This is a genomic window from Sphingomonas zeae, from assembly GCF_014197135.1.
Classification (GTDB): Bacteria; Pseudomonadota; Alphaproteobacteria; order Sphingomonadales; family Sphingomonadaceae; genus Sphingomonas; species Sphingomonas zeae.
Genome location: NZ_JACIFA010000006.1, coordinates 73,706 through 129,957 on the forward strand (window position 1 = coordinate 73,706; position 56,252 = coordinate 129,957).

Annotated in this window: 55 protein-coding genes and 1 tRNA gene (1 of these 56 cut by a window edge); 24 read left to right on the top strand and 32 right to left on the bottom strand. The window is 66.9% G+C overall.

Translation table 11 applies throughout. The annotated features are described in order from the left end of the window. The 5 genes from GGR45_RS10320 to GGR45_RS10340 all read left to right on the top strand — a co-directional run. The coding region (locus GGR45_RS10320) for a BapA/Bap/LapF family large adhesin (RefSeq protein ID WP_246358157.1) at positions 1-7,772 on the top strand (7,772 nt) is incomplete at its 5' end. Between the two features lie 197 nt (positions 7,773-7,969). Further along, the gene (locus GGR45_RS10325; RefSeq protein ID WP_246358158.1) at positions 7,970-9,223 is read left to right on the top strand and encodes a TolC family protein; all 1,254 of its coding nucleotides are present in this window, start codon (positions 7,970-7,972) and stop codon (positions 9,221-9,223) included. Further along, the gene (locus GGR45_RS10330) at positions 9,220-11,355 is read left to right on the top strand and encodes a type I secretion system permease/ATPase (RefSeq protein WP_285138890.1); all 2,136 of its coding nucleotides are present in this window, start codon (positions 9,220-9,222) and stop codon (positions 11,353-11,355) included. Before GGR45_RS10325 ends, GGR45_RS10330 begins: the two co-directional genes overlap by 4 nt. Continuing rightward, entirely contained in the window at positions 11,352-12,539 is a 1,188-nt protein-coding gene (locus tag GGR45_RS10335; RefSeq protein ID WP_285138889.1) for a beta-barrel domain-containing protein, read from the top strand. Before GGR45_RS10330 ends, GGR45_RS10335 begins: the two co-directional genes overlap by 4 nt. Positions 12,540-12,617: 78 nt before the next feature. Continuing rightward, positions 12,618-13,070, top strand: a complete 453-nt coding sequence (locus GGR45_RS10340) for a helix-turn-helix domain-containing protein (protein ID WP_175312596.1) — start codon at positions 12,618-12,620, stop codon at positions 13,068-13,070. A 7-nt stretch (positions 13,071-13,077) separates the two neighbouring features. On the opposite strand, the gene GGR45_RS10345 is transcribed toward GGR45_RS10340, so the two are convergent. Together GGR45_RS10345 and GGR45_RS10350 are read right to left on the bottom strand one after the other, a co-directional pair. Beyond that, positions 13,078-13,917: an IclR family transcriptional regulator gene (locus tag GGR45_RS10345; protein ID WP_175312595.1), complete on the bottom strand. Its 840-nt coding sequence runs from the start codon at positions 13,915-13,917 to the stop codon at positions 13,078-13,080. 79 nt (positions 13,918-13,996) lie between these two features. Beyond that, positions 13,997-15,013: a zinc-binding alcohol dehydrogenase family protein gene (locus GGR45_RS10350; RefSeq protein ID WP_175312594.1), complete on the bottom strand. Its 1,017-nt coding sequence runs from the start codon at positions 15,011-15,013 to the stop codon at positions 13,997-13,999. 136 nt (positions 15,014-15,149) lie between these two features. Here GGR45_RS10350 and GGR45_RS10355 point away from each other — a divergent pair, with 136 nt between their 5' ends. Together GGR45_RS10355 and GGR45_RS10360 are read left to right on the top strand one after the other, a co-directional pair. After that, positions 15,150-15,488: an L-rhamnose mutarotase gene (locus GGR45_RS10355; RefSeq protein ID WP_246358159.1), complete on the top strand. Its 339-nt coding sequence runs from the start codon at positions 15,150-15,152 to the stop codon at positions 15,486-15,488. Beyond that, the gene (locus tag GGR45_RS10360; RefSeq protein WP_175312592.1) at positions 15,485-16,603 is read left to right on the top strand and encodes a mannitol dehydrogenase family protein; all 1,119 of its coding nucleotides are present in this window, start codon (positions 15,485-15,487) and stop codon (positions 16,601-16,603) included. The genes GGR45_RS10355 and GGR45_RS10360 overlap by 4 nt, the downstream gene beginning before the upstream one ends. Positions 16,604-16,761: 158 nt before the next feature. Here the strand turns inward: GGR45_RS10360 and GGR45_RS10365 are convergent, their stop codons facing one another. From GGR45_RS10365 to epsC, 8 genes are all read right to left on the bottom strand, one after another. Next, positions 16,762-17,985 (bottom strand): UxaA family hydrolase, encoded by a 1,224-nt coding sequence (locus tag GGR45_RS10365; RefSeq protein ID WP_175312591.1) that lies wholly within the window; start codon positions 17,983-17,985, stop codon positions 16,762-16,764. Continuing rightward, positions 17,982-18,281 (bottom strand): UxaA family hydrolase, encoded by a 300-nt coding sequence (locus GGR45_RS10370; RefSeq protein ID WP_175312590.1) that lies wholly within the window; start codon positions 18,279-18,281, stop codon positions 17,982-17,984. The genes GGR45_RS10365 and GGR45_RS10370 overlap by 4 nt, the downstream gene beginning before the upstream one ends. Continuing rightward, the gene (locus tag GGR45_RS10375) at positions 18,278-19,306 is read right to left on the bottom strand and encodes an aldo/keto reductase (protein WP_285138887.1); all 1,029 of its coding nucleotides are present in this window, start codon (positions 19,304-19,306) and stop codon (positions 18,278-18,280) included. Before GGR45_RS10375 ends, GGR45_RS10370 begins: the two co-directional genes overlap by 4 nt. Then, positions 19,303-20,190, bottom strand: coding sequence for an amidohydrolase family protein (locus GGR45_RS10380; RefSeq protein WP_285161315.1), 888 nt, complete (start codon positions 20,188-20,190; stop codon positions 19,303-19,305). Before GGR45_RS10380 ends, GGR45_RS10375 begins: the two co-directional genes overlap by 4 nt. After that, a complete protein-coding gene (locus GGR45_RS10385) occupies positions 20,187-20,918 on the bottom strand; it encodes an SDR family oxidoreductase (RefSeq protein WP_175312588.1) in 732 nt (243 codons plus the stop codon). The genes GGR45_RS10380 and GGR45_RS10385 overlap by 4 nt, the downstream gene beginning before the upstream one ends. Continuing rightward, positions 20,915-22,237, bottom strand: coding sequence for an L-fucose:H+ symporter permease (gene fucP, locus GGR45_RS10390; RefSeq protein WP_175312587.1), 1,323 nt, complete (start codon positions 22,235-22,237; stop codon positions 20,915-20,917). Before fucP ends, GGR45_RS10385 begins: the two co-directional genes overlap by 4 nt. A gap of 187 nt (positions 22,238-22,424) precedes the next feature. Beyond that, entirely contained in the window at positions 22,425-23,165 is a 741-nt protein-coding gene (locus GGR45_RS10395; protein WP_175312586.1) for a gamma-glutamyl-gamma-aminobutyrate hydrolase family protein, read from the bottom strand. After that, entirely contained in the window at positions 23,162-24,118 is a 957-nt protein-coding gene (gene epsC / locus GGR45_RS10400; protein WP_175312619.1) for a serine O-acetyltransferase EpsC, read from the bottom strand. The genes GGR45_RS10395 and epsC overlap by 4 nt, the downstream gene beginning before the upstream one ends. A gap of 227 nt (positions 24,119-24,345) precedes the next feature. Between epsC and GGR45_RS10405 the strand changes: the two genes are divergently transcribed. Further along, the gene (locus GGR45_RS10405) at positions 24,346-25,365 is read left to right on the top strand and encodes a class 1 fructose-bisphosphatase (protein WP_175312585.1); all 1,020 of its coding nucleotides are present in this window, start codon (positions 24,346-24,348) and stop codon (positions 25,363-25,365) included. A 272-nt stretch (positions 25,366-25,637) separates the two neighbouring features. On the opposite strand, the gene GGR45_RS10410 is transcribed toward GGR45_RS10405, so the two are convergent. From GGR45_RS10410 to GGR45_RS10450, 9 genes are all read right to left on the bottom strand, one after another. Beyond that, positions 25,638-26,684 carry a LacI family DNA-binding transcriptional regulator gene (locus tag GGR45_RS10410; protein WP_217498058.1) on the bottom strand — a complete coding sequence of 349 codons (1,047 nt, stop codon included), beginning with the start codon at positions 26,682-26,684 and terminating at the stop codon, positions 25,638-25,640. Between the two features lie 139 nt (positions 26,685-26,823). Further along, complete coding sequence (locus GGR45_RS10415; protein WP_175312584.1) at positions 26,824-28,506, bottom strand: GMC family oxidoreductase; 1,683 nt, start codon at positions 28,504-28,506, stop codon at positions 26,824-26,826. 28 nt (positions 28,507-28,534) lie between these two features. Continuing rightward, the gene (locus GGR45_RS10420) at positions 28,535-29,368 is read right to left on the bottom strand and encodes a sugar phosphate isomerase/epimerase family protein (RefSeq protein ID WP_175312583.1); all 834 of its coding nucleotides are present in this window, start codon (positions 29,366-29,368) and stop codon (positions 28,535-28,537) included. Next, complete coding sequence (locus GGR45_RS10425; protein WP_175312582.1) at positions 29,365-29,949, bottom strand: gluconate 2-dehydrogenase subunit 3 family protein; 585 nt, start codon at positions 29,947-29,949, stop codon at positions 29,365-29,367. Before GGR45_RS10425 ends, GGR45_RS10420 begins: the two co-directional genes overlap by 4 nt. Further along, the gene (locus GGR45_RS10430; RefSeq protein ID WP_175312617.1) at positions 29,946-30,755 is read right to left on the bottom strand and encodes a 3-keto-alpha-glucoside-1,2-lyase-like domain-containing protein; all 810 of its coding nucleotides are present in this window, start codon (positions 30,753-30,755) and stop codon (positions 29,946-29,948) included. Before GGR45_RS10430 ends, GGR45_RS10425 begins: the two co-directional genes overlap by 4 nt. Positions 30,756-30,772: 17 nt before the next feature. Continuing rightward, the gene (locus GGR45_RS10435) at positions 30,773-31,693 is read right to left on the bottom strand and encodes a hydroxypyruvate isomerase family protein (RefSeq protein ID WP_175312581.1); all 921 of its coding nucleotides are present in this window, start codon (positions 31,691-31,693) and stop codon (positions 30,773-30,775) included. Then, complete coding sequence (locus GGR45_RS10440) at positions 31,690-32,994, bottom strand: MFS transporter (protein WP_175312580.1); 1,305 nt, start codon at positions 32,992-32,994, stop codon at positions 31,690-31,692. The genes GGR45_RS10435 and GGR45_RS10440 overlap by 4 nt, the downstream gene beginning before the upstream one ends. Before the next feature lie 69 nt (positions 32,995-33,063). Further along, positions 33,064-34,104 (bottom strand): sugar phosphate isomerase/epimerase family protein, encoded by a 1,041-nt coding sequence (locus tag GGR45_RS10445; RefSeq protein WP_175312579.1) that lies wholly within the window; start codon positions 34,102-34,104, stop codon positions 33,064-33,066. A 2-nt stretch (positions 34,105-34,106) separates the two neighbouring features. Further along, positions 34,107-34,499, bottom strand: a complete 393-nt coding sequence (locus GGR45_RS10450; protein WP_246358161.1) for a c-type cytochrome — start codon at positions 34,497-34,499, stop codon at positions 34,107-34,109. Positions 34,500-34,623: 124 nt separating this feature from the next. Between GGR45_RS10450 and GGR45_RS10455 the strand changes: the two genes are divergently transcribed. Continuing rightward, positions 34,624-35,802, top strand: coding sequence for a Gfo/Idh/MocA family protein (locus GGR45_RS10455; protein ID WP_175312578.1), 1,179 nt, complete (start codon positions 34,624-34,626; stop codon positions 35,800-35,802). 79 nt (positions 35,803-35,881) lie between these two features. Continuing rightward, positions 35,882-36,538: a hypothetical protein gene (locus GGR45_RS10460; protein ID WP_175312577.1), complete on the top strand. Its 657-nt coding sequence runs from the start codon at positions 35,882-35,884 to the stop codon at positions 36,536-36,538. 29 nt (positions 36,539-36,567) lie between these two features. On the opposite strand, the gene GGR45_RS10465 is transcribed toward GGR45_RS10460, so the two are convergent. Next, positions 36,568-37,020: a DUF4126 family protein gene (locus tag GGR45_RS10465; RefSeq protein WP_175312576.1), complete on the bottom strand. Its 453-nt coding sequence runs from the start codon at positions 37,018-37,020 to the stop codon at positions 36,568-36,570. 102 nt (positions 37,021-37,122) lie between these two features. On the opposite strand from GGR45_RS10465, the gene GGR45_RS10470 reads away from it, so the two are divergent. The 3 genes from GGR45_RS10470 (at position 37,123) to GGR45_RS10480 (ending at position 38,706) form a co-directional block, all read left to right on the top strand. After that, on the top strand, positions 37,123-37,320 hold the full coding sequence (locus tag GGR45_RS10470; RefSeq protein ID WP_175312575.1) for a hypothetical protein: 198 nt from the start codon (positions 37,123-37,125) through the stop codon (positions 37,318-37,320). Positions 37,321-37,326: 6 nt separating this feature from the next. Then, positions 37,327-38,283: an aldo/keto reductase gene (locus GGR45_RS10475; RefSeq protein ID WP_175312574.1), complete on the top strand. Its 957-nt coding sequence runs from the start codon at positions 37,327-37,329 to the stop codon at positions 38,281-38,283. A 63-nt stretch (positions 38,284-38,346) separates the two neighbouring features. Beyond that, positions 38,347-38,706, top strand: a complete 360-nt coding sequence (locus tag GGR45_RS10480) for a response regulator (protein WP_175312615.1) — start codon at positions 38,347-38,349, stop codon at positions 38,704-38,706. Between the two features lie 99 nt (positions 38,707-38,805). Here GGR45_RS10480 and GGR45_RS10485 read toward each other — a convergent pair whose 3' ends face one another. Further along, positions 38,806-40,203 carry a helix-turn-helix domain-containing protein gene (locus GGR45_RS10485; RefSeq protein ID WP_175312573.1) on the bottom strand — a complete coding sequence of 466 codons (1,398 nt, stop codon included), beginning with the start codon at positions 40,201-40,203 and terminating at the stop codon, positions 38,806-38,808. A gap of 185 nt (positions 40,204-40,388) precedes the next feature. Here GGR45_RS10485 and aceA point away from each other — a divergent pair, with 185 nt between their 5' ends. The 4 genes from aceA to GGR45_RS10505 all read left to right on the top strand — a co-directional run bounded on the left by aceA (position 40,389) and on the right by GGR45_RS10505 (position 43,679). Further along, on the top strand, positions 40,389-41,666 hold the full coding sequence (gene aceA / locus GGR45_RS10490; RefSeq protein WP_175312572.1) for an isocitrate lyase: 1,278 nt from the start codon (positions 40,389-40,391) through the stop codon (positions 41,664-41,666). Positions 41,667-41,693: 27 nt separating this feature from the next. Beyond that, positions 41,694-41,852, top strand: a complete 159-nt coding sequence (locus tag GGR45_RS10495) for a hypothetical protein (RefSeq protein WP_175312571.1) — start codon at positions 41,694-41,696, stop codon at positions 41,850-41,852. A gap of 190 nt (positions 41,853-42,042) precedes the next feature. Beyond that, positions 42,043-43,014, top strand: coding sequence for a cation diffusion facilitator family transporter (locus GGR45_RS10500; RefSeq protein WP_175312570.1), 972 nt, complete (start codon positions 42,043-42,045; stop codon positions 43,012-43,014). Continuing rightward, on the top strand, positions 43,011-43,679 hold the full coding sequence (locus GGR45_RS10505) for a hypothetical protein (RefSeq protein ID WP_175312569.1): 669 nt from the start codon (positions 43,011-43,013) through the stop codon (positions 43,677-43,679). Before GGR45_RS10500 ends, GGR45_RS10505 begins: the two co-directional genes overlap by 4 nt. Here the strand turns inward: GGR45_RS10505 and GGR45_RS10510 are convergent. Together GGR45_RS10510 and GGR45_RS10515 are read right to left on the bottom strand one after the other, a co-directional pair. Continuing rightward, positions 43,631-44,233 (bottom strand): DUF4893 domain-containing protein, encoded by a 603-nt coding sequence (locus tag GGR45_RS10510; RefSeq protein WP_217498056.1) that lies wholly within the window; start codon positions 44,231-44,233, stop codon positions 43,631-43,633. The genes GGR45_RS10505 and GGR45_RS10510 overlap by 49 nt on opposite strands. An 8-nt stretch (positions 44,234-44,241) precedes the next feature. Continuing rightward, a complete protein-coding gene (locus GGR45_RS10515; RefSeq protein ID WP_175312567.1) occupies positions 44,242-45,027 on the bottom strand; it encodes a 3-hydroxybutyrate dehydrogenase in 786 nt (261 codons plus the stop codon). 133 nt (positions 45,028-45,160) lie between these two features. On the opposite strand from GGR45_RS10515, the gene ypfJ reads away from it, so the two are divergent. After that, the gene (gene ypfJ, locus GGR45_RS10520; protein ID WP_175312566.1) at positions 45,161-46,060 is read left to right on the top strand and encodes a KPN_02809 family neutral zinc metallopeptidase; all 900 of its coding nucleotides are present in this window, start codon (positions 45,161-45,163) and stop codon (positions 46,058-46,060) included. 57 nt (positions 46,061-46,117) lie between these two features. Here the strand turns inward: ypfJ and GGR45_RS10525 are convergent, their stop codons facing one another. After that, entirely contained in the window at positions 46,118-47,107 is a 990-nt protein-coding gene (locus tag GGR45_RS10525; protein ID WP_175312565.1) for an NADP-dependent oxidoreductase, read from the bottom strand. Between the two features lie 95 nt (positions 47,108-47,202). Then, positions 47,203-48,444 (bottom strand): DUF2171 domain-containing protein, encoded by a 1,242-nt coding sequence (locus GGR45_RS10530; protein WP_175312564.1) that lies wholly within the window; start codon positions 48,442-48,444, stop codon positions 47,203-47,205. Between the two features lie 248 nt (positions 48,445-48,692). Between GGR45_RS10530 and GGR45_RS10535 the strand changes: the two genes are divergently transcribed. From GGR45_RS10535 to GGR45_RS10545, 3 genes are all read left to right on the top strand, one after another. Beyond that, a tRNA-Ala gene (locus GGR45_RS10535) sits at positions 48,693-48,768 on the top strand. Positions 48,769-48,823: 55 nt separating this feature from the next. After that, complete coding sequence (locus GGR45_RS10540) at positions 48,824-49,585, top strand: NUDIX hydrolase (RefSeq protein WP_336621464.1); 762 nt, start codon at positions 48,824-48,826, stop codon at positions 49,583-49,585. Continuing rightward, complete coding sequence (locus tag GGR45_RS10545; protein WP_175312613.1) at positions 49,585-50,316, top strand: extensin-like domain-containing protein; 732 nt, start codon at positions 49,585-49,587, stop codon at positions 50,314-50,316. The genes GGR45_RS10540 and GGR45_RS10545 overlap by 1 nt, the downstream gene beginning before the upstream one ends. Positions 50,317-50,388: 72 nt before the next feature. Here the strand turns inward: GGR45_RS10545 and GGR45_RS10550 are convergent, their stop codons facing one another. The 4 genes from GGR45_RS10550 to GGR45_RS10565 all read right to left on the bottom strand — a co-directional run bounded on the left by GGR45_RS10550 (position 50,389) and on the right by GGR45_RS10565 (position 53,162). Continuing rightward, positions 50,389-50,946 (bottom strand): hypothetical protein, encoded by a 558-nt coding sequence (locus tag GGR45_RS10550; RefSeq protein WP_175312563.1) that lies wholly within the window; start codon positions 50,944-50,946, stop codon positions 50,389-50,391. Between the two features lie 274 nt (positions 50,947-51,220). Further along, on the bottom strand, positions 51,221-51,496 hold the full coding sequence (locus GGR45_RS10555) for a hypothetical protein (protein ID WP_175312562.1): 276 nt from the start codon (positions 51,494-51,496) through the stop codon (positions 51,221-51,223). Positions 51,497-51,559: 63 nt separating this feature from the next. Beyond that, positions 51,560-52,339: a transglutaminase-like domain-containing protein gene (locus GGR45_RS10560; RefSeq protein ID WP_175312561.1), complete on the bottom strand. Its 780-nt coding sequence runs from the start codon at positions 52,337-52,339 to the stop codon at positions 51,560-51,562. 76 nt (positions 52,340-52,415) lie between these two features. Then, on the bottom strand, positions 52,416-53,162 hold the full coding sequence (locus tag GGR45_RS10565) for a Bax inhibitor-1/YccA family protein (protein WP_175312560.1): 747 nt from the start codon (positions 53,160-53,162) through the stop codon (positions 52,416-52,418). 123 nt (positions 53,163-53,285) lie between these two features. Between GGR45_RS10565 and thpR the strand changes: the two genes are divergently transcribed. From thpR to GGR45_RS10580, 3 genes are read left to right on the top strand one after another with little or no spacing between them, the layout of a single operon-like run. Further along, the gene (thpR, locus tag GGR45_RS10570; protein ID WP_175312559.1) at positions 53,286-53,837 is read left to right on the top strand and encodes an RNA 2',3'-cyclic phosphodiesterase; all 552 of its coding nucleotides are present in this window, start codon (positions 53,286-53,288) and stop codon (positions 53,835-53,837) included. A gap of 39 nt (positions 53,838-53,876) precedes the next feature. Beyond that, on the top strand, positions 53,877-54,413 hold the full coding sequence (locus tag GGR45_RS10575) for a superoxide dismutase family protein (protein ID WP_175312558.1): 537 nt from the start codon (positions 53,877-53,879) through the stop codon (positions 54,411-54,413). 19 nt (positions 54,414-54,432) lie between these two features. Further along, on the top strand, positions 54,433-55,092 hold the full coding sequence (locus tag GGR45_RS10580) for an HAD-IA family hydrolase (protein WP_175312557.1): 660 nt from the start codon (positions 54,433-54,435) through the stop codon (positions 55,090-55,092). A 122-nt stretch (positions 55,093-55,214) separates the two neighbouring features. Here GGR45_RS10580 and GGR45_RS10585 read toward each other — a convergent pair whose 3' ends face one another. The 3 genes in view from GGR45_RS10585 to GGR45_RS10595 are tightly spaced (at most 2 nt apart) and all read right to left on the bottom strand, a layout consistent with a single transcriptional unit that may run on beyond the window. Then, a complete protein-coding gene (locus GGR45_RS10585; RefSeq protein ID WP_175312556.1) occupies positions 55,215-55,568 on the bottom strand; it encodes a HesB/IscA family protein in 354 nt (117 codons plus the stop codon). Between the two features lie 2 nt (positions 55,569-55,570). Then, entirely contained in the window at positions 55,571-56,029 is a 459-nt protein-coding gene (locus tag GGR45_RS10590) for an SUF system Fe-S cluster assembly protein (RefSeq protein ID WP_175312555.1), read from the bottom strand. Further along, a protein-coding gene (locus GGR45_RS10595; protein WP_175312554.1) for an aminotransferase class V-fold PLP-dependent enzyme crosses the window boundary here: on the bottom strand, positions 56,026-56,252 show its end. Its footprint extends 979 nt past the window's final position; the window shows 227 of its 1,206 coding nt (coding positions 980-1,206); its start codon lies beyond the right edge, outside the window — the gene reads right to left on this strand; it ends in the stop codon at positions 56,026-56,028. The genes GGR45_RS10590 and GGR45_RS10595 overlap by 4 nt, the downstream gene beginning before the upstream one ends.

A 56,252-nucleotide genomic window follows, 5' to 3' on the forward strand; every position in this document is an offset into this window, starting at 1 on the left:
CCGCCGGCAATATCTCGCCCGCCACGACGATCAGCGCGCCCGACACCAGCGCGCCCACCGCTCCTACGGCCATCATCGCCGCCGACGGCGCCAGCATCAGCGGCACCGGCGAGCCCGGCGCGACCGTCACCGTCCGCGACGCCGCCGGTCAACCGCTTGGCACCGCCACCGTCGATCCGCAGGGCAACTACACCCTGCCGCTCGCGACCCCGCAGGCCAATGGCGAAACCCTGACCGTCACGCAGAGCGATCCGGCCGGCAACATTTCGCCCGCCACGACGATCAGCGCGCCCGACACCACCCCGCCCACCGCGCCCATTGTCGCTATCAGCGCGGATGGCTCGATGCTGAGCGGTACGGGCGAGCCGGGCGCGGCGGTGCAGGTCGTCGATGCAGGCGGCCAGCCGGTCGGCACCGCGACGGTCGGCGGCGATGGCCGCTTCAGCGTCGCCCTGCCCACCGGAACCACCAATGGACAGACCCTGTCGGTGGTTCAGACCGATGCGGCAGGCAATGCCTCGCCCGCCAGCACCGTTGTCACGCCCGACCTCATCGCCCCCGCAGCGCCCGCCGCCACGGTCAGCCCCGATGGGACCAGCATCAGCGGTACGGGCGAAGCAGGAGCAACGCTGGTCGTGCGCGCGCCCGATGGCAGCGTCCTGGCCAACGTCGTTATCGCCGCTGATGGCAGCTTCAACACGACGCTGATCACGCCGCAAGCCAATGGCGAAGCGCTGATCGTGACCCAGACCGATGCGCAGGGCAATGTCTCGCCCGGCACCACGATCATTGCCCCCGACATCACTCCGCCCGCACCGCCCGTCGCCACGCTCTCGGCCGATGGCGCGGCGGTCTATGGCAATGGCGAGCCGGGCGCGATCGTGCGGATCGTCGACGGCAACGGCACCCTTCTGGGCAGTGCGGTCGTCGCGTCGGACAGCAGCTTTACCCTGGACCTGACCCCGCCGCAGACCGGCGGCCAGACGCTGTCGGCGGTGCAGACAGATCCGGCGGGCAACCCGTCGCAACCCGCCACCGTCGCCGCGCCCGATCTGACCGCGCCCGCCGCCCCGATCGCGACGATCGCCGCGGACGGCACCAGCGTGACCGGCACCGGCGAGCCCTTCGCCACCGTCAGGGTGCGGAGCGCCGACGGCACGGAAATCGCAACCGCCATCGTCGGCGCGGACGGCGGGTTCTCGGCTCCCCTATCGCCACCCCAGGCCAATGGCGAGGCGTTGTCGCTCGACCAGACCGATCGCGGTGGCAACCTTTCGCCCGCCACGTCGCTCACCGCGCCCGACATCACGGCCCCGACCGGGCTGATCGCCGCGATCAGCGGCGATGGCGCGATCGTCTCCGGATCGGGCGAAGCGGGCGCGACGGTGACGATCCGCGACGCGAACGGCGCCGTGATCGGCACCGCCACAGTTGCCGCGAATGGCAGCTATAGCGCGACGCTGACCACCCCACAGACCAATGGCGAAATCCTGCAGGCGATACAGGCCGATGCGGCAGGCAACGTCTCCGACCCCGCCAGCGTGATCGCGCCGGATACGACGCCGCCGCTCGCGCCGACCGGATCGGTCATCGACGCTGGCGCGACCCTGTCGGGCACCGGTGAAGTGGGCGCGATCGTCACCATCCGCGCGACCGACGGCACGCTGCTGGGCAGCGGCCAAGTGGGGGCGGACGGCAGCTTTGCCGTCACCCTGACCCCGGTTCAGGCCAATGGCCAGAATCTGCAACTGGTCCAGACGGACGCGGCGGGTAACGACTCGCCCATCATTGGCGTGACAGCACCCGACATCACCGCACCGACCGGACTGACCGCCACGATCAGCGGCGACGGCGCGATCATCACCGGCGTGGGCGAAGTCGGCGCGACCGTCACGGTCCGCGATCCCGCAGGCGCGATCATCGGCACCGCCGTCGTCGGCGCGAACGGCAGCTATGCCGCCCCGCTGACCCCAGCGCAGATCAACGGCGAGACGCTTCAGGTCACGCAGGCGGATGTGGCGGGCAATGTCTCCCTGCCCCTCGCCCCGGTCGCACCGGACCTGACCGCGCCGCTGGCGCCGCTCGGCACGGTCTCGGCGGACGGGACCTTGGTGAACGGCAGCGGCGAGCCGGGCGCGACCGTCACCGTGCGCGATGCGGCCGGACAGATACTCGGCACCGGCCAGGCCGCGGCCGACGGCAGCTTCGCGGTCCAGCTGTCGAGCGCGCAGCGCGACGGCCAGACGCTGTCGGTGGTCCAGACCGACGCGGCGGGCAATGTCTCGCCGCCGCTGGCGCTGACGGCGCTCGACACCACCGCGCCGACCGGGCTGACCGCAAGCGTCGACGGCACCGGCACCATCGTCAGCGGCCAGGCGGAGGCGGGTGCAAGCATCACCGTGCGCGATCCCGATGGCGCGATCATCGGCACCGGCACGGCGAGCGTGACCGGTGCCTATGCGCTGACCCTCACCCCTGCACAGCTTAACGGCCAGTTGCTTCAGGTGACGCAGACCGATGTCGCCGGGAACACCTCGCCGCCCAGCCCCGCCGCCGCGCCCGACCTCACCGCCCCCGATGCGCCCTTCTTCACGCTCGATGGCACCGGTGCGAATGCGACCGGCAGCGGCGAGGTGGGAGCGACCGTCACCCTGCGCGATGCCGACGGCACGGTGATCGGCAACGGCCAGGTCGGCGCGGACGGCAGCTTCACCGTGGCCCTGACCCCTGCCCAGGCCAATGGCGGCACGGTCAGCGCGACGCTGACCGACGCGGCGGGCAATGTCTCGGCGCCGACCAATGTCACCGCCCCCGACATCACTCCACCCGCAGCGCCTGTCGCGGCGCTGGACGCGACGGGAACGATCGTCACCGGCGAGGGGGAAGTCGGCGCGGCCGTCACGGTGCGTGACGTGGGCGGCGGCGTGCTGGGCAGTGCGATCGTCGGACCGCAGGGCGCCTATATGGTCGTCCTGTCGGCACCGCAGCTCGACAGTCAGGTGCTGAGCGTCACCCAGGCGGATGCCGCCGGGAACGGGTCGCCCGAAACCATCGTGACCGCGCTCGACGGCACGCCACCGGCCCCGCCGGTCGCGACCGTCTCGGCCGACGGGACGATCGTCAGCGGGACCGGCGAAATCGGTGCGACCGTGACGATCACCGATCCTGTCGGGCTGGTGCTGGCCACCGTTCCGGTGGGTGCGGATGGCAGCTTCAGCGTGACGTTGAGCACCGCGCTGACCAACGGCCAGGTGCTGACCCTGACGCAAGCTGATGCGGCAGGCAATGTCTCTCCACCCAGCAACGCGGTGTCACCCGACCTGATCCCCAACGACACGCCGGACACGCCCACCGCAACCGTGGCCGCTGACGGCGCGAGCGTGACCGGCATTGGTCAGGCGGGTGCGGCCATCATCGTGCGCGATGCGAACGGCGCGGTGATCGGCAATACGCAGGTCGGCGGGGACGGCAGCTATACCGCCACGCTGACCCCGCCGCAGCGCGATGGCGAGACGGTGCGCGTGACCCAGACGGACGCCGATGGCGATGTCTCGCCCCCGGCCGCCGCCATCGCGCCCGACCTGACGCCGCCCGCCGCCCCCGTCGCGGCGATCGATCCGACAGGAATGCTGGTCAGCGGAACCGGCGAGGTCGGCGCGACGGTGCGGGTGCTGGATGCCAGCGGAACGCCGCTCGGCACTGCGACAGTGGGTGCGAACGGGGCCTATGCCGTCCTGCTCGCCACGCCGCAGGTCGATGGCCAGCCGCTGACCGTCGTGCAGAGCGATGCGGCGGGCAATGCCTCACCCGCATCTCCCGTCACCGCCCCCGACCTGACCGCGCCACTGGCGCCGATCGGCACCGTCTCGTTCGACGGCACCACGCTGACCGGCACAGGCGAGATCGGCGCGACCGTTACGATTCGGGGTCCGGACGGTGCGGTGATCGGGACCGCACTGGTCGATGCGAACGGCAATTTCTCCGCACCGCTGACCCCGGTCCAGGCTAACGGCCAGATCGTGACGCTGACCCAGGCCGATCCCGCGGGCAATGTCTCGCCGATCGCCCAGGCCACCGCGCCCGACATCATCGCCCCCACGGGCCTGACCGCTGCGATCGATGGGACGGGCGGCGTCGTGACCGGCATCGGCGAAGCAGGCGCGACCGTCACCATCCGTGACCTCGGCGGCACGGTGCTGGGCACGGCGGTCGTGGCCGCCAATGGCAGCTATGCCGCGATCCTAACCCCACCCCAGGTCAATGCGCAGCTCTTGCAGGTGACGCAGGCGGATGCGGCAGGCAATGTCTCATCGCCCGCCACCGTCATCGCGCCCGACCTGACTGCCCCGCTTGCGCCCGTCGGCACCGTGTCGGGTGACGGCACCACGCTGACCGGCACAGGCGAGATCGGCGCGACCGTTACGATTCGGGGTCCGGACGGTGCGGTGATCGGGACCGCACTGGTCGATGCGAACGGCAATTTCTCCGCACCGCTGACCCCGGTCCAGGCTAATGGCCAGATCGTGACGCTGACCCAGGCCGATCCCGCGGGCAATGTCTCGCCGATCGCGCAGGCGACCGCGCCCGACATCACCGCCCCCACCGGCCTGACTGCCGCGATCGATGGGACGGGCGGCGTCGTGACCGGCATCGGCGAAGCAGGCGCGACCGTCGCCATCCGTGACCTCGGCGGCACGGTGCTGGGCACGGCGGTCGTGGCCGCCAATGGCAGCTATGCCGCGATCCTGACCCCACCCCAGATCAATGCGCAGCTCTTGCAGGTGACGCAGGCGGATGCGGCGGGCAATGTCTCATCGCCCGCCACCGTCATCGCGCCCGACCTGACTGCCCCGCTTGCGCCCGTCGGCACCGTGTCCGGCGACGGCACCACGCTGACCGGTACCGGAGAAGCGGGCGCGACCGTTACGATCCGGGGTCCGGACAGTGCGGTGATCGGCACCGCGCTGGTCGATACGAACGGCAACTTCACCGCGCTGCTCAACCCGGTCCAGGCTAACGGCCAGATCGTGACGCTGACCCAGGCCGATGCGGCCGGCAATGTCTCGCCGATTGTCCAGGCGACCGCGCCCGACATCACCGCTCCCACCGGATTGACCGCCGCGATCAATGGCGTCGGGACGCTGGTGACGGGCCAGGGCGAAGCGGGCGCGACCGTCACTGTGCGGGACGCAGGCGGCAATCCGATCGGCACTGCCATCGTTGCCGCGAATGGCAGCTATACGGTGGCGCTCACCACCCCCCAGGCCAATGGTCAGGCGCTGACCGTGACCCAGGCCGATGCCGCCGGAAACGCCGCTCCGCCCAGTCCGCTGACCGCGCCCGACATCAGCCCGCCCGCCGCGCCGCTGGCGACGGTCAACGGCACGGGTACGATCGTCACCGGCTCCGGCGAGCCCGGCGCGACGGTACGCGTCCTGGGCGCGCAGGGACAACTGGTCGGGAGCGCAGTCGTCGCTGACAATGGCAGCTACACCGCCACGCTGACCATCCCGCAGGCCAATGGCCAGGCGCTGACCGTGACCCAGCTGGACGGCGCGGGCAATGTCTCGCCCCAGACGCCTTTGGCCGCCCCCGACATCACGCCCCCGGCGCCTCCGACCGCCGCGATCAATGCCACCGGCACGATCGTCATAGGCACGGGCGAGCCCGGCACGACTGTGGAGATCCGCAACGCCGCGGGTACTGTCATCGGCACGGGAACGGTGGCAGCGGGCGGCGGTTATGCCGTCACGCTCGCCACGCCGCAGGTCGCGGGCGAGACGCTGAACGTCGGGCTTCGTGACGGCGCGGGCAATGTGTCGGGCACGGTGGCGGTCATCGCGCCATTCGACATCAGCGCGTTCGACAATGTCGCCTCCGCGCAGGTCGACCTGGTTCCGGTGCAAACCAACGAGACGCTGGGCAACGCCAATTATACCGCGCTCGTCTCGCTCGGCCTGGTCAATCTGAACGCCCAGGTGCTGGCCATCCCCAATGTCCAGTTCACGGTCCAGCCGGGCCATATGCTGGATACGACCTTCACCTATGACGCCACCCTGTCGCTGGGAGTCGCCAGCGGCTATTCGGTGGTGATCCAGCGGTTCGACGGCACCAATTGGGTCGGTGTGAACGGCGGCGGCAACTCCTCGCTGCTGGAGGTAAGCCTGCTCGGCGGCAACCTTGTCGCCAATGCCGATCTGGGGCCGGGCCAGTACCGGGCCTTTGTCACCTTCGACAATACGCTGGGGGTCGGGCTGCTCGGCGGCCTCAGCGTCACCGGGGTCAATTCCGACTTTACCGATATCGGCCAGGTGATTCCGGCGGCGGCGAATGGCAATGTCATCACCGATCCAGGCCCCACGGGCCAGGTCGATGTGGTCAGCCCGCAGACCCGCGTCGAAAGCGTGACGCTGAACGGGGTCACGACCGCCATAACGGGCGATGACACGCAGGTCGTCGGGCAATGGGGTACGCTGATCATCGATCGTGACGGCAGCTATAGCTATACGCCCAATGCCGATGCGGGCGTGCTCGGCAAGACCGACAGCTTCACCTACACGTTGTTCGACGCCAGCGACGGCGAGCGGGAAAGCGCCACGCTGACCGTCGCCATCGGCAGCCCGGACGTGACCGGCGCGCCGATCGCGGTCAACGACGGGGCGACTGCCACTGCGACCTTCGCGAATGTTGTGGAAACCCGCGCGCCCGCGGTCGATTCGACCTTCAATACGCCCACGGCCCTTGTTCTCAACGGGCCGCAGACGGGGCGGGTCGTCGATAGCTTCACGGTCGATGCCAACAGCGTGTCGAACGTCACGCTGACGGCGGCGATCGCGCCGGGCCTGTCGGTGCTGCCAAGCTATGCCATCACTGTCACCAATGCCGCCGGCACGGTCGTCGGAACCGCCTCGGGCGCTGCGGTCGCGGGGGTCGCTGGGCTGCTGGGCTCCGGGCTCAGCGTGACGATGAACGGCCTGCCGCCGGGAACCTACAACTACACTGTCACCAGTACCAACACCCTGGGCACAGGCTATGCCACCAGCGTCTATGTCGGCGAGACGATCACCCGTCTCGACCGCTTCACCTTGACCGGCACGTCAGCCGCCAGCGGCGATCTGCTCGCCAATGACACGCTGGGCAGTTCCTTTCTGGGGGTCAAAGTGCTTGTCGGCGGTGAGTTCGTCGAGGTGGGCGATACGCCCCGGATCCTGACCGGCACCTATGGCACGCTGACCATCAATGAGGTCGGGCAGTATACCTATCAGCCTTCGACCGGCATCCCCTATGCCGCAACCGACCCGATCGACCGCTTCACCTATCAGATCGTGCAGCCCGACGGGCAGGTGTCGACGGCCCGGCTGGACGTGGCGGTCGATATAAACAACGGTGTCGCGCCGGTCTTTCCGGCGACGCTGACCGCGTTCGCGCTGGACGAACCCGCCCAGGTTCATGGCGACGTCGCGCCCATGACGCTGGCGGTCGAGCATGGCCCCGCGCCGCTGTCACTCGATCAGGCCGATACCCAAGTGGCGCTATCGTTGATGGAGGGAGAAGGCAGCCTCGAGGATGTGCTGTCCCGCTATCTCAATGCGCGCAGCCCTGCAGTCGAGCCGCTACCCAGCGAATCCCTTGCGGCCACGGACAATTTTTCTGCAATACCAAGCGCTTCAGATATCAGCGCACAGCCACCCGTCGCGCATGATCCGCTGGGTTATCTGACCGTTTCGGTCGATCCTGAGCAGGAAAGACTGGCCACCCTGCATCTGGTCTGACCATCTTGCGCAATCATCCGAAAACGGAGTTGATTTCGAGCGCCGAAGGGCTTCCTGTTCGGCGCTCAATCTCCTTTTATTTAAATAGTTTAGTCAGATTCATTGCCGGACAGGGACAACAGAGGCGATCGATGAAGCGCGAGTGGCGACAACGCTACCACAAGCGATCGGGGAGGTTCGGGAGGGTGATGATCGCCATGAGCGCCATCATGGTGACGGCCGCCGCGGAACCCGCCGCCGTCACGATGGAAAGTGCGATGCATGAGGTCCTGGCCTGGCATCCCTCGGTCGTCCAGGCGACGGCGACCGTCGAGGCGCGCGGCGAGGATGTCGCGGTCGCGCGCGCTGGCTATCTGCCCCGGATCAGCGCGGGCGTCGGCAGCGGCTATGACAACCGCATCGGCAGCGCATGGCGGCCGCGTCCGCAAGTCTCCGCCTCGCAGATGCTCTATGATTTCGGCAAGGTCGCCAGTGCGGTCGAGTCCGCGCGGGCGGGCACGCGGATCGGGCGGGCAGACCTGTTGCTGGCGGTCGACGGGCTGATCCGCGACACCGGCTTCGCGCTGGTCGAGGTGCAGCGCAACGCCGCACTGCGCGGGATCGCGATGGAGCAACTGGGCCGCATCCGCGAGATCAGCGCGCTGGTCGACAAACGGTTCGGCAAGGGTGCGACCACCCGCTCCGACACGCTCCAGGCCCAGTCGCGCGTCGCCGCCGCCGAGGCCACGCTGACCCGGATCGAGGCGGAGCAGCGGCGCTGGACCACCAGCCTGGCCTTTCTGCTCGGTCGCGAAACGGCCCCGATGGTCGATCCGGCGGTGCCCGACTGGCTGATGGCCAGCTGCACCCGCGCGACCACCGTAGAATGGGCCGATATCCCCGCGATCATGCGCGCGCGGGCGCAATATGAACAGGCGAGCGCCGAGAGCCGCCGCGTCCATGCCGCGCGGCTGCCCACCATTGCATTGGCGGGCGACGCGGCAACCGATGTCGCCTCCCCCTTTTCCGACCGCAGCCTGTACAATTTCGGGCTGAACGTCAGCAGCGACGTGTTCGGCGGCAATGCCGTGCGCGCCCGGGCGCGCAGTGCCGAGTATGGCGTCCGCGCCGCCCAGGCCGCCGAGCAGGCCGCACGTAACGAGGTCGGCCAGTCGCTCGCCGCCACGCAACAGCAGATCGCCGGGCTGTCGCAACTGCTCGGCACGCTGGCCGAGCGGCAGGAAAATATGGTCGAGACCGGCAAGCTCTATCGCCTGCAATATCTCGACATGGGGACACGCACACTGGTCGACCTGCTCAACGCCGAACAGGAATTGCAGCAGGCGCGCTTCGATGCGGTCAACACCAATCACGACCTGCGGCGGCTGGCCATCGAGTGCCTCTATTATTCGGGCCGGGCACGCGACGATTTCGGGCTGACCGGCACCGCGATCCGCGGCGTGACGCTGTGAGCGGCCCCACCCCGACCGATCCGCTCGCGTGGATCGACATGATGGGTCAGGTCGCGCGCCATTATCGTATGCCCTTTGCCGAGCAGCGCGCGCGCTTGACGGCGCTGTGGCAGGGCGGCGGCGATGAAGAGGCGCGGGTCCGGGCGCTGGCCCGCGCAAGTGGCCTGTCCGTCCGCTTCGTCCTGCCCCGTGCGATGCGGCTGACCAGCTGGCGGCTGCCGGTCGTCGCATGGCTGAACGATGGTGAGCTGGCGCTGATCACCGGTATCGACGCCGATGGCCAGGCGGTCTTCTCGGTCGCGGGCGAGGAGGGCCAGAGCGCGCAGCGTCCGCTGTCCACGCTGGTCGAACAGACCCGGATCTTCGTCGTGCCCCGCCCGGCCCGCTCCGCCGCGGACATCCGCGTCGACAGCTATATCCGCCCGTTCGAGGAGCATTGGCTCCGCCGCCTGCTGCTTCAGGACATGAAGGGCTATGGCCATGTCGCCATCGCCTCGGTCGTGACCAACTGCCTGGGGCTGGCGGGGGTGCTGTTCTCGATGCAGGTCTATGACCGGGTCGTCCCCGCCCAGTCGATGCCGACGCTCTATATCCTGTTCTTCGGCGTGATCCTGGCGACGGGATTCGACTTCGTCCTGCGCCGCCTGCGCGTCAGCATCACTGACATATTGGGCAAGCGCGCCGATCTGCGCCTGTCGGACCTGGTGTTCGGCCATGCACTGCGGGTGCGCAACCGGGCGCGGCCGACCTCGACCGGCACCTTCATCGCCCAGCTTCGCGATTTGGATCAGGTCCGCGACATGCTGACCTCCACCACGGTGGCGGCGATCGCGGACCTGCCCTTCTTCCTGCTGTTCCTGGTCATCCTCGCTTTCATCGGCGGCTCGCTGGCGCTGGTGCCGGTGGTGGCGCTGATCGCCCTGCTCCTGCCCAGCCTGCTCGCCCAGCGCCGCCTGCGCGCCTATGCGACCGAGTCGATGCGCGAGACCTCGCTGCGCAATGCCCTGCTGATCGAGTCGGTGCAGGGGATCGAGGACATCAAGACCCTGCAGGCCGAGGAGCGTTTCCAGCGCCAGTGGAACCACTGCAACGCGGTGGCGGGCGAGGCGCAGTTGCGGCTTCGCGGGCTCACCGCCAGCCTGTCGACCTGGGCGCAGAGCGTGCAGAATGCGGTCTATGCGACCGTCATCTTCGTCGGCGCGCCGATGGTGATCGCCGGGGACATCACGACCGGCGCGCTGGTCGCGACCTCGATGCTCGCCAGCCGGATGATGGCGCCGATGGGCCAAGTCTCGCACCTGCTCGGCCGCTATCAACATGCCAAGGTGGCGGCGGGCAGCCTGGACCAGATCATGGGCCTGCCGGTCGACAATCCGGATGCCGAACATCGCATACCCCTGCCCTCGGTCGATGGCCGCTTTACGCTTCGCGGGGCGGTGTTCACCTATGCCGACCCCAACGCGCCCCCGGCGCTGACCGTGCCCAAGCTGGAGATCGCGGCGGGCGAGAAGATCGCGCTGCTCGGTCGCAACGGGGCAGGGAAATCGACGCTGTTGCAGGGCCTGTCGGGCATGTTGCAGCCGGTATCGGGCGAAGTGCTGCTCGACGACCTCGCGCTACACCAGATCGACCCCACCGATGTCCGCCGCGACGTCGCGCTGCTGACCCAGAACAGCCGGTTGTTCCATGGTACCTTGCGTGAGAATTTGACCATGGGCGCGGTGACGGCCAGCCACGAGACGATCCTCGCCGCGCTCGACATGGTGGGCGCGATCGACTTCATCCGGCGCCTGCGTGACGGGCTGGAGCATGTCGTGCTCGAGGGCGGCCTCGGCCTGTCGGGTGGTCAGCAACAGGCGTTGCTGCTCGCGCGGTTGCTGATCCGCCAGCCGCAGGTCATGCTGCTCGACGAACCCACCGCCGCGATGGACGACGCCGCCGAGCGCCTGTTCATCGAACGCTTCCGGACCTGGGGACAGGGCCGCACGATCGTCGTTGCGACACACCGGATGCGCGTGCTTGAGCTGGTCGACCGGATCGTCGTCATCGACCAGGGCCAGATATTGCTCGATCAGCCCAAGGCGGCGGCGCTCGCCACCATGCAGGGCGCTGCGCGGAGCCAGGCGGCGTGACCGCGCTCACCCATCCCGCCGACCTGCCCTTCGCCGATGAGGGCGCCGCCCCGCTGCTGGCGGCCAAGCGGATGACCTGGGTGCTGGCGGCGCTGTTCGTCACGTTGCTGGTCTGGGCCTGGTTCGCCAAGCTGGACGAAGTCGCGACCGGCACCGGCCGCGTCGTACCCACCAGCCGCGAACAGGTACTCCAATCGCTGGAGGGCGGCATCCTCGCCCGGATGCTGGTCCGGCAGGACGATATCGTGAAGCCGGGCCAGATCCTCGCGCAGCTCGACCCGACGCAAGCCGGATCGACGGTCGAGGAAAGCGCCGCCAAATACCGCGCCGCGCTGGCCGCCCAGGCGCGGTTGCAGGCCGAGGTGAACGGCACGCCCCTGACCTTCTCGCGCGAACTCGACGCCTTTCCCGCGCTCAAGGCCGAGCAGCAGCGGCTCTACGACGCGCGCCGCCGCAGCCTCTCCAGTTCGATCGGGCTGATCGACGAGTCGCTCGCGCTGATCGGGCGCGAGGTCGGGATCGGCGAGTCGCTGATCGAAGTGGGCGCGGCCAGCAATGTCGAGGTGCTGCGCCTGAAACGCCAGCGCGCCGACCTCGACCTGAAGAAATCCGACCTGCGCTCGCAATATATCGTCGAGGCGCGGCAGGACTTGGCCAAGGTCAGCGAGGAGGTCGAGGCGCTCGCCCCCGTGGTGCGCGGCCGTTCCGACACGCTGAGCCGCCTGACCCTGCGCTCGCCGGTGCGCGGCGTGGTCAAGAATATCGAGGTGTCGACCATCGGCGGCGTCGTGCCCCCCAATGGCAAGATCATGGAGATCGTGCCGCTCGACGAGCGCCTGCTGGTCGAGGCCCGCATCTCGCCGCGCGACATCGCCTTCATCCGCCCGGGCCAGCGCGCCAGCGTCAAGATCACCGCCTATGACTATGCGATCTATGGCGGGCTGGAGGGCAAGGTCAGCAGCATCTCGCCCGACACGATCCGCGACGAGGTGAACCCGGACGTCTATTATTACCGCGTCTTCGTGCGCACCACCGCGGAATCGCTGGTGAACAAGGCGGGCAAGCGCTTTCCGATCGTGCCCGGCATGATCGCCACCGCCGACATCCACACCGGCAGCAAGACGGTGCTGCAATATCTTTTGAAGCCGCTGAACCGCGCGCGCGAAGGACTGCGCGAGCGATGACCGGCCAGCTCCCCCTCCTCCCATCCGCCGCCCTGCCATGGACAAAGCCGTCCATTGCCCCCAGCCAAGGATAGCCGCATGCCCAAGAATCTTGCAGCCCGTTACCATCCCCCCGCCCATCGCGGCATCAGGCCGCCTGCGATGCGCGAATCCGGCCCCAGCCTGCTAGACCTGGCGCGCCAGACCCAGGCGATGCGAGCCAGAACGGCTCAGTTCTGCCCCCGCGACGTGTTCCGCGATTCGGCCTGGGACATGATGCTGGAGCTGTTCATCGCCGACCAGCAGAGGCGCCCGATCTGCGTCAAGGAACTGATCCTGGTGTCAGGCGAAAGCGCCACCAGCGCCCTGCGCCGGATCGACCGGCTGGAAGGGGCAGAGCTGCTCCAGCGAAGTACCGACCCGGCCGATCACCGGCGGCTGGCCGTCACCCTGACCGAGCGCGGCAACGCCGCGATGACCGCCATGCTGCGCCAGCTGTTCCTGACCAAGGGGGAAGGATCGCATCGCGGCGCGGAGGTGCGCCCCGACTGACCCGACCTCAGCCGAGCGATCCGGGCAGTGCGCTGCCCGCATCGTCGCCGCGATGCCCCAGTTGTTGCGAGATGCGCGCCGTCGTCTCCGCCAGAATTTGTCGGGCCTGGGGGATGGCGACCTCCTGCGATCCGTCGATCGTCTCCAGGAACGGGATGGTCAGCGCCGCCATGCAGTCGCCGCCGAAGCCGAAGACCGGATAGCTGATATCGGTCACGCCGCGCGTGATCGGGCTTTCGCGAAGTTCATATCCCTCCATGCGAACCCGCTCCAGATCCGCGGCCAGTTGCACACGGTCGATCCGACGACCCTGCGCCGCTTCCGCCCGGTCCAGGATGCGCGCCCGTTGCGCGGGGGCGGCAAAGGCGAGCAGCACCTTGCCCGAGCAGCTGGCGACGATGTCGATCGACGCGCCCATGCGCAGCGCAAAGCCACGCGTGCCGGGATTCTCCTCGCGGGCGATGACGAGCCCCGCTCCGCCCTCGATCACCACCAGATGACAGGACTGACCGACGTTCAGCGCCAGCGACTGCATCTCGGGCAGCGCGGCGGCGGTCAATTGCCGGGCGGGCGTGGCCCGATAGGCGATGTCGAGGAACTTATAAGTGACGCGGTATCGATCATCGATCGGTGACTTTTCGAGGTAGCGCGCCTCCTCCATCACCACGACGATGCGGAACAATTCGCCCAGCGACCGGCCGAGCGCCGTCGCCATCTCGCTGACCAGCATTCCCTCCGGATGGCTGGCCAACAGCTCGATAATGAGGAACGCCTTGTCTAGCGCAGGTGCTGCATAGTTGCCCTTGCGCGTCCGCCCTTCGCTGGTCTTTACGCCGTCGCCCGTCATATCGTCCCTCACCGAACCGACGATTAGGGCGACGCCGCCTACTGGGCAAGAGATGTCGCCAGACGCGGAGGCCGGCCGCTCAGGAGATGGTGATGATCGCCTTCAGTACCGAATCCGCCTCCGCGATCAATTCGGGCAGACGCTGCGGCGCTTCGTCCAGGGTCAGGCTGTGCGTGCGGATCGCGTCGGTCGGCACCGCGCCGCTGCGGATACTGGCGATGACATGGTCGAAATCGACCGACAGCGCGTTACGGCTGGCGATCAGCGTCGTCTCACGCTTGTGGAATTCGGGGTCCGGGAAGATCAGATCGTCCTTGCACACGCCGACCAGCGTATAGCTGCCGCCATGCGCGACCCAGTTCAGCCCGGCGCGCATGGCATGGATGTTGCCGGTCGCGTCGAATACATGGTCGAACATCTCGCTCGAGGTCATCTCGGCCAGCGTCGCGCCCAGCGCGTCGTCGGCGACCACGCCCTCCTCGAAACCCAGATGGTCGCGGGCATAGGCCAGGCGCGGCGCGCGCATGTCGGCCAGCACGATCCGCCCCGCACCCGCGATCCGTGCAAACAGCGCGACCGCGATGCCGATCGGCCCGGCCCCGATCACGGCCACGCTTTCGCCCCTCGCCACGCCCGCGCGGCGCACCGCATGAGCGCCGATTGCCAGGAACTCGACCATCGCGGCTTGGTCCAGCGACAGCCCGGCGGCGTCGATCACCGCGCTTTCGGGCACCGCCAGCTGTTCGCACATCCCGCCATCGGCATGGACGCCCAGCACGCTGATACGTGCGCAGCAATTGGGCTTGCCGCGACGACAGGCTCGGCACGTGCCACACGCGATATAGGGGTTGATCGTCACCACCTGCCCGACCGTGAAGGCCGAACCCTCGGGCACCTCGGCGATTTCACCGGCCAACTCATGCCCGATCAACCGGGGATATTCGAGGAACGGATGCTTGCCGCCATAGATATGATAGTCGGTGCCGCAGATTCCGGCGCGACGCATCCGGATCAGGACCTCGCCCTCTCCCCGCAACGGTACCGGTCGATCCTCTACCCGGATTTCCTGCGGCTCGACACAGACCAGTGCCTTCATAGCGACCTCTCCAGATTCCCATATGCGATCTTGCTCTCACATATGCCATTGAACCGGAGAAATGGGAACGCTAAAACATTGCGGGACACGCTGGGGCGTTACGATCGGCACCAGCCATTTTGGAGAGGAGGCCCCATTGGCCCGACGCCTGTGTTTTGCGCTTGATCTGGTTGCCGATGCCGATCTGATCGCCGCCTATGAAAAGGCCCATGCGCCGGGCGCCGCCTGGCCCGAAGTAACCCAGGCCATCCGGGCCAAGGGGTTCCTGGCGATGGAGATTTGGCGCACCGCCGACCGGTTGTTCATGATCGCAGAGGTTGCCGACGATTTCCCCCGCGCCATTCCGTCCGAACTGGCGGCCGTCGACGCCAAATGGGAAGCGGCGATGGATCGTTTCCAGAAAGTGCTGCCGCACGCCGAACCGGGCCAGAAATGGGTGGGCATGGACCGCATCTTCACGCTCGACGCACAATGAGCGAGGCACCGGTGATCCTGCAATTCGGCACCAGCCGCTTCCTGCAGGCGCATGTCGACCTGTTCGCCGAGGAAGCCCGCACCGGCGGGCAGGTGGTGCCGCCGATCGCCATCGTCCAGACCACCCGCGATCCCGAGCGCGCCCGGCGGCTGGCGGGCTTTGCCGACCCGGCGGGTTTCCCCGTTATTCTGCGCGGCCTGCGCGATGGTCAACGCGATGAGCGGACCGTTCAAGTGCGCAGCGTGCGCGAGGGACTGAGCGCTGCGGGCGACTGGGATCGGCTGGTCGAGCTGGCGGTCGGGGCGGCGACGCATATCGTCTCCAACACCGGCGACAGCGGCTATGCCATCCCCGATGACGACCGGACCGCGCCTGCCAAGGGCCAGGTGCCGGCGAGCTTTTGCGGAATGCTGACCGAATTGCTGCATCGGCGCTGGCAGGCCGGGGGCGCGGCGATCACGCTGCTGCCATGCGAACTGGTGGTGCGCAACGGCGACATGTTGCGCGCCGCGATCCATGGGCTGGCGCAGGGTCAGGGCCGCGAGGCCGCCTTTCTCAACTGGCTGGAGCGCGACTGCCTCTGGGCCAATACGCTGGTCGATCGCATCGTCAGCGAGCCGCTCTCGCCCGCAGGCGCGGTGGCCGAGCCCTATGCGCTCTGGGCGATCGAGCGCCAGCCCGGGCTGATCCTGCCCTTCACCCATCCCGACATCGTCCTGACCGACAATCTGGATCGCTATGAGCGGCTGAAGCTGCACATCCTCAATCTCGGCCATAGTTGGCTGGCGGCACGCTGGCATGCGGGCGGCGGCGCGGCGGATCAGACCGTCCGCGTGGCGCTAGCCGATCCCGATACGCGCGCGGCGCTGGAACGGGTAATGGCCGAGGAAGTGCTCCCGGGCTTTGCCGCACGCGGCATGGCAGACGAAGCGCGGGACTATATCGCGACCACGCTGGACCGCTTCGCCAATCCGTTTCTCGACCACCGGCTGGCGGACATATTTCAGGGGCACGCCGCGAAGATCGAAAAGCGGGTCGGCGGCTTCGTCCGCTGGGTCGATAGTGCTGGCGAGACGGTCGCCATGCCCGAACTGCGCGCCTTGGCGGCGAAGTAGAAGGCCAAGGCATTCCTCGACCGCAAGGTCCGAGACGGGCATTTCGACGTCGCCCAATGCGAACGGGGTTTGCGGGGCGTTAGCGTGGGATGACATCAGCCTGCCCCCCGTCAGGGGGGCTCGGCTTGGATCAACCCAGTGTTATCCTGCCCTTCAGCTCACGCCGCCTGCGGCAGACAGCCCGGCCCCTTCGCGCCCGCCGCCTTGTAGGTCAGGACGAACTCCTGATGCCCCAGCGCTTCCGACTTGGTCTGCGAGCCGCCCGACACCGCGACGATCAGGTCGACGATCTCGGCCCCCACCTCGTCCAGCGTCGCGTCGCCATAGAGGATGCGACCGGCGTTCACGTCCATGTCGCCTTCCATCCGGGCATACATTTCCGGATTGGCGGCGATCTTGATGACCGGCGAGATGGCCGAGCCGACCACCGAGCCGCGCCCGGTCACGAACAGGTTGATATGCGCGCCGCACGCGATCAGCTCGCCGATCTCGGCATTGTCGACGATGTTGGGGAAGCCGAACTTCGGGTCGCCCGCGGGCACCACGTCGAGCAGATACAGTCCCGGCCCCGGCGCCTGTTCGGCGGGCAGGATCACGCCGGTGATCGGACGGCTGCCCGACTTGGCATAGGCGCCTGCCGACTTCTCTTCCTGGCTGGTCAGGCCGCCCTCGGCATTGCCCGGTGCGAAGCTACCATAGCCCATCGCCCGGTAATAACGCTCGGCCTGCGCGACCGAAGCGATCAGGTCCTGCGCCACCTCCGGCGTCGCGGCGCGCTCGGCCATATGGCCTTCGCACCCGATCATCTCGCCGGTTTCCTCGAAGATGCAGATCGCGCCCGCATCATAGAGCGTGTCGAAGGCCCGGCCGACCGCCGGGTTGCCGGTGATGCCGCTGGTCCCGTCCGACCCGCCGCAGATGGTGCCGATCACCAGTTCCGACAGGGTCATCGGCACGCGCACGGCTTGCGCATCGGCCGCCGCGCGAACCCGCTCGACGGCGGCGATTCCCGCCTCCATCGCGCCGCGCGTGCCGCCCGACTGCTGGATGACGATCGTCTCGACCGGACGTCCCTGCTCGCGCGCGTTAGCGGCCAGCGCCTCGCGGTTGAAGCTCTCGCAGCCCAGCGACAGCAGCACGACACCGCCGACATTGGGGTGCGTCGTCAGCGCCTTCATCATCGCCAGCGCATAGTCATTGGGATAGCAGCCGGGAAAGCCGATCAGCTGCACGCGCGGATCGTCCATCTTCTCGACGATGCGGCGCGCGACATGGTGCGCGCATTCGACCAGATAGACGACGACGATCGCATCGCGAATGCCCTTGCGACCATCAGGGCGTGCCCAAGCCTGCCAGGTCCGCCCGGTCATCTCCGTGGTCATGCGTGATCTCCGTGGGCGTCGCGCAGATGCGCAGGGATATAATCGCTTTGCATATTGTGCATATGAACCCAGCCACCGGCGGGCGCGTCATGGGTCATCGACCCGATGGGCATGCCGTATTTGATGACCTTGTCACCGGTCGCCAGCGGCACGACCGCCAGCTTGTGACCCAGCGCGACGCGTTCAGTGACGGTCAGATCATGGCCATCGACCATGATATGCTCGCCCGGCTCGACCGTGCGGCAGCAGACGGCGACATTGTCGGTCGGGGTCAGGCGGATGGCGGCGACACTCATGCGCCCTCTCCCGGCAAAGGCGCGTCGGGGCGGACGAGCCCCTCGGCACGCAGCTCCGCCCAGAAGGCGGACGGGATAGGCTCGGCGTAAAGTCGCATCGTGTCGGATACCTGTTGCGGATCGGCAATTCCGGGAATGACGCTGGCGACCAGAGGATGGGCCAGCACGAAGGCGAGCGCGGTGGCGGGCAGCGAGACGTGGTGGCGCGCGGCCACCGCCTCCATTGCGCGGACCTTGGCCAGCACCGCCTCGGGCGCTGGCGCGTAATTATAGCGCCCGGCGGCCGCACTGCCGGTTGCCAGGATGCCGCTATTATAGGGACCACCGACCACGATCGAGGTGCCCGCCGCCGTACAGGCGGGGAACAGCGCATCGAGCGCGCCCTGTTCGAGCAGTGTGTAGCGTCCGGCAAGCAGGATCACGTCGAACCGCGTGGCGTCCATCAGGTCCAGGCAAACCTCGACCTCGTTCACGCCCAGCCCGAAGCCCGAGATCGCGCCCTGATCGCGCAAGCTCTCCAGCGCCCGGAAGCCGCCGCCCGCGATCAGCTGTTCGCGATAGCGCGCATCCGCCTCGCCATGCGTGACCCGGCCGATGTCATGGACGAACAGGATGTCGGCACGCGCCAGCCCCAGCCGTTGCAGGCTGTGCTCATGGCTGCGCATGATGCCGTCATAGCTATAGTCGTAGCGCGGACGGAACGGCATGGCGGTATGGAAGCCGTCACGCTCGCGGTCGTCGGTGATGCTGGCGTCCGGGTCCATCAGCCGCCCGACCTTGGTCGAGACGATGACGTCCTGCCGACCGCGCACCGCGTCGCCCAGCCGGCGCTCGCTCAGGCCCCGGCCATAATGCGGCGCGGTGTCGAAATAGCGGAAACCCGCCGACAGCGCAGCGTCCAGCGTCGCGGCAGCGCTGGCATCGTCGATCGCGGCATAGAGATTGCCCATCGCCGCCGCGCCAAAGCCCAGTTCGGGAAGCACGCAGCCCGTCTGGCCCACCATCCGGCGCGGAATATCGGTCACAGGTTCAGGCCCAGTCGATAAATTCGGTTGGCATTGCGCCCCCACAGCTCGCGCCGCTCGTCATCGGAGAATCCGGTCAGCAGGGCCTCATAGGCGCCCAGCGTCCGGTCGAGATCGGCGGCGAGCCGGTCGGTCGGAAAGTTGGTCGCGACCATCACCCGGTCCGTGCCGAAACGCTCGATCACCTCGGCCACGATGTCGGCGAAACCGACGGGATCGAAGCGCGGCCCGATAAAGCCTGCGCCCGACAATTTGATCGCGGCATGGGGCATGGCGGCGAAGGCGATCAGTCCGGCACGCCATTCCTCCAGCCCGTCCGTCGGAATGGGCAACGCCAGGTGGTTGAGGATGACCGGCACCTCGGGATGCTGCTCCGCCACCTCAGTCAGACCGGATAACTGCGCCGGAAAGCCGTGAAAGTCGAAGCTCAGGCCATGACGACCGAGCAGCGCATAACCGGCTCGCCAGCGGGGATCGCAAGTCAGGTCATGGTCATAGGCGCGGCGGCCCGGATCGGTCGGATGCCAGTTGATCAGGTGGCGAATGCCCTTCACCCGGGGCTGCGCCGCCTGCCACGCCAGTTGCGGCTCGACCGCCGGATGATCCAGCTCGACCCGAGCGATGATAGCGTCCGGTAGCCCGCCCGCATCGGCGACCTGGTTCAACCAGAGGGTCTCGTCCACGCCCTGATCGGGATCCGCGCCCGCATCGACATGCACCGCCCCGACGAGATTCCAGGCCGCCAGCTCCGCCCGGTAATCGGCGATGCGATAGGTCGCGGCGATCGGCGTCGTCTCGGGCGCATCCAGCCATGGGTAGCGCAGCACGCCATGATCCCACAGGTGGAAATGCGCGTCGACAAAGGGCGGCCGCGTGTCCGTCACGCCATCGTCCATCCGCCGTCGATGGCGTGCATCTGGCCGGTCGTATAGGCGCTCTCGTCCGACGCGAGATAGAGGGCGAGCGCGGCAACCTCCTCGGCCTTGCCCAGCCGTCCCATGGGCTGACGCGCCACGAACGCAGCGCGTGCCGCCTCGGCATCGCCGGTCGCGGCCAGACGCTCGTCGAGGCTGGGCGACTGGACGGTGCCGGGGCAGATCGCGTTGCAGCGAATGCCCTTGCCGACATAATCGAGCGCGACCGAACGGGTGATCCCCGCCACCGCGCCCTTCGACGCGCAATAGGCATAGCGGTTGGGCACGCCGATCAACGCGCCTGCGACCGAGGACATGTTGACGATCGAGCCGCGCCCCTGCGCGATCATGGCGGGCAGGAATGCCTGGAGCATATGGGTGATCGCATGGACGTTCAGGTCGAAGGACAGCCGGTAGCCTGCGTCCTGCGTCGCCAGCAGGTCGCCCGCATCGACATAGCCGGCACAGTTGAACAGCACGTCCATCGCGCCCGTCCGCTCACCGAACGCCGCGATCGCGGCCGGATCGGTAAGGTCGAGAATCTCGGTCGTGCAGCCCTGAAGGCTGGCCAGCGCCTCGGCATTGCGGTCGACGGCAATCACCTGCGCGCCTTCCGCCGCGAACAGCTCGGCGGCGGAACGACCGATCCCCTGTCCGGCACCCGTCACGATCGCCCGCTTACCCTGCAGACGGTTCATCCATTCATCTCCTTACGGCGCCCCATCATCAGGGCGAAAATCGTCACGACCATGAAGCTCACGGTCGGGACCAGCATCGCGCTGGTAATGCCAGCATGGTCGGACACCAAGCCCATGAGTGCGGTCAGACCCGCGCCGCCGATGATCGCCATCACGATCAGCGACGCGCCCGCCCGGCGCAGCGGCCCCAGCCCCTCGATACCCAGGGCGAAGATCGTCGGGAACTGGATCGACATGAAGAAGCTCGCCGCAACCAGCGCGATCAGCCCCGGCCATCCGCCCAGCACGCCTGCCACGGCGGTCAGCAGCACCGAGATCCCGGCAAACAGCGCCAACAGCTTGACCGGCGCCGCCCGGCCCATCAGCGCGCTGCCCAGGAAACGCCCCGCCGCGAACAGGACGAGCGACAGGAGCAACGCGTCCGCCCCGTCCCGCTCGGCAAGGCCGACATTGGCCTGGCCATAACGGATCGTGTAGCTCCACACGCCAACCTGCGCGCCGACATAGAAAAACTGCGCGACGACCGCGCCCAGCAGGCGCGGCTGGCGGAACACGTCGACGAAACGCCCGCTGCGCCCCTGCTCCTCCGCCCGAACCGGCGCGCCGGTGGGGAAGCGGACCAGCGCGGCGGCCAGCGCGAACAGCAGCACGACGACCGCGATCGCGACATAGGGCGGTGCGATCGCCTGCACCTCTGCCTTGTAGAAGGCGGTGCGGGCGGCGGCGTCCATCGTGGCGAGCGCCTGCTCGTCATGCTCGATGCCCGACAGGATGAAGAAGCGCCCGATCAGGACGCCCGTGATCGCGCCCAGCGGATTGGCCGCCTGCGCCCAGTTGAGCCGCCGCGTCGCGCCCGATGGATCGCCGAGCTCGCCCATCAAGGGATTGGCCGAAGTCTCGAGAAAGGCGAGGCCCGCCGCGATGACGAACAGGCCGAGCAGGAACAGCTGGTACATGCTCGCCGCCGCGGCCGGATAGAAGAGCAGCGCGCCGGTGCCATAGAGCGTCAGCCCCAGCACGATCGCGGCCTTATAGCCATAACGGCGCATCACCATCGAGGCGGGCACCGCGAGCAGAAAATAGCCGAGATAGAAGACCTGCTGGACGAAGCTGGTCCCGAAATCGCTGAGCGTGAAGGCCTTGCGGAATTGCGCGATCAGGATGTCGTTGAGATTATTGGCCATTCCCCAGAGGAAAAAGAGACTGACCGTGATGACCAGCGCGGGCAGATAGACGCGCGCAACCGTGCCGCCATGGCCTGCACCGTCCGCGCCCCGCCCGGCCGGGGCGGCGGAGGATAGATCGACAGGCAGGGCCATCAGTCATGTCCTCGCTTAAGCTGTCCGGCTCGGATTACCGTCATCACGGCTCCTTCTCCATGAAAGTCTTATTTTATGAGCGCGACTCTACGGCGACAGCAAGGTCGAAGGCAAGCGCTATCGGACGGCATGACCCGTCGCTGGAGGGTAGGACGAACGAAGGCAATGATGGAATGCGGAGCCCCGATCAGGCGCGACCGCCCACCGACTCGCCCAGCAAGGTGAAGAAGCCGCGTGCCACGCCGCAGGTTGCGATGTCCCATTCGGGGTGCCATTGCACCGCCAGTACATCGGCACCGCAACCGGGCGCGCGGAATGCCTCGATCAGCCCGTCCTCGGCGTCACGCGCTTCCACCACCAGGCCGTAGCCCAGCCGGTCGACGCCCTGCTGATGCACCGAATTGACCTCGACCCGGCGATGCCCGCTGCGCCCGGCCAGCGCGCCGCCGGGCATCAGGTCGACCGGGTGGTGATGGCCGAACAGCGTGTCGTAATCGCCCTCCCACGACCCGCGATGATGGCGCGGTCGTCCCCCCAGGCAGGTCAGCGAGCCGCCGAACAGCACGTTGATTTCCTGCATTCCCCGGCAAATGCCGAACACTGCCTTGCCGCGTTCGATCATTCGCCCGGCCAACGCCAGGGCGACCGAGTCCCGCTGCGGGTCGCACGCTTGCGGCGCGAGTTCGGCGCAGCCGCCATATTGCACGGGTGCGACATGCGAACGCCCGCCGGTCAGCAGCAACCCGTCAAGCATGTCGGCCATCAGCGTGGTGTCGACGGCCTCGGGCACGGCGGGCACGATCACCACACTCGCCCCGCACAGCTGGACCAACGGATCGACGAAGCGCGTCGCGACCGCCTGAATCGGGCGGTTGGCTACCTCGTTCCCGCACATCAGCCCGATGACCGGCCTGCCCTCCTGCTTCATGCCGTCCCCTCCAGTTCCTGCCGCAACGCACGACCCTCTGCGCGCGGCAGAGCCAATGCCTCGGGCTGGACGAGCACGCTGTCCGGCTCGACATCGGTCAACAGCCAGACATTGCCCCCGATCACCGATCGTGTCCCGATCCTCACTCGGCCCAAAATCGTCGCCCCCGCATAGATAATGACATCATCCTCGACGATGGGATGACGCGCGAAACGGTCGCGCGGCGAACGAGGCGCGGTGCCCAGCGCCGAGCGCGCGCCCAGCGTCACATGCTGATAAACGCGCACCCGCTCACCGATGATCGCGGTTTCGCCGACGACCACGCCGGTCCCATGGTCGATGAAGAAATGCCGCCCGATGGTCGCGCCCGGATGAATGTCGATGCCGGTGCGCTCATTGGCGAGTTCGGAGATCATCCGCGCGACGATCGGCGCGCCCAGCGCGTTCAGCTCATGCGCGATGCGGTGGTGCAGGCTGGCGATGGCACCCGGATAGCAGAGCAGGATTTCGTCGACGCTGCGCGCGGCGGGATCGGCCAGAAAGGCCGCCTCGACATCGCTGTCGATCAGCTCGCGCACCTGCGGCAGGGTCGCGCCAAACAGCCGCGCGACCAAAGCCGCCTGCTCGGGCGGAAAGTCGGCATCGACATCCTTCTGCCAATAGGCGAGTTCCGCCCCGATCTCCCGCTCCAACGCGGTCAGCGCGGCGAGCAGCTTGGCAGCGACGAAGCGATCCTCCTCCTGCGCAGCCCCGCGGAAATGGCCCAGGCGGCGCGGATAGAGCGCGGCGGCGACCAGCGCGACGACATCCTCCACGCCGCTGCGCGAGGGGAAACGCTCGACATCGCGGCCTGCATCCTGCCGCTCCCGCCAACCATGCCGGGCGGTGCGAAGCGCCGATACGATGCCGTCAATGCCCGTCGGGGCATGACCCGGCGCGGGGGTTTGCGTCATCAGCCGTCCGGTCGTCATAAGCGATCCTCCGACCTCCACCATATCCCATTTGCGGACTAGGATATAACAGATTTGCTACGGTCCCATAAAGCGCCAGCTTTGCTTAACGTCAGGTTGCGTGAGGCCGATGGCCAGTCCATGGTCCGCCCCGCCACCATGGCTTGGCCCGGCGGGAGGGAGCCCGCGGGGCCGATCATCCACCGGCCTTTCCCGGAGCATGTCCGACGATGACGACCCCGCGCCAGACGACGCTGACCCGTTTCCTGATCGAGGAGCAGCGCCGCTCCGAAGAAACCTGCCCCGCCGAACTGCGCCTGCTGATCGAAACCGTCGCCCGCGCCTGCAAGGCGGTGAACCAGGCGATTTCCAAGGGCGCGCTGGGCGACGTCCTGGGATCGTTGGGCAGCGAGAATGTGCAGGGCGAGGTCCAGAAGAAGCTGGACGTGATCGCCAACGATCTGCTGCTCGACGCCAATGAATGGGGCGGACACCTGGCCGCGATGGCGTCGGAGGAGATGGAGACGATCCACCGCATTCCCAACCGCTTCCCGCGCGGCGAATATCTGCTGCTGTTCGATCCCATCGACGGGTCGAGCAATGTCGATGTCGACCTGTCGGTCGGCACCATCTTCTCGGTCCTGCGCGCGCCCGAGGATTGCGCGGGCCGCGAAGTCACCGAGGCCGATTTCCTCCAGCCGGGCCGCGCGCAGGTGGCGGCGGGCTATGCCATTTACGGGCCGCAGACGCTGCTGGTGCTGACGGTCGGCACCGGCGTCTATGAGTTCACGCTCGACCGCGAGATCGGATCGTGGCGGCTGACCGACGGGCCGATGCGCGTGCCCACCGGCACGAAGGAATTCGCGATCAACATGGCGCGCCGCCGCCAATGGTCGCCCGGCATCGCCCGCTATATCGAGGAACGCATCCTCGGCACCGAGGGGCCGCTCGGCGAGGACTACAATATGCGCTGGACCGCCTCCATGGTGGCGGACGTCCACCGCATCCTGAAGCGCGGCGGCGTGTTCCTCTATCCGGGCGACCACCGCAAGGACGGCAAGGCCAAGCTGCGTTTGCTCTATGAGGCGAACCCGATGAGCTTCCTGATCGAACAGGCGGGCGGCGCGGCGATCGACGGGGCGATCCCGATCATGGAGGTCGAGGCCGTCGGCCTGCACCAGCGCGTCGGCGTGGTGCTCGGCGATCCCGAAGAGGTGGCGCTGATCGCGGAATATGGGCGCACGGGGTAAGGTTTTGCCGCTCTTCTGTTCCCCGGCGAAGGCCGGGGTCCAGTTGCGATGAACGATCGAAGGCGGGCTGGATTGGCCTCCCCGCCTCGTCGTCCGCCGCACATACTTGATGGAGCCTGGACCCTGGCCTCCGCCGGGGGACAGGAGATGTTATCAACCGGGGCCATCCCCACCCCCGTTCAGCCTGAGCGAAGTCGAAGGCCAAGGGGAAACCCCGCGGCATGGTCCGGGGCGTGCATTTCGACTTCGCTCAGTGCGAAACGAGGTGGGGGTTATGTGAGCCCCACCGACTCCCGCACCACCAGCTCGAAATCCACCACCCGGTCCTCCACCGTCCGCGAGCGCAGCGCCGCCAACACCTGCTCGACCGCGCGGAAGGCCATGTCGCCGACCGGCTGGCGGATCACGGTCAGCGGCGGCCAGAGCCGGGCCGCGATCGCGGTATCGTCGAACCCCGTGACCGCCAGTTCGTCGGGCAGGCGCAGCCCCATGCGCTGCGCCTCGCCGATCAGCCCCGCCGCCATGTCGTCGCTGCTACACAGGATGGCGCTCGGCCGATCGGGCAGATCCAGCAACGTCCGCCCAGCCGCCGCGCCCGCCGGCGGATCGAACCCGGCACGAACGACCAGCACAGGGTCATAGGCCAGCCCGCTCGCCGCCAGCCCGTCACGAAACCCGGCCAGCCGTTCGTCGGCGACCGAGAAGTGCTGCGGCCCCGCCAGAAAGCCGATGCGGCGATGCCCGGCGCGCGCGACATGGGCGGTCATCGCCGCCATCGCCGCGCGATTGTCGATCCGCACCGTCGCCATGTCGGGCATCGCCTGCCCGGTCGCGATGGCCGCCGCCGCGACGCCCAGGTCCTCGAACAGCCCGGACCCGCTCAGCAATTCGGCAAAGGGCGGCAGCAGCAGCACCGCCGCCGCGCCGCTCTGCACCAGCGAACGCAGCGCCGCCTCGGCCGCTTCGCGCGTTAGCGCTTCCTCCCCTCGTGCGATGAACTGCAACCCGCGCGCATTGCTCGCCCGTAGCGCGCCCAACAGGATCGAGTCGATGAACGGCGTGCCCTTGTCGCTGTACAGCAGGCCCAGCGTCGTCGCCCGCGCCTTGGCCAGCCGCCGCGCCGCAACATTGGGGACATAGCCCAGCGCCTCGATCGCGGCGAGCACGGCCGCACGCGTCGCGGGGCTGACCCTCCCTGCGCCGTTGATGACGTTGGACACGGTCATCGCCGACACCCCCGCCCGCTCGCCGACTGCGCGGATGGTGATGCCCTCCGGGCGCTTGGTGGGGATGGAGGGCTTTGCGGTGGGCGAGGTCAAAGGAAATCCCCCCTCCCCTTCAGGGGAGGGGTCGGGGGTGGGGCGCTTCCGCGGGCGTGACGCGCTTGGTGAGGCCCCACCCCAGCCCCTCCCCTGAAGGGGAGGGACTTTTCCCAAATCAACCCGATGGCCTCCAACCTCAGACCGCCCCCGCCTTCAGTCCCTTGACCGCATGATCGGCCGCCCGTGCGGTCAGCGCCATGAAGGTGAGTGAGGGGTTCACGCAAGACACCGACGTCATCTGCGCCCCATCGGTGACATAGAGATTCGAGGCGTCATGCGCCTGGCTCCATTTGTTGAGGACCGAGGTGCGCGGGTCCGCCCCCATGCGCGCGCCGCCCATTTCATGGATCGCGTCGCCGGGCACATGCTCCTGCTCGCCGCTGGTGACGTTCTTCAACCCCGCCGCTCGCAACATCGCCTCGCCTTCACGCCGGGCATCCGCCATCATCCTCAATTCATTCTCGCGGAAGGTCACGTCGAATTTCATCAGCGGCACCCCGAAGCGGTCAACCTTGCTGGGGTGTAGCGAGACGCGGTTATCCTCATAGGGCAGGCATTCGCCGAACGCGCCCATGCTGAACTGCCACGGGCCATAGCGACGCATTCCGTGCTTCATCTCCGCCCCGAATCCGACCGGCTTGGCGGCGTTGCGATAGGCCGAGCCCTGATAGCCATAGCCGCGCCGGAAGCCGAGCCCTTCGTCGCCCTTCAGATTGCGGAAGCGCGGGACATAGACCCCACCCGGACGACGACCATATTCGATCAAGTCGTCCATGCCCGGAATTTCACCCGATACGCCGACGCGGAAGATATGGTCCATGACATAACGGCCCAGCGTCCCGCTGCTGTCGAAATGGCTCCGTTCCGCGCCAGGCGCGCGCGAGTTCATCAGGATCTGCACCGATGCCATGGCCGAGGCGCAGACGAAGACGAGATTGGCGGCGACCGTCTGCGCCTGTCCGGTCTTGGCATCCACATAGCGAACGCCGGTGACCTTCTTTCTGGCAGGATCATAGTCGATCCCCGTCACCACCGCATCGGATTGCAGGGTGAGCCGCCCGGTCGCGCGCGCGGCGGGCAGCGTGACGGCCTGCGTCGAGAAATAGGCGCCGAACGAACAGCCATTGCCGCACTGGTTGCGGAACTGGCATTTGGTGCGGTTCTGATCGGGCTTGTCCTCGGTCATGTTGGACAAGCGGGTATGGATCAGCTTGCGGCCCGGAAACTGGTTTTCCAGCCGCTCCTTCAGCCACTTCTCCGCCACGTTCATCGGGATCGGCGGCTGGAACTCGCTATCGGGAAGATAGGGCAGGTTCTCGCGCGAGCCCGACACGCCGATATATTTTTCGACATAAGCGTACCACGGCTCGACATCGTCATAGCGGATCGGCCAGTCGGCAGCGACGCCCTCCCGCTTGTTCGCGTCGAAATCGTCCGGGCTCCAGCGGAACGACCAGCGCCCCCAGATCAGCGACTTGCCGCCGACCGCACCGGGCCTGATCCAGTAGAATTTGCTCCCCTCGTCATAGGCATAGGGGTTCAGCCGGTCATCATTGTAGAATTTCTGGTTGCTGGGCGCGACATAGCCCTGTTTGGCTATGAAATAATCGCTCTCCACCAAGGTCTTGGGCATGATGTTGCGCGCGGGCACCTCGAACGGCGGCTTGCCGTCATAAGGATAGCCCTCGCCATGCTCGACCATGACACCCCGGTCGAGCATCAGGACGCGCAGGCCCTTTTCGGTCAGTTCCTTGGCGGCGAAACCGCCGCTGATCCCCGACCCGATCACGATCGCGTCGAAACGGTTCGTCGCCGCCATGGCTGTCCTCCCTATGCTTTTCGTATGTTTAGAATCGAAGCGCGCGCAGCGTCCGGTAACTGGTCGTGATGTCGGGCAGATAGGGCGCAGGCGCCTGGTCGTTCTCGACATAGAAATGCTTCACGCCCGCAAGGCCGTTGAGCTTGAAGAGCGACGCGAAATCGATCTTGCCCGCGCCGACCGCCGTCATGCTGCCATCGGCGCGCGCATCCTTGACGTGATAGGCATAGATGCGTCCGGCCAGCCGCCGGATCAGCGCGGCGGCATCCTCGCCCGCATGGATCGCCCAGTACAGGTCGATCTCCAGATTCACGAGCTTGGGGTCGGTCGCCTTCAGCAGCCGCTCGTACAGGCTGACGCCGCCGGGTTTAACGGTGAATTCAAAATCATGATTGTGATAGGCGAAGTCCAGCCCCGCCTTCTTCAATCCTTCGGCGAAGCGATTGAAATTGGGCAGCGCGGCGTTCCAGCCCGCCTCGGTCCGATGCTCGTCGGTCATGTAGGGCAGGACGACCGTGTCCGCGCCCAAAGTCTTCGCCATGGTCACACAGGCGTCGAACTTGCCGAGCAGCGAGTCATAGGGAACATGGATCGACGGCGCCTTCAGCCCCAGCCGGTCCTGCGTGCGGCGGAGCATGGCATGGTCCATCGCGTCATAACCGCCCCCGCCATATTCCACCTCGCGATAGCCGATCTTGGCCACCGCCTCCAATGTCTTGACCGGATCGGCCGCGAACAGTTCGCGGATCGTGTAGAGCTGCAACCCGATGGCGCCGAGCTGCGCGGCCTGCGCCTCGCCCGGCAGCAGCGCCGCCGCGCCAAGCCCCAGCCCCGCGCCCATCAGCGAACGACGATCGATCATGCCGAATACACCTTGTTGACCTTGGAATAGGGATAGGCGCCGTCATATTGGCCGGGCACCGGCAGATATTCGCGTTCCTGCGTGATGCCGATTTCCGACGTGTAATAGCCGGTGATGACCAGCTGGCGGAACGGCTCGAAGAAGGCGCGGCCTTCGGGCAGCACGCCCTCCATCGCCTCGGTCAGCAGCGTGTCCTGCTGCGCTGCGCTCGCCTTGGCGGCGGCCATCTTGTTAACGCTCTGGCTACGCGCCTCGATCGCGTTCAGCCCGGCGATGATTGGCACCCGGTCGGTGGGCAGCGCCCAGTCGGCCAGCATCTTCTCGATGAACGCAGGCACCCCGGCCGCGACCGCGCCGGGCGTGTCGGTGGTGGGCAGCACCCGCTCCGCCAGCGCGGTCATCGTCGCGCGCTGGACGGGAGTGAAGACCGCGACGCTGGGTGGTCCGTCCGAGATGACGGGGACAGCGCCGCGCGCCTGCTCCACCGCGCCCGCCGCCCGCGCGATGGGGGCGAACAGCGTGGAGCCGAACATGGCGGTGATCCCCGCCAAAGCGTGTCTGCGGTCGATATGGGGGGTCATCGGGCATCCTCCGGCAGGTCCTGCGCAATCGCCTCGGGCGGCAACGGTCGGACCCAGATATTGCGGAACGAGACGGGCGAGTCGTGATCCTGAAGCTGGATCGGCGCGGCATCGCCATGCGCCTGGTATTTCTCGACCTGCCGCCAGATGGTGGTGCCGAGCATCGCCTGATGGTTCTGCACCACGACGCCGTTCAGCAGCGCGGTGACATAGGCAGGACGCAGCAGCTTGCCGTCCGCCGCGAAGCGTGGCCGTTCGAAGATGATGTCATAGCTCTGCCACTCGCCGGGCTTGCGCGCGGCGTTCACCAGCGGCGGCTTCCAGGCATAGACCGCACCGACCTGCCCATCGGCATAGGTTGGGTTGTTATAGCCGTCGAGGATCTGCACCTCGTAGCGCTGCATGAACCAGATGCCGCTATTGCCGCGATCCTGTGACGATTTTTGCGGCGGGTTGGGCGAACGGAATTCCAGGTGAAGCTGGACATCGCCGAAGCTCTGCTTCGACACCAGCACGCTCTCGCCCTTGCCGTCGCGTGGTGGCACGGTCATCACGCCACTCTGAAGCAGCCACGGCTTACCGCTGGGCGTCCAGGCATCCATCGAACGCCCGTCGAACAACACCACCGCATCGGACGGCGCGCCGCCGGGCTGCGCGGCGGGGGTCACGACCGTCGGCGCGGGCCGGTCAGGATCATGGACATGCCATTTGCCACCGGGCAGCATCGGCGTGTCGCGAAAGCCCATACCCGGCTTGTCCTGGCCGACAGCGCCGCTCGCCACGGCCAGCGCCATCAACGGTAGCATCCGCATCGCTCCCCTCCTCATGCTGTCGGATCGATCGCGCGGTAAGCGGCGATCAGCCTGTCTTCGCCAGCCCGACCCTTGACCGAATTGCCATGTTCCATGCCGATCACCCCGGCATAGCCCTGTGCTTTCAGGAAGCGGCAGACATTGGCGTAATTGATCTCGCCGCTGCCCGGCTCGTTGCGCCCCGGATTGTCGCCGAACTGGATATAGCCGATCTCGTCCCAGCACAGCTTCATCGTCGGGATCAGATTCCCCGACTGGATCTGCTCGTGATAGAGGTCGGCGAGCACCTTCACGCCCGGACTGTTCGCCCCGCGCGCGACCGCATAGCCCTCCGCGATCGACTGCATGAAGACGCCCGGATGGTTGGTCCGCGTGTTGAGCGGCTCCATCACCAGCGCCATCCCGTGCGGCGCCACGATGTCCCCTGCCCGGCGCATCACATCGATGATCCGCCCCATCTGGATCGCGGGATGAAGCCGCTTGTCCATAAAGCCGGTCACGACCGTCATCCGCGTCGCGCCGACCCGCTTGGCGACATCGACCGCGCTGGTCACGTCTGCCAGGAAAGCCTGTCGCTCGGCATCGTCGTCCCCGCCCAGCAGGGGCCGCGATTCCGACCATTTGGGCATCGAGGCGACGAACACGCCCATCGTCATCTTCCGGTCGCGCAGGGCCTTGGCGATCGCCTCCTGCTCGGCCACCGGGCGAAGGCGATACTCATTATCTTCCCACGCCCAGAAACCCTGATCGGCGGCATAGGCGATCTGCTCGACCGAGCTGTCGCCCCGGCTGGCGAAGCTGCCGAGATGGGGTGCGAATCCCAGAGCGAAGCGCGCGGCGTTGGACGACCGGCGCGCCTTCTGCCCGGCCAGCGCGGCAGCGGGAACGGCGGCGGCGAGGCCACCCATCACGGTACGACGCGACCAGCTCATGCGACACTCTCCGTAACGGGGCGATGGGGGCGACGACGCTCGGCCAGCCAGATGCCGCCGAACACGAACAACAGGATCACCGGCACGATGGCGAGCCGCGCAAAGGACTGCGACGCCGCCGCGTCCTCGACCTGGCGCAGCGCTTCGCCGGTCAGCCGCTTGAACGCCTCCGGCCCACCGGCCAGCTCGACCTTGGCGGCGTCGAACATCGCGCCCAGCTGCGGGAGCACGAAGAAGCTCGCCAGCGCCCCCGCCGACCCGACCAGCCCCAGCGCCCAGGCGCCGCCGCGCGGATAACGCTCGGCAACCGAGGCGAGCATGGTCGGCCACATCGCGCAGACGCCCAGCCCCCACACGGTCGAGGCCAGGATCGCCGCGACCGGCGACTGCGCGCGCGACAACAGGAACAGCCCGATCCCCGCCATCAGGCTCGACACCCAGAGCAGCCCCGGATTGGACAGCCGCCCCGCGATCCGCCCGGCAAAGTGGCGGAATACGAACATCAGCGCGCTGACATAGACGAGCAGAAGAATGCCGCGCATCCCCACCCGGCTGCTCAGCGCCACGTCGAGCCACTGGCCGGGCGCCAGTTCGGACGCGGCGGTCAGGAACATCGCGGCGAACCAGACGAAGAAGCTCGGCCGCTTGAAGACTTCGGCGATCATGCCGCCGAACCCGACATCACGCACCGCGCGTGGGACCGGCGGGAAGTGGGTGGTCGCCGCCATCACCAGCACGCCGAGCGCCGGGATCAGGACCAGCGCCATGATCGCCTGCCACGACAGGACTTCCGCCAGTAGCACGCCTGCCAGACCACCGACGATCAGCCCGCCGGGATACCAGGCATGGAGCACGTTCAGCCGGTGCGTCGTCTCTTCCGGATAGAGCCGCGCGGTCAGCGGGTTGATCGACGCTTCCGCCAGCCCCCAGCCGATGCCGCTCAGAAGCATCCCGCCCCAGACGATGTGATAGACGGTCATGCCGCTGGCGACCGACCCCGCGCCGATGATCGCCGCCGTACCGACGAGGAAGCACAGGCCACAGCCGATCAGCATCTGCCGTGCTCCGATCCGATCGAGCAAGGCGCTCGCCACGAACAGGGTTGCCGCAAAGCCCAGGAATGCCGAGCCCAAGGCCGACCCGATCAACTCTCCCGCCTCGACCGGCGCGATGGGATCAATCCATTGCGTTTTCAGGCTGCTCGCCACCGCCGCGCGCAAGGCCGCACTCGCGGCGGCCGTGAACAAGGCCAGCACGCTCAGCCAGAACAGACGCGACCGATTCTCCGGTACCGCTTCCATGCCCCTCTCCCGCTTATATTTTATGTCAGACTTTACCCTCCGGGGCGGATGGTCAAGCCTTTGAATTCCTTAAAGTCCCAGCCAGCGCCGATTGGCCGCTGGATCGCCGCCACCGGCGAAATCGTCGAAAGCCCGCTCGGCCCTGCGGATCATATGCGCGGCGATAAAGGGCGCCCCCTCGCGCGCGCCGTCCTCGGGATGCTTCAGGCAGCATTCCCATTCGAGCACCGCCCAACCGGCATAGCCATATTGGGTCAGCTTGGAGAAAATCCCGCCGAAATCGACCTGCCCGTCGCCCAGCGAACGGAAGCGCCCCGGCCGGTCGATCCAGTCGCTATAGCTGCCATAGACACCCGCACGGCCGGTCGGATTGAACTCGGCATCCTTGACGTGGAACATGCGGATGCGGTCGTGGTAGAAGTCGATGAACTGGAGATAATCCATCGCCTGCAACACGAAATGGCTGGGATCGTAGAGGAGGTTGGCGCGGGCATGGCCGCCGACCGATTCCAGGAACCGCTCGAACGTCACACCGTCATGCAGGTCCTCGCCCGGATGCAGCTCGTAGCAGAGGTCGACGCCCTGTTCCTCGAACGCATCCAGGATCGGCCGCCAGCGCTTGCCGAGTTCGGCGAACCCTTCCGCCACCAGTCCGGCGGGCCGCTGCGGCCAGGGATAGACGAAGGGCCAGAGCAGCGCGCCGGAGAAGGTCGCATGAGCCTTCAGCCCCAACCGACGGCTCGCCTTGGCGGCGTAATGGAGCTGCTGAACGGCCCATTCCTGCCGCTCGGCCGGCTTGCCGCGCACGGCCTCAGGCGCGAAGCCGTCGAAGGCCGCGTCATAGGCCGGGTGGACCGCGACCAGCTGCCCCTGCAAATGGGTCGACAGCTCCGTGATCGCCACGCCCGCCTCGGCGCAGCGCCCGGCTAGGTCATCGCAATAATCCTGGCTCTCGGCCGCCTGTTTCAGGTCGATGCAGCGCGCGTCCCAGGTCGGGATCTGCACGCCCTCATAGCCCGCCTCCGCCATCCAGCGCGCCGCCGAGTCGAGCGTGTCGAACGGCGCGGCATCGCCCATGAACTGCGCCAGGAAGATGCCCGGGCCGCGCATGGTCACTTGCTCGTCTCGGCCTTGAGATAGGCGATCAGCGCGGCGCGCTTGGCGGGGTCGGCGACGCCGATCGGCATCCGCGTGCCCGGCACCTTCTTCATCGGCGCGGCGATGAATTCGTTGAGGGTCTTGTCGTCCCATTTCAGGCCCGACGCCTTCATCGCGGGCGAATAGTTGAAGCCTGCGACCGTGCCTGCCTGTCGCCCGAACACACCGTTCAGATTGGGACCGACACCGTTGCGCCCGCCTTTGTTGAGCGTGTGACAGGCCCGGCATGCGGCAAAGGCCTGTGCACCCGCCGCGGGGGCGGTCTGCGCGGTCGACGGTGCCTGCGCGACCAAGACGCCAGCAACCATAGCCGGCACGGCGGCGGCCAGCCCGATCAGCTGCCTCATCCACTCTCTCCCGAAATTTTCTTGCCCAGACTCGCTGGTTCTTGTGTGAGTTTACCGTTAAACCGATGTCATGCAAGCATCGAATATCGCATCATAAGCGATTGGGATGACAGGGGAGAGGGTGATGGCGGGACGGAAACTGCGGCTGGCCATGGCGGGTGGCGGCGAAGGCGCGTTCATCGGCGGCGTTCACCGGATGGCGGCGGCACTGGACGGCGAGTGGGAGCTGGTCGCGGGTACGTTCAGCAGCGACGCGGCACGCAATCGGCGCAGCGGGGAGCAGCTTGGTCTGTCCCCCGACCGCGTCCACGACTCGATCGACGCGCTGCTGACCGACGAACGCGCGCGGCCCGATAACGAGCGGGTCGACGCGGTCGCCATCGTCACCCCCAACCACCTCCACGCGCCGATGACGATCGCGGCGCTGAACGCGGGCTTCCCGGTGTTCAGCGAAAAGCCGATGGCGATGAACCTCGCCGAAGCGCGCGCCATCGCCGAAGCCGCCCGCCACTCGGGCCAGCTCTATGCCTTGGCCTTCACCTATAGCGGCTATCCGATGGTCGAGGAGGCGCGGGCGCGGGTCGCGCGCGGCGATTTCGGCGCCATCCGGCTGGTCCATGTCGAATATGTCCAGGGCTGGCTCAGCAACCCGCTCGACCGTGAGGGCAACAAGCAGGCCCAATGGCGCACCGACCCGGCGCGTGCGGGGCTTGGCGGCGCGCTGGGCGATATCGGCACCCATGCCTTTCAACTGGCCGAGCATGTCGCGGGATTAAAGGTCGAGGCGCTGTCTTCGGATGTGACCACCCATGTCGCGGGGCGGATGCTCGACGACGACGTCAATGTGCTGCTCCGCTTCGAGCATGGCGCACGCGGCACGTTGCGCGCGACGCAGGTGGCGGCGGGCGAGGAGAATGGCCTGCGCCTGCGCATCCACGGCGAGAAAGGCGGGCTGGAATGGTCGCAGATGGAGCCCAACACCCTGGCCCTGCGCTGGCTCGACCGCCCCGCCGAGATCGTCCGCGCCGGAGGGCCGGGCCTCAGCCCCACCACCCTGCCCCGCCAGCGCACCCCCTCTGGCCATCCGGAGGGCTATATCGAGGCGTTCGGCAACCTCTACCGCGCGGTGGCGGGGGCCTTGCGCAACAGTGGTCCGGCCGAGGGCGGCGCATTGGGCGAGGCAACCTGGTTTCCCGGGCTGGAGCCGGGATTGCGAACAATGGCCTTTGTCGAGGCGGTGCTGGAAAGCGCGAAGTCGGACGAAAAGTGGACGGCGTTTCCCGCTATTACCGGCTCTTCCTGAAACACGAACATGCCGTGATGATGTGGACTGATCGCCGGACCCGGCATCGGCGACGCGCGACGATCGGCATGGAGGCGGCATGATCCTTTTGGCGTTGCTGATTCAGATTGATACCGCGCTGACATTTGGCGAGGCGAAACGGCTCCCGCCAGCGGTGGTCGGGGAACGCCTTTTGAAAGGTGAGAATTTCAGGCCCATCGAGTCCTTCGCCAGCTTCGGCGCAACATTTGAGGGTCCACCCGGCCTCGTCGAGGCCCGTCTGTTCGAGCAGCCCGTCGCCACTCCCCTCGGCTGCACGCGGCAGCAATGGACCGTGAAATTTCAGGCCCAAGAGAGCAAGGAATCGGATAGCGCACTTCCCTATGATCGTTATCGAGCGACTGAGGTAGCGTTGCCCAAGCCATCGGGGTGCGCGGTCGCCAACTATGTACACTTGAACCCCGGCATTTCTGAAGCGCAGGGATTTGCCGTTCTTCGGCAGTTGGAAAAGCTTCGTTCCGGCAGAAAAAATGTCACGATTTCATGTACTGAAGACGATACCGCATCCAGCTTTTGTATGAATAAAGCGGCAATTCTGTCCGCGCTCGCCCGCCTCACGCCGTGGAATATTGCATCTGATCCGAATGGGTTCCGGGTCTGGCTCGGCACACCGGGCCGCACCGTGACGGAGGTGCGCTTTCATTCGCAACGACCAAGCCACGTCTGGGTAGACCGGCGCTTCCCTGCGCCATTCTAAGCGCCCGAAGGGGCTACATCGGTCGGCCCTTATCCCCGCCGTCCCCGCACGATGCCCACCGCACCTGCCAGCACCGCAGCATCCTCGGCAAAACCCGTCTTTGTCTGGCCATAGCGGCCCAGCGCCGCCATGCGTCCGCGCCAGCCGGGATAGGAAGCGACCACCGCCGTCACCCCGCCGATCGCCGCGCCCAGCCAGCGACGTTTCGGCGAGGCGAGCGCCGCGCCGGCGATCGCCGATGTGGTGAAACGCGCCGCCAGGCCGATCGGGACGATCCGGTCCGGGGCCGTCTTCTGCTTGTCGCCCGCCATTTCGCCGATCGCCAGCGCCAGCGTGCCCGCCGCGACGACAGGGTTGGCGAGCCAGCGCAGCACGCCCTTGCCGACCGGCAACTGGCCGCGCGCTGCGGCGATCGACACAGCCGCCAGTGGCGTCATCGCGCGTTGTCCGCCGACCAGACCCATTTTGAACGATGCAAGCATGGCATTGACCTCGTAACCGAAAACCCGGTGGCAACAACGCCCGTCCCCGCCCGCCGGGTTCCCCCTTCCCCTCCCACCCGCGGCTTTGCCATGATGGCGCGCATGACCCGCATCCTGATGACCGCCGCGCTGCTGACGCTGGCCGCCTGTTCCTCCCACAACCAGCCCCCGGGGCTGAGCGAGGAGGAGAACCGCCAGTTGAACGAAGCCGCCGCGATGCTCGATGCCAATGCGGTCGATCTGAACGCGATGGCGCCTTCGGACGTTGATGAGGGAAATCCCACCGATAACGAAAGCTGATACGCCATGACCGACATGCCGCTTCGCCGCCTGGGCTCGACCGACCTGATGATCGCGCCGCTGGTGCTGGGCGGCAACGTCTTCGGCTGGACCGCCGACCGGGCGGCGAGCTTTGCGGTGCTCGACGCCTTTGTCGATCAGGGCGGGGTGATGATCGATACGGCCGATGTCTATTCCGCCTGGGCCGACGGCCATCAGGGCGGCGAGTCCGAGGCGATGATCGGCGAATGGTTGAAGGCCAGCGGCAAGCGCGACCAGGTGCTGATCGCGACAAAGGTGGGGATGCTGCCGGGCGAAGGTGGCGAAAAGCTCGCGCCTGCCCGGATCGCGGCGGCGGCGGAGGCCTCGCTCAAGCGGCTGGGCACCGACCGGATCGACCTGTATTTCGCGCATCAGGATGACGAGGATCAGCCGCAGGACGCGGTGATGGAGGCCTTTGCCCGGCTGGTCGAGGCGGGCAAGGTGCGGGTGATCGGCGCGTCCAACTTCCACGCGGCGCGGCTGAAATCGGCCAATGAGGCGGCGTTGGCGGCCGGGCTACCACGCTATCATGTGCTGCAACCCGAATATAATCTGGTCAGCCGCCACAAGTTCGAGGGCGAGTTGCAGGATTACAGCGTCACGGAAAATATCGGCGTCGTCCCCTATTACGGGCTCGCCGCCGGGTTCCTGACCGGCAAATACCGCAGTGACGCCGATCTGTCGCAAAGCGTGCGCGGTGCAAGGATGGGCGAGCTTCTCCATGGCAAGGGCGGCGCGGTGCTGACGGCGCTTGACGAGGTGGCCGCCGAAACCGGCGCCACTCCGGCGCAGGTCGCGCTCGCCTGGCTCATGGCGCAACCGGGCGTCACCGCACCGATTGCCAGCGCGACAAGCGTGCAACAGCTGTCCGAGCTGACGCCCGCAATGCGTCTGACCCTGACGAAAGAGCAGCTCGCGCGGCTGACCGACAGCGGCGCGTGACGAACATGACCAAATGACACCCGATTCGGAACGAATGGGGCGGCCGGGTTTTATTTGCGTTATATGATGCCTCCGACCGTTTTAATCGTCGAAGATCAACTGCTTCTGCTGATGCACGTTCAGTTCGTTTTCGAAGATGCGGGATATGTGGTGATCCAGGCGGACAGCGCCGATGAAGCGCTGCTCGCGCTGGATCGCCATCCCGAAATTGGCGCGATTTTCACGGATGTCGCCATGCCCGGCTCGATCGATGGAGCCGCGCTGGCGGCACGGGTCCGTCAGTCGCATCCCCATGTATCGATCGTGGTCACTTCCGGTGAGCAGTTTCATGTCGCCGAGCATTTGCCCGTCGGAGTCCGTTTCGTGCCCAAGCCTTATGCCGGGCATGACATCATCCGGATGATCGGCCAAAGCGCCGCCTGACGGCGGCAGGTACCTGCGGCGCGACGCCCCTGCGCGGGGCGTAGCGGACGACAGACACCCTGCCCCGGGAACATGGCCAAATGATACTTCCGGGACGAATCAATCTCCGACGAAATTGAACGGCGTGACGCCTCTTTCGCGTTCGTGGATCAAGAGCGCGCGCCCGACCGGCGGGTGTGAGCGCTGCGGGCACTCGCTCCGCAGGCAACGGCGACAGCCCGGTCCGATGGGAGTAGCCGGACCGCTCATCGGGTCCTGCCCCCGGATCGCCGCCAGCTGTCCCGCCATCGCTGCCGTCAGCCCCAGCATGATCGCGAATCGCCCGGAGTCGCCCGACAGCGTCCGCCCGGCGCGCGACGTTGCGTGCGTCAGCGTGACGAAGCGCGCGCCATCAGGCATCACGACGATCTCGACCAGCGGTTCGCCGCTACGGTCGAAGGCCAGGAAGACGGACGAGAGCGGGCACATACCCTCCGCCTCGACCAGACCGGGGTCCGCGGCCCCCGCCAACCGCTTCGACACCTGCCCCGCCCTATCGACGCGTGACAGAAAAAAGGGCAGCCCGCGCGCGCCGACCCGGTTCAGCGTGGTCAGCCGGTGCGCCAGTTGCTCGAACGAGACGCCGAACCGTCGCTGGAGTATCGCCAGATCATAACCCGTCGCCTCGCAGGCGCGCAGGAAGCGGGCATAGGGCATGACGATGGCGGCGGCAAAATATTGCGCGAGATAACGCCGGAACAGCCGCTCCGCGATCCGATCGCCAAAAGCCGCCCCCCGCGCCAGCGCCTCGATCTCGCCGCGCGCCTCGGACTGGGCGAGTTGAACCGCAAGCGCAAAGACCCGTGCGGGGGCCTCCAGCATCTCGGACAGTTGTAGCTGTCGGGCATGAAGGTCCAGCCGGACGAGCCGGTCGGGCAAGATGTCGATCGGCAGCACCCGGATGGACAGGGCATGGCGAACCCTCAGCCGCTCCGCCAGCGCGCCGTACAAATCGCCCGCCGCCAGCCGCAATTCGTCGGCCAGCGACTCGGCCGCGGCGTCGAGATCGGGAAAATGATTGCGCCACCGCTCGATCTCGCGCCGGACGGCCATGGTCGGGTCGGGCGCGGCGGGCGCATCGGCCATTCCGCCCGCCGCGCCCGCCAGCCGGTCGAACGCGCGGGCGAAAGCTTCGGCACCGCCGGGGGCGGCCGCCAGCCATTCCTCCAATTCGGTGCGATCGATCTCCAGATCGGCGAACAGCGGATCAGCCAGGCGCCGCCGCATCGCCGCCGCTCCCCCGCCCGGCGCATCGCTGGTCAGGGCGCGCGGGTCGAAGTCGAACGTCTCGACCAGCCGCACCAGCAACGCGGCCGAGACGGGCCGCTGATTGCGCTCGATCAGGTTCAGATAGCTGGGCGAGATGTCCAGCATGTCCGCCATCGCGGCCTGTGACAGACCATTCTGCCGCCGCAGCCGCCGCACGACATGGCCCGCTATCACCTTGGCTGTGCTCACTGCCCTCTCCTTGAACGACAGGTTGCGCTGTCACCTACGAACTGTCAATTCTTTACAAATTGACTGATCCTTACAGAAAGATCAGCGACGATGTGACCCCAGCGAAAGTGCGTTCCACCTTCTCCATCGATCATCGACGGGGCAATCTCGTCGTCAGAAACAGTCAAATTGTAAAGGACGATGCGATGCCGAGCTTCCAGGATTTGGTCCCTGCCCCCGCTGGGCGGTTTGACGGCATCGCCCGTCCCTACACCCCCGCCGATGTGGCGCGGCTGCGCGGATCGATCGCGGTCGAACATACGCTGGCCCGCCGCGGCGCACTGAAATTGTGGGAATTGCTCCAATCCGAGGATTATGTCCCGGCACTGGGCGCGCTGTCGGGCAATCAGGCGATGCAGATGGTCCGCGCCGGGCTGAAGGCGATTTATCTGTCGGGCTGGCAAGTCGCGGCGGATGCCAACACGGCAGGGCAGATGTATCCCGATCAGTCGCTCTACCCGGCCAATGCCGGGCCGGAGCTGGCGCGGCGGATCAATGCGACGCTTGCCCGCGCCGATCAGATCGAACATGCCGAAGGCGGCGCGACCCGCGACTGGTTCGCCCCCATCGTCGCCGATGCCGAGGCCGGCTTCGGTGGCCCGCTCAACTGCCATGAGATCATGAAGGCCTATATCGCGGCGGGCGCGGCGGGCGTGCATTTCGAGGACCAACTCGCCTCGGAAAAGAAGTGTGGGCATCTGGGTGGCAAGGTCCTGATCCCGACCGCCGCGCATATCCGCAACCTCAATGCCGCGCGGCTGGCGGCGGACGTCGCGGGCGTGCCGACCGTCATCTGTGCGCGCACCGATGCCGAGAGCGCGCGACTCATCACCTCGGACGTGGACGAGCGTGACCATGAATTCCTGACCGGCGAGCGGACGGCGGAAGGCTTCTTCCGCCTGAGGGACGGCACGGGTGTCGACCATTGCATCAAGCGCGGCCTGGCCTTCGCGCCCCATGCCGACCTGTTGTGGTGGGAAACGTCGAAGCCCAATCTGGACGATGCACGCCGCTTCGCAGAGGCGATCCGGCGCGAGCATCCGAACAAGATGCTGGCCTATAATTGCTCGCCCAGCTTCAATTGGGAGGCCAATCTCGACCGCGACGACATCGCCCGCTTCCAGCGCGAAATCGGGGCGATGGGGTACAAGTTCCAGTTCGTGACGCTCGCCGGGTTCCACCAGCTCAATTACGGCATGTTCGAGCTGGCCCGCGGCTACCGCGACCGGGGCATGGCGGCCTATTCCGAGCTGCAACAGGCCGAATTCGCCGCCGAGCCTCATGGCTATACCGCGACCCGCCACCAGCGCGAGGTGGGCACCGGCTATTTTGACCTGATCGCGCAAATGGTCGCGGGCGGCGACAGTTCGACCACCGCGCTCGCCGAATCCACCGAGGCCGCGCAATTCGTCCAGGCCGCCTGATCGACATTGGAAGAAGGAAAGATTGCCATGCAGACCGAACCGCAACGCAGCCGCGCCGTCTTCTCGACGGAGGACTTCGCCTTGATGAAGGAGGCTGTCGCCGAACACGTCAAGCGCGTCGCTGACGACCCACGCTCGGTCAAGTTCGCACATCTGTACCACCGGCTGGGACGGATCGCGTCGTGAGGTGATCCCTTGGCCTTCGGCTTCGCTCCGGCCGAACGGATGACGGTATAACGCCGACGCTCCGTTCATAGTGAGGGACGTCGAAATGTGCACCGCTCTTCCTTGGGGAAGGAAGCGACCCCGCCGAACCCGTTCGGCGGGGTTTGTCTTTCCCACGGAACAAGCGCTTCAATCGCACGCTGTACGCGCCATGCCCGATACCGGCCTGACTGCGCGCATTCGCGAGAATATCGTCCTGTACGGCGCGCTGGCGGCCAATCTGGGGATCGGCGTCGCCAAGTTCGTCGCCGCCGGTATCACCGGCTCATCGTCGATGCTGACCGAAGGCGTGCATTCGGTGGTCGACAGCGGCAATCAGATCCTGCTGCTCTATGGCCAGAAGCGCGCCAGGCGTGGCCCCGATGCGATCCATCCCTTCGGCTATGGCCGCGAGCTGTATTTCTGGGCCTTCGTCGTCGCCATCCTGATCTTCGCTCTGGGCTCGGGCATTTCAATCTATGAGGGTTGGCTGCACATTCAGACGCCGGAGCCCCTTCGCGATCCGACGGTCAATTATATCGTGCTTGCCATCGCCTTTGTGCTGGAAGGCGCGAGTTGGAGCATCGCCGTGCGGGAGTTTTCGCGCACCAAGGGGGATGGCGGCTGGTGGCGCGCCATCCATGATTCCAAGGATCCGCCGGGCTTCATCGTGCTGTTCGAGGATTCGGCGGCCTTGGCGGGACTGGTCATCGCGGCGCTGGGCGTCTGGCTGTCCCACGCGACCGGCGATGCGCGGATCGACGGCATCGCCTCGGTCCTGATCGGACTGGTCCTGGGGCTGGTCGCAATCCTGCTGGCGCGCGAGGCCAAGGGACTGTTGATCGGCGAGCGCGCCAACCCGGAGGTGGTCGAGACGATCCGCAGCATCGTCGCCGCGCGCCCCTGGATCACGCACGTCAACCATGTCCGCACGATCCACACCGCGCCCGACAGCATCTTCGCCGCGATCAGTGCCGATTTCGTCGACAGCCTGCCGATGGGCACCGCGGAAACGATGATCGAGATATTGGAGGATGATCTCCGGCAGGCCGTTCCCAGCCTGTCATCCATCTATATCCGCCCGGAAAAGCGCGAGAATGCAGCTGCGACGGCTCCGCATCCTGCGCTAAAGAACGGGGCATGACGATGCTCCTGCGACTCGCCACGGTCCTGCTCCTGGCGCTGACATATGCCCTGCCCGCCCAGGCCGCGGTGACGATCACCTTCTGGAGCCACGAGCTGGGGAACAGCTTCCCGCACGCCTTCTTCTCGTTACGCGGTACGGTGGATGCCACCGGCCAACCGGTCGATGCCAATTACGGCTTCACCGCCAAATCCGTGTCGCCCGCCATTCTGATGGGCACGGTCAAGGGACGTCTGGACATCTCCAAGCCCTTCTACATCTCGACCAGCGACGCGCAGTTTTCCTATGTGATGACCGATGCGCAATATGCCGCCATCCTGGCGCTGGTCGCGGCCTGGGACGAGAAAACCGGCGACGCGCGATACAACCTCAACGAGCGCAACTGCGTCCATTTCGTCCAGGAAGCGGCGCAACGGCTGGGGCTGGTCGGGCTCGATCATCCCGACCTGATGAAGAAGCCGCGATCCTATCTGAAGGCGGTGGCGCAGGCCAATGTCGACCGGGTCACGGTCATCGGACAGCCCGGCAAGGCCTATCTCGCCTCGCTGCCGCCGCTGCCCGTGGCGCCGGTCACGCCGCAGCCCGCTGCCCCGGCCGTTGACGATGCCGCGACTGTTCAGGGCGCGATGGGCACCAGTTCGAGAATGTCGACCACCGATTCATAAGCCGGATAGGGAAAGGCGATCCGCCAGTGAGTCGGATCGACCCGCTCCACCACCCCCGCCATGTCGCGCGCCCGGTCGCGGCCATAGGCATAGGAGCGTTCCTCGTCCCCCAGGATCATCGTACCCAGGAAGATGCTGCGCGCGTCGGTGTCGGAATAGATACGCCCGGTCAGCCGCTGCGATCCGTCGATCTTGCTCAGTTGCTGGCCGCCGCCCGCCACCCGGCAGCGGAAATAGGGATAGGCGACATAGGTCAGCGTCGCGCGCCCCTGCGTTCCCATCTTGATCGTGCGGCAGCGATAATCGCCATCGGGCAGTTCCGGCTCTGCGATCGAGTGATCGGGATCGACGAGCGACCCCAACGCCGCAATCTCCGCCGCCGCGCCGCCCGTCCGTGCCTGCGCCAGACCCTTCACCCAGGCGCTGCGCCAGCCGCGCAGGCGGACCCGGTCATCCTCGGTCGCGGCCAGCCGCCAGTCGTTCGCCTGCTCGGTCCGCTGCGCCTGGACCTCCACCACGCCGCCCGCCGCCAGCACCGCGCCCGACAGGATCATCGGCCATTTCATTGTGCGGTCCAGCCGCCATCGACCGACAGATTGGCGCCCGTGATCGACTTGGCTTCATCGCGGCAGAGGAACAGCGCGAGGGCCGCCACCTGTTCGATGGTGACGAATTCTTTCGTCGGCTGCGCCTTCAGCAGGACCTCATCGATGACCTGCTCGCGGCTCATCCCACGGGCCTTCATCGTGTCGGGAATCTGATTCTCCACCAAAGGCGTCCAGACATAGCCGGGCGAGATGCAGTTGGCAGTAATGCCATCGGTCGCCACCTCCAGCGCCACGGTCTTGGTGATGCCGACCACGCCATGCTTGGCCGCGACATAGGCCGACTTGTTGGGGCTGGCGACCAGGCTGTGCGCCGAGGCGGTGGTGATGATCCGGCCCCAGCCCTTTTGCCGCATGTGCGGGATCGCCGCGCGCATCATGTGCCAGGCCGAGGACAGGTTGATCGCGATGATCGCATCCCATTTCTCTACCGGGAATTCCGCGATCGGGGCGACATGCTGGATACCGGCATTGTTGATGACGATGTCGCACGAGCCCGTCTCGGCCACCGCCCGTTCGATCATCGCGGCGATCTGGTCGGGCTGGGTCATGTCGGCGGGGTCATAGAGCGCCGCCGCACCGCTGGCCCGTTCCAGCCCGGCGCGGTTCGCCTCGATCGCGTCGGCCTCGCCGAAACCGTTGAGCACGACCGCCGCGCCCTCCGCGGCCAGCGCCTTGGCATAGGCCAGCCCGATTCCGGAAGTCGAGCCCGAGATCACCGCCGTCTTGCCCTTGAGGAACATGCCATTCTCCCTTGGTATGCGCGACACCATGCGATCAGATGCCGACCCGTGCAACCGCCGGAAGGCTTTGCGGGTTCAACCTCACGGCAAAGACCTGCATAGGCGGGCTGTATGACAAAGGGGTGAGACGACGATGCGGCTCGACGATTATGACAACGACATCGATGTCGGCGAAGCGCAGAGCGGCGGCGGCTTTGGTGGCGGCGGCGGTGGGCTGCTCTTCGGGCTGCTGCCGCTGATCGGCAGCCGCTTCGGATGCGGCGGGATCATCGTCGTGCTCATCATCCTGGCGGTCGTCGGCATGAACCCGCTCGGCCTGCTCAACGGCGGCGGCAATGCGCCCGCCACCCGGTCGGCCGACTCGTCTTCGGGCCAGAGCGTCCGTCAAATCTGCGAAGCCTCGCCCGAACGCCGCGACACCTGTCGCGCGTTCAGCAATGCGGACAACACCTGGGAGAAGATCTTCGCGGATTCGGGGCAGCGCTTCCAGCCGCCGGGCCTGCGCTTCTTCGTCGGCAATACCGCCCAGTCGGGATGCGGCGTGGCGCAATCGGCGGTCGGCCCCTTCTATTGCCCGACCGATCGCAAAATCTATCTCGACACCAATTTCTTCAACGAGCTGGCCAACCGCTTCGGCGCGAAGGGTGATTTCGCCCGCTATTATGTCGTCGCGCATGAGTTCGGCCATCACATCCAGACGCTGCTCGGCACGTCCGACAAGGTGCGCCAGGCGCAGCAGGCGGCGGGTCAGGCAGAGGGCAATGCCCTGTCGGTGCGGCTGGAGTTGCAGGCGGACTGCTATGCGGGCGTCTGGGCCGCGAAAAACCGCGACCGGCTGGAACCGGGCGATGTCGAGGAAGGCATGACCGCCGCCCGCGCCATCGGCGACGACACCCTCCAGCGCGAAGCCACCGGCCGCGTGGTGCCTGACAGCTTTACCCATGGCACCTCGGAACAGCGGATGCGCTGGCTTCGCCGGGGCATGGAGACGGGCGACCCGGCGCAGTGCGATACGTTTTCGGGCACGATCTGAGCAATGAAACGCCCCCTCCCGCAAGCGGGAGGGGGCGCAAAGGGAGAGTGTCCTCCCTTACAGCTTCACCAGCATCTTGCCCTTGTTGCCGCCGGTGAACAGCGCCAGGAACGCCTCAGGCGTCTTGTCCAGCCCCTCGAACACCGTCTCCTCGCGCTGCAAGCGGCCGTCCTTCAGCATCGCAGCCATGTCGCGGTGGAAACCCGCCTGATCCTTGAAATCGCTGACGATGAAGCCCTGAATCCGCACGCGATTGCCGATCAGCCGGGCCAGATACTTCAGGCTCGTCGGCTTGGCGTCGTTATAGACGTCGATCATCCCGCAAATCGCGAAACGCGCATTCAGCTTGGCATGGGCCAGCGCGGCGTCCAGATGATCGCCGCCGACATTGTCGAAGTACACATCGATGCCATCGGGCGCAGCTTCGCCGAGCGCCTCGACCACCGACTGGCCCGCCTTATAATCGATCATCGCATCCGCGCCGAGCGAGCGCACCCACTCGCACTTCTCCGCGCCACCCGCCGAGCCGATCACGGTCATGCCCTTGGCCTTGGCGATCTGCACCACCGTCGAGCCGACCGCGCCTGCCGCCGCCGAGACGAACACGGTATCGCCCGGCTTGGCCTCGGCCACCTGGAGAAGGCCGTAATAGGCGGTCATGCCCGGCATCCCGAACTGACCCAGATAGGCCTGCGGATCGACACCGAGATCGGGGAGCGGCTGGACATGTGCGGCGGGCAACACCGCCTCGTCACGCCAGCCCGCCATATGGCTGACCGTGGTGCCGACCGCGATGCCGTCGGCGCGGCTCTCGACCACTTCGCCGATCGCACCGCCCTGCATCGGTTCACCCAACGCGAAGGGCGGGACATAGCTCTTCGTGTCGTTCATCCGACCGCGCATATAGGGGTCGACCGACAGCCAGCAATTGGCGACCCGCACCTCGCCCTCGTTCAGGGCGGGCAGGTCGCGCTCCACCAACGCGAAATCGTTCGGCATGGGGGTACCCTTGGGGCGCGCCGCCAGCGTCCAAGCCTTCATCGTCATATCCTTTCATAACCTGCCGCAGACATGGAAAGGGCTCGGGTGAAAACCACCCGAGCCCTTCAGGGAAAGTCACCGTTAAGTGACGTTTTTCCTTATCAGAAGCCCCGATTCGTGTCCGAGGTCGTCCCGGTGCCGCTCGTCGCCGTGCTGCTCGTGGCCGTGCCGGTGCTGTTCTGGGTGGCGCTGGTCGTACCGGTCGCACTCTGGCCGTAACCGCTCGCCTGGCCGCCGGTCTGGCCGCCGCTCTGACCATAGCGGTTCGCCTGACCGTAACGGTCGTTTTCATTGGTGCGGTCGCCGAACATGGCGCGCGCATTTTCCTCGTCGCGCCACTGAGCCTTGGCTTCGTCGGCGGTCTTGGTCAGCGTGACCTTGTCATCGACCGACTTCAGCCAGCGCGATGGGATGGAGTGGTGCTGGCCGCCAGCATCCTTATCATTCTTGGTCAGCAGGATGCGGTCGCCGCGCACCTTGTCGACCGTGCCGACATGGCTGCCGTCCGAACCAACGACTTCCTGATGCTCCTTCACCTGGGGCAGCAGGCCGCGCTGGCCTTCGCGCTCGGTGCGCCAGCTCGAAAACTCATTCTGGAACTTGGTGCGGTTTTCGCTGCGATATTCGTCATAATCGCGGTCGAGCGCGGCGATCTGGCCCGAGCGCCAGTGGTTATAGTCATGATCCTGTTGCGCGTAATAGCGCTCGTCATAGCGGGCATCGGCATCGCGGCGGCGCTCCGCCTCCTCGTCGCCGAACCACGAGCGCACCTCGTCCCCGGCGCGCGCGAAGAAGCCGCGATCCTCGTAATCATAGCCCTGCGGCTGGCGGCCATAGTCGCGCCCCGACTGCGCACGACCATAATCCGCCCGGCCATAATCGGCACGACCGTAATCGCTGCGCTCCTGGCGATCGTCGCGGCCGTAACGGTCGCCGGTATAGCCATAGCCACGCGACGAATCGCCATAGTTCGACCCGCCGCGATAGCCTTCGCGACCATAGTCACGGCCGGAGTTGCCGTCGCCGCGATAGGCGCCGTATTGGCCCGAACGACCCTCGCCATAGCGGCCTTCATTCTGACGGCCACCAAAGTCCTGGCGCGACCCGCGATAGCTGTCGCGGTCATAGCCCTGGCGGCCATAGCCCTGATGACCATAGTCGCGCGCGCCATAGCCACGACGGCCTTCGTTCCGGCTGTCGTTGCGGTCGTCGTCATACGCACCCGCCGCGTCATATTCGCGCGCGCTCGAATAGGTGTAGTCGCGCCCCGAGCCATAATCCCGGCCGTAGTCGAAGTCGCGGTCGCCACGATTGGCGTCGCGGGAATAGCGGTCGTAAGCCATCCTAAACCCTCCTGAAATTCGGTCCTGCGGGGGCCGACGCCGCTCGTCCGGCGGGCCGTGCCTTCCGGATGTTTCAATGAGGCACATCAAGACATGTTCCGTCGCCCCCGTGCCAGCAGCGACGGACGGAGTGATGCAGGAGGCCGAAAGCGCCTCAAAAATTTTGGGTTGCGTCTGCAAAGCGCTGTTGCGTCGCCCCCGATCACGGGCTAATGGCGTCGCTCCCGACCATGGTCGGATTACGGGGCGGGGCTGTAGCTCAGATGGGAGAGCGCTGCAATCGCACTGCAGAGGTCAGGGGTTCGATTCCCCTCAGCTCCACCACCCCGCTTCCCCTTGCATCGTCCATTCTCGCCGCCCTCGTGATCGTGCCGGACCGATGATGCCTCCTGATCCCATCCCTGCCGCGACCCTGATCCTGATGCGCGAGGGGGCAGAGATCGCTTCCCTCCCCGAAATCCTGATGGTCGAGCGCGGCGCCACGCTCGCCTTTCTCGGCGGCGCGATGGTCTTTCCCGGCGGGCGGGTGGATCCGGGCGATCATGCGCTCCTTTCCCCCCATGACCCCGATCCCGAAGAATCGGCGGCCCGGATTGCCGCGATCCGCGAAACGATCGAGGAGGTCGGCCTGAGCATCGGACTGTCGCCGTCGCCCGATGCGGCCACGCTGACCGACCTGCGCGCGGCGATGGCGAAGGGGCGATCCTTTGCGCAGACGCTGGTCGATCACAGGCTGACGATCGACACCCATGTGTTGACGCCGTTCGCCCGCTGGTGCCCCGAGCACGTACCCGTCCGCCGGTTTGACGCGCGCTTTTATCTGGCGGCGATCGCACGCGGAGCCTCCGAACCCGCGATCGACGGTGCCGAGACGGTACGCGCCGTCTGGATGACCGCGCACGAGGCGTTGGCCCAGGCGGACAGCGGCGCCATCCGGATCATCTTCCCCACGCGCCGGACGCTGGAACGATTGGCGCTGTTTCGCGATTTCCCTTCCGCCGCCGCCGATGCGCGGGCCTGGCCGATCCGACGGATCATCCCCTTTCAGGCGGAGCGTGACGGCGTGCCATCCATTTGTATCCCCGACGATCTGGGCTATCCGATCACCTCCGAGCCCGTCGCCAGCGCGAAACGCGGGTGATGCGGGCGCTCCGGCGATGGACGATCCTGTTGGTCGTGCTCGCAGGGCTGGCGATGCTTGCGTTGCTGCTATGGGGCTGGGCGCGGCGCAATCCGCAAGACGTACCCTGGGCGCCGCTCGACCTCGGCCAGCCGGTGGGGATGTTCACCGGGCGCAAGCTGACCGCACTGACCCGGGACAAGGCGCAATGTATGGGGCTGCTGGACCGGGCAGGTATCCGCTACAATGCGCTTCCCGGCCGCTCGGACGGCGCGCAATGCGGCTATGACGATGCGGTCAGATTCACCCCGGGCGGGGCACGGGCGATCCGCTATCAGCCGGCGACGCTTGGTATCTCCTGCCCGGTCGCCGCCTCGCTGGCGCTGTGGGAATGGGACGCGGTCCAGCCTGCCGCCCGCGAATTGCTGGGCAGCACGGTCGTCGCGGTCGATCATCTAGGTAGCTATAACTGCCGCCGGATCAGCGGCCGGAGCGGCAGCGACTGGAGCGAACACGCCCGCGCCAATGCCGTCGATATCGCGGGCTTTCGCCTGAAAGACGGACGCCGGATCAGCGTCGTGCGCGATTGGAAGGACAAGGGCGCCGCGGGGCAATTCCTGCACCGGGTCCGCGACCGGGCGTGTGATCTGTTCGCGACGACCCTATCGCCCGATTACAATGCCGCGCACGCCGACCATTTCCACCTGGACCAGGCCTATCGTGGCGCGATGGGCTGGCGGGCGTGCCGTTGAGGTGATTCCTCCCCTCATGGGGGAGGAACAGGATCGATGACGGAGCCCCCCCGGCCCGTCATCGCCGCCCCATCAATTGGCCAGTGACGTGCCGTTAGTGTCGACCTTCTCGACCCAATGCGGGAAGAAGGCAGGCTGACGGCTCGACCAGCCTGCCGCAGTCGCCGCCGCCTCACTGATCGACTGAAGCAGCTTCCGCCGCAATTCCGGATGCAGATGCGGCAACGCCGCCGCCGCGCAGAACACCGACGGCAGCCACGGGCGCACCTCGGCCCCGATCAGCCGCTCATACAGGAACCGAAAGGCCGAGAAGCTGGTCAGCCGCCCCTGCCCCAAGTCGAAAGCTGCAATGGTCACGAACGGCGCCATGAAGGGCTCCAGCGCCTCGAGGCCGCTGTCGACCGGGATCAGGTGACGAATCTCGGGCAGGCTGCGATACAATCGGGCCTGGGCGCGGATGCTTGCCGCCTCGACGACATCGCGCGACCAGCGCACCATAGCATCCTCGCGGTCCAGCCCGATGTCGAGCGACCGGCGGATATAACGCTGCGTCGACGCCGCGAAGCCCGCAAATTCCTTCATTTCCGCCAAGGTCATCGCGCCTTCGGCCGGTCTGCTCCTTGATCCCATATCATCACCCCGCCCAATCGAACCAACCCGATCATCATGCGCTCAATTGGTTAACGCAACGCTGAACCGGCGGAAGACAAACGAACATGAAATGCGCCGCGCCGCAACATAGATTGCGACGAACGGCCATCGGGGCAATCAATTTCCTGTTCGACGTGCGCTGCACGACACAATCACAAAGCTTGTTGCGACTGCGCAACGGCTGACCTTTGCCGACCAGACGGCGCCGTGGCGAAGGCCGGGAAAAGGCCCCCGCCCGGTCATCGTCGCCGGATCAGCGATCCTCGTCGGTATAGCCCGACGACTCGGCAGGGCCGTCACGGCCAGGCTGGGTGTTGGAGGGCGGATCACTCGCGTCCATCGACTCGTCCAGGCTCTCGTCGAGCTGCGCGTCGATATCCTCGGGGTTCTTGTCGAGGCTCTCCGTGATGTCGGAGTCCTGCCCGGCATCCTGTTCGGGCGGACGCGGACGGTTGCCCTGCTCGGCCTGCTCGCCGCCCGGCGCGACCGAGACGCTGTCCAACGCGCGATCGTCGATGCTGTCGTTCATGTCACTTCCCCATCATAGTGGACAGGATCAACGAGCCAGATCGGACAACCGTTCCTGCCGGGCCTAGTCCAACCGCCGGACCGTAACGCGTTGATCGCAAAAGCGCGCTTCGCCGAAGACGGTCATGAAGGCGATGTCGGTCGCATCCCGACCGACGCATACCCGGGCAATCTCGTCGGCGTGCGCCATGCCGGTTGCATCGACGAGATGCCAGCCGCCCTCCAGCCACAGCTCGGCGACCGCATGGAAATCGGGCGGGTCGACGCCCGGCGCATAGGCCGCGACGCAGCGTGCCGGTATCTCCGCAGCGCGGGCCAGCGCGACCAGAAGATGCGCATAATCGCGGCACACCCCGCTGCGCATACCGAAGGTATCGAGCGCGGTGATCGTGCCACTCGAACTGCCCGCCTGATAGGTCAGCCTGGTCTGGACCCAATCGGCCAGCGCCGCCGCCATCGTACCGCCGCTCAGCCCGGAAAAGCGCTGGCGAACGAACCCCTCCAGCCGATCCGACTCGCAATAACGGCTGGGCAACAGATAGGGGATGAGGTCGCCCGACAGCGCCCTTGCCGAGGTCGCCGCCAGCCCCTCCAGCCGGAGGACGGGGCGCTCGATCGCAACCACCGCTTCGTACCGGGCAACCAGGCCATGATCCGCACGCACCCAGCAACGCTGGCCTATCCCGTCTTCGCCCCGTACGGCGGTTACCGGGTGATCGGACCAGATGGTCAGCGACTGATGCTCCAGCCGCTGGTCGGGCGTCGCCGCCGCCTCAATCTGGAGCAGGATATCGGCCGGGCTCGTCAGGCTATAGTCGAGCGCCACCTCAATCGACAGGCGCATCGCCGAATCCCCTTCTCACGAAAAAAGGCCCGGCGGACACTCCGCCGAGCCCTTGAGATCAGTCCGTCCGATCCGATCAGTCGCGGCTGGAGCCGGTCAGACGCAGGATGAACATGAACATGTTGATGAAGTCGAGATACAGGCTCAGCGCCGACATGATGACCACGCGGTCCTGCATCGACGTGCCGCGCACCTCGTAATACATCGACTTGGTACGCTGCGTGTCATAGGCGGTCAGCCCAGCGAACAGCAGTACGCCGACGAAGCTGATGACCAGGCCCATCGTCCCCGACTGGAGGAAGATGTTGATGATGCTGGCGACGATCAGGCCGACGAGACCGATGATCAGGAAGGTGCCGAAGGCCGACAGGTCACGCTTGGTGGTGTAGCCATAGAGGCTTAGCGCCGCGAAGCCCGCTGCGGTGGCGAAGAACGCCCCTGCGATCGAACCGCCGCTATAGACCAGGAAGATGGTCGACAGCGACAGCCCCATGACGACCGCGAACGCCCAGAAGAGCAGCTGCATCGTCGAGGTCTTCATGCGGGTCACGCCCATGCTCAGCGCGAACACGAAGCCCAGCGGCGCGAACATGATGACATATTTCAGCGCGCCGCCATGCAGGAAGACCTGCGCGGCCATGCTGTCGCGCCCACCCCATGCGAAGAGCAGCGCGACGATACCCGTCAGCAGCACGCCCGACGTCATGTAGTTATAGACGGACAGCATGTACGAACGCAGACCCGCATCATAGGCGGTCGAGCCCGTGGTGGCGGTGGTTCCGAACGGCGCGGCGCTCGGCCGTGGATCAGACCAGTTTGCCATGGTGAACTATTGCTCCTTTGCCCGGCCATATGCCGGTTGATGGAAATATCGCTCTCTCCGCGACGCTTTTCAAGCACAAGAGGTTCCCGTGGCGCTTACGGAATGCGATAGACATATTTTGTCATGCATCGCCTGTTCGTCGCCCTTCGCCCGCCGCGCGCCATTCGCGACCAACTCGCCGACGCCATGGACGGCGTTCCCCAGGCCCGCTGGCAGGATGACGAGCAGCTGCACCTGACCCTGCGCTTCATCGGCGAGGTCGACCGCCCCGTGGCCGAAGACATCGCCGCCGCGCTGGGACAGGTCCATGCGCCCGCGCCCCGGTTGCGGATTTCGGGTGTCGGCACCTTCGATCGCAAAGGGCGGGTCGATACGCTTTGGGCGGGGGTCACGCCGCACGATGCGCTGATCCATCTGCACCGCAAGGTCGATCAGGCCTGCGTCCGCGCAGGGATCTCGCCCGAATCGCGGGCCTATCTGCCACACATCACGCTCGCTCGCCTGCCCGGCTCGGCCGGACGCACGCCCGAGATCGAGGGATGGCGCGCGGTCCATGCGGGCCTGTCGAGCGCGCCCTTCGCCATGGAGCATCTGGTCCTCTATCAAAGCCATCTGGGGCATGGCGGCGCATCCTATGAACCCGTGATGCGTTGGCCGCTTGAAACCGGCGGGTAACACGCCGCAAACATCCGTATCGAACAGGGAGCTTCCGTCATGAAATATCTCACGCTGTTGACCATCGGCACCGTCGCGCTGGGCCTGGGCGCCTGCGACCAGACCAAGATGGAGACGGGCTCCCCCACGCCGAACGGCGCGAGCGCGACCGCGATGCTGAAGACCGCGACCGGCGCGGACGCGGGCCGCGCCACCGCGACCGAGGTGGCGGGCGGGCTTCGCGTGACGCTCGACGCGATGAACGTGCCTGCGGGGATGCACGGCGTCCATGTCCACACCGTCGGCCGCTGCGACGCGCCGGACTTTACCACGGCGGGCGGCCACTGGAACCCCACGCAGCGCCAGCATGGCAGCATGAACCCGCAGGGTCCGCATGAAGGCGACATGCCCAACATGACCGTCGGCAATGACGGGCGCGGAACGCTCGGCGTCGTGCTGCCCGGTGCGACCATGGCGGGGCTGCTCGATGCGGACGGCTCGGCGATCGTGATCCATGCGGGGGCCGACGACCTCAAGACCGACCCCAGCGGCAATAGCGGCGGCCGCATCGCCTGCGGCGTGTTCCAGGCCAACTGAGCGGGATGACCACGCCCCAATGACCCCCCTGCCGACCCGCCGCTTCGGCGGATTCCTGTTCGACATGGACGGGACGATCCTGAGTTCGATCGCGTCCGCCGAACGCGCCTGGACCGCTTGGGCGACGCGGCAGGGGCTGGACGTCGCGGCGTTCCTGCCGACCATTCATGGCGTTCAGTCGGTTGAGACGATCCGGCGGCTGAACCTGCCCGGCGTCGATCCGGTGGCGGAGGCCCATGCGCTGACCGAGGCGGAGATGCTGGATGTCGACGATGTCGACCCGATCGGCGGCGCAGGCGCATTCTTGGCCGCGCTTCCGCCCGATCGCTGGGCGATCGTGACCTCCGCGCCCAGGCGGCTGGCGGAGGTACGGCTAAAGGCGGCCGGGCTGCCGCTACCGGGCGTATTCGTGACGGCGGAGGATGCGGAGCGGAGCAAGCCTGCGCCCGATGGCTTCCTGCTGGGGGCAAAGCGGCTGGGCGTCGCGCCCCAGGATTGCCTGGCATTCGAGGACGCCCCCGCCGGGATCGCTGCGGCAGAGGCGGCGGGGATGGCGGTGGTGGTCGTCAGCCAGACGCATCGTCATCCGATGGACACCACTCATGTGATGGTGACCGATTATCGCGATCTGGCGGTGGAGTGGGATGGGGCCAGCCTGAAGTTGGACCACCGGGTTTAAATTACTGCCCTCACCCTCCCTACCCACCGACGATGGGCGGCCCCCTTCCCTCTCGCATCGGAAGAGAGAGGGCATCCTAACCTCCGTTCCGCCTGAACGATGGCGAAGGGGAAACCTTCACCTCAAACCGTAAAGCTTTCCCCGCACCCGCACGCGCCCTTGGCGTTCGGGTTCTGGAACACGAACCCGGCGGTGAAGTCGTCTTCGACCCAATCCATGGTCGAGCCGATCAGGTACAGGATCGATCCACCGTCGACGAACAAAGTGCCGCCCGGCGTATCGATCTTCTCGTCGAACGCCTTGGCCTCGGTGACGTAATCGACCGAATAGGCCAGCCCCGAACAACCCCGGCGCGGGGTCGACAGCTTCACCCCGATCGCCCCCTCCGGCGCACGCGCCATCAGGTCGGCAATTCGTGTCTCGGCGGACGGAGTCAGGTTCAGCGCGGCGGGACGCGGGCGCAGGGTGGTCGCCATGGTCAGAGCATCCCCAATTCGAGCTTGGCATCGTCCGACATCTTCTGCGGGTCCCAGGGCGGGTCCCAGACCAGGTTGACGTCGGCGGTCGCGATCCCTGGCACCGCCGAGACGCGCAGTTCGACCTCGCCCGGCATCGACTCGGCGACCGGACAATGCGGGGTGGTCAGCGTCATGGTGACGACGGCATGGCCGCCCTCGGTCACTTCGACGCCGTAGATCAGCCCCAGGTCATAGATGTTGACCGGTATTTCGGGGTCGAAAATATCCTTCAGCGCGTCGATGATGCCGTCATACAGCGCCCCACCCGGCTGGGTCGGATCGTCGGCGGTCGGCTTTTGCGAGAGGAAGCCGGACAGGTAATCGCGCTGCCGCTCCGCCGGTGCCTCGACAACATCCTGCACGCGCGCCTTGGGCGGCTGCGCCACGCTGTCCACTTCCTCGATTCTATAATCGCTCATCCGAAAATCCTCGTGACCCGCCGGACGCCATCCACCAGCGCCGCGACGTCATCGGGTCCGTTATATACGCCGAAACTGGCCCGTGCGGTGGCAGGCAGGCCGAGCGCGTCCATCAGCGGCTGCGCGCAGTGGTGCCCTGCGCGGATCGCTACCCGGCTCTCGTCCAATATGGTGCCGATGTCGTGGGGATGAACCCCCTCGACCGCGAAACTGACGATTCCCG

Bases quoted from the DNA above. Each gene is read 5' to 3' on its own strand.
- thpR (WP_175312559.1), top strand. From the start codon at position 53,286: ATGCATCGCCTGTTCGTCGCCCTTCGCCCGCCGCGCGCCATTCGCGAC.
- GGR45_RS10555 (WP_175312562.1), bottom strand. From the start codon at position 51,496: ATGAACGACAGCATCGACGATCGCGCGTTGGACAGCGTCTCGGTCGCG.
- ypfJ (WP_175312566.1), top strand. From the start codon at position 45,161: ATGCGGCTCGACGATTATGACAACGACATCGATGTCGGCGAAGCGCAG.
- GGR45_RS10510 (WP_217498056.1), bottom strand. From the start codon at position 44,233: ATGATCCTGTCGGGCGCGGTGCTGGCGGCGGGCGGCGTGGTGGAGGTC.
- GGR45_RS10435 (WP_175312581.1), bottom strand. From the start codon at position 31,693: ATGAGCTGGTCGCGTCGTACCGTGATGGGTGGCCTCGCCGCCGCCGTT.
- GGR45_RS10405 (WP_175312585.1), top strand. From the start codon at position 24,346: ATGACGACCCCGCGCCAGACGACGCTGACCCGTTTCCTGATCGAGGAG.
- GGR45_RS10445 (WP_175312579.1), bottom strand. From the start codon at position 34,104: ATGCGCGGCCCGGGCATCTTCCTGGCGCAGTTCATGGGCGATGCCGCG.
- GGR45_RS10365 (WP_175312591.1), bottom strand. From the start codon at position 17,985: ATGACCACGGAGATGACCGGGCGGACCTGGCAGGCTTGGGCACGCCCT.
- aceA (WP_175312572.1), top strand. From the start codon at position 40,389: ATGCCGAGCTTCCAGGATTTGGTCCCTGCCCCCGCTGGGCGGTTTGAC.
- GGR45_RS10430 (WP_175312617.1), bottom strand. From the start codon at position 30,755: ATGCTACCGTTGATGGCGCTGGCCGTGGCGAGCGGCGCTGTCGGCCAG.
- GGR45_RS10440 (WP_175312580.1), bottom strand. From the start codon at position 32,994: ATGGAAGCGGTACCGGAGAATCGGTCGCGTCTGTTCTGGCTGAGCGTG.
- GGR45_RS10465 (WP_175312576.1), bottom strand. From the start codon at position 37,020: ATGCTTGCATCGTTCAAAATGGGTCTGGTCGGCGGACAACGCGCGATG.
- GGR45_RS10545 (WP_175312613.1), top strand. From the start codon at position 49,585: ATGCGGGCGCTCCGGCGATGGACGATCCTGTTGGTCGTGCTCGCAGGG.
- GGR45_RS10560 (WP_175312561.1), bottom strand. From the start codon at position 52,339: ATGCGCCTGTCGATTGAGGTGGCGCTCGACTATAGCCTGACGAGCCCG.
- GGR45_RS10340 (WP_175312596.1), top strand. From the start codon at position 12,618: ATGCCCAAGAATCTTGCAGCCCGTTACCATCCCCCCGCCCATCGCGGC.
- GGR45_RS10550 (WP_175312563.1), bottom strand. From the start codon at position 50,946: ATGGGATCAAGGAGCAGACCGGCCGAAGGCGCGATGACCTTGGCGGAA.
- GGR45_RS10415 (WP_175312584.1), bottom strand. From the start codon at position 28,506: ATGGCGGCGACGAACCGTTTCGACGCGATCGTGATCGGGTCGGGGATC.
- GGR45_RS10460 (WP_175312577.1), top strand. From the start codon at position 35,882: ATGATCCTTTTGGCGTTGCTGATTCAGATTGATACCGCGCTGACATTT.
- GGR45_RS10455 (WP_175312578.1), top strand. From the start codon at position 34,624: ATGGCGGGACGGAAACTGCGGCTGGCCATGGCGGGTGGCGGCGAAGGC.
- GGR45_RS10480 (WP_175312615.1), top strand. From the start codon at position 38,347: ATGATGCCTCCGACCGTTTTAATCGTCGAAGATCAACTGCTTCTGCTG.
- GGR45_RS10385 (WP_175312588.1), bottom strand. From the start codon at position 20,918: ATGAACCGTCTGCAGGGTAAGCGGGCGATCGTGACGGGTGCCGGACAG.
- GGR45_RS10580 (WP_175312557.1), top strand. From the start codon at position 54,433: ATGACCCCCCTGCCGACCCGCCGCTTCGGCGGATTCCTGTTCGACATG.
- GGR45_RS10515 (WP_175312567.1), bottom strand. From the start codon at position 45,027: ATGTTCCTCAAGGGCAAGACGGCGGTGATCTCGGGCTCGACTTCCGGA.
- GGR45_RS10585 (WP_175312556.1), bottom strand. From the start codon at position 55,568: ATGGCGACCACCCTGCGCCCGCGTCCCGCCGCGCTGAACCTGACTCCG.
- GGR45_RS10500 (WP_175312570.1), top strand. From the start codon at position 42,043: ATGCCCGATACCGGCCTGACTGCGCGCATTCGCGAGAATATCGTCCTG.
- GGR45_RS10350 (WP_175312594.1), bottom strand. From the start codon at position 15,013: ATGAAGGCACTGGTCTGTGTCGAGCCGCAGGAAATCCGGGTAGAGGAT.
- GGR45_RS10495 (WP_175312571.1), top strand. From the start codon at position 41,694: ATGCAGACCGAACCGCAACGCAGCCGCGCCGTCTTCTCGACGGAGGAC.
- GGR45_RS10370 (WP_175312590.1), bottom strand. From the start codon at position 18,281: ATGAGTGTCGCCGCCATCCGCCTGACCCCGACCGACAATGTCGCCGTC.
- GGR45_RS10325 (WP_246358158.1), top strand. From the start codon at position 7,970: ATGAGCGCCATCATGGTGACGGCCGCCGCGGAACCCGCCGCCGTCACG.
- GGR45_RS10575 (WP_175312558.1), top strand. From the start codon at position 53,877: ATGAAATATCTCACGCTGTTGACCATCGGCACCGTCGCGCTGGGCCTG.
- GGR45_RS10395 (WP_175312586.1), bottom strand. From the start codon at position 23,165: ATGAAGCAGGAGGGCAGGCCGGTCATCGGGCTGATGTGCGGGAACGAG.
- GGR45_RS10450 (WP_246358161.1), bottom strand. From the start codon at position 34,499: ATGAGGCAGCTGATCGGGCTGGCCGCCGCCGTGCCGGCTATGGTTGCT.
- GGR45_RS10475 (WP_175312574.1), top strand. From the start codon at position 37,327: ATGACCGACATGCCGCTTCGCCGCCTGGGCTCGACCGACCTGATGATC.
- GGR45_RS10420 (WP_175312583.1), bottom strand. From the start codon at position 29,368: ATGATCGATCGTCGTTCGCTGATGGGCGCGGGGCTGGGGCTTGGCGCG.
- GGR45_RS10345 (WP_175312595.1), bottom strand. From the start codon at position 13,917: ATGACGGGCGACGGCGTAAAGACCAGCGAAGGGCGGACGCGCAAGGGC.
- epsC (WP_175312619.1), bottom strand. From the start codon at position 24,118: ATGACGCAAACCCCCGCGCCGGGTCATGCCCCGACGGGCATTGACGGC.
- GGR45_RS10525 (WP_175312565.1), bottom strand. From the start codon at position 47,107: ATGACGATGAAGGCTTGGACGCTGGCGGCGCGCCCCAAGGGTACCCCC.
- GGR45_RS10425 (WP_175312582.1), bottom strand. From the start codon at position 29,949: ATGACCCCCCATATCGACCGCAGACACGCTTTGGCGGGGATCACCGCC.
- GGR45_RS10505 (WP_175312569.1), top strand. From the start codon at position 43,011: ATGACGATGCTCCTGCGACTCGCCACGGTCCTGCTCCTGGCGCTGACA.
- GGR45_RS10565 (WP_175312560.1), bottom strand. From the start codon at position 53,162: ATGGCAAACTGGTCTGATCCACGGCCGAGCGCCGCGCCGTTCGGAACC.
- GGR45_RS10540 (WP_336621464.1), top strand. From the start codon at position 48,824: ATGATGCCTCCTGATCCCATCCCTGCCGCGACCCTGATCCTGATGCGC.
- GGR45_RS10360 (WP_175312592.1), top strand. From the start codon at position 15,485: ATGAGCGAGGCACCGGTGATCCTGCAATTCGGCACCAGCCGCTTCCTG.
- GGR45_RS10530 (WP_175312564.1), bottom strand. From the start codon at position 48,444: ATGGCTTACGACCGCTATTCCCGCGACGCCAATCGTGGCGACCGCGAC.
- GGR45_RS10590 (WP_175312555.1), bottom strand. From the start codon at position 56,029: ATGAGCGATTATAGAATCGAGGAAGTGGACAGCGTGGCGCAGCCGCCC.
- GGR45_RS10470 (WP_175312575.1), top strand. From the start codon at position 37,123: ATGACCCGCATCCTGATGACCGCCGCGCTGCTGACGCTGGCCGCCTGT.
- fucP (WP_175312587.1), bottom strand. From the start codon at position 22,237: ATGGCCCTGCCTGTCGATCTATCCTCCGCCGCCCCGGCCGGGCGGGGC.